Origin of the sequence: Bordetella genomosp. 10 (genome assembly GCF_002261225.1) — a bacterium.
Classification (GTDB): Bacteria; Pseudomonadota; Gammaproteobacteria; order Burkholderiales; family Burkholderiaceae_B; genus Bordetella_C.
The window spans coordinates 1368381-1424491 of record NZ_NEVM01000001.1; the positions used below are offsets into that span (position 1 = coordinate 1368381).

Consider the following 56111-nt stretch of genomic DNA (forward strand, 5'->3'; position numbering starts at 1 on the left):
CGTGCCGTCGGTGTTCTACGCGCCGCGTTGGGAGAACGGCCGCGTGGCGTACACACTGGAAATGCTGCCGGCGGCCACGCCCGGCGAGGACGTCGAGGCATACGCGCAGCGATGGCGGCAGGCCTACTTCGAACGGCTGAAGGAGCATCTGGCCGGCCCGCCGGAAAACCTGCGCCTGAGCGGCGGCATCTGGCGCCACGTGAAATCCGCGGACCGATCCGCACCGCAACACGGAAATAGGGAGTGAATATGATGCGCTGGCTACTGGTCTCGGCGGTCTTCTATGGCGGCATCGCCGCCGCGGCCGCGAACGAATCCTGCACGGTCCCCGACGAGCATTGTCCGATGGTCGCGTCGCTGCTACAGCAGCGCGAAGGCTATGGGGCGAAGGCCGCGGGCGGCCTGGGAGGCCGCTTCGTCGAGGTCACGTCCGACAAGGACGCGGGGCCGGGGACGTTGCGCGCCGCGCTGGAGCACGCCAAGAGTGGGCCGACCTGGATCCGTTTCGCGTCGGACATGACCATCGTGCTGGCGTCGCAGCTTCGCGTGCCCTCGAACGTCACGGTGGACGGGCGCGGCAAGCGCGTCACCTTGATCGACGACGGGCTGGGGGTGTACGGCAGCCACAACGTCATCCTCACGCACCTCACGATAGACGGCCGCCTGAACCGGCTGACGCAGGCGGTGAACGTGGCCAATGGCAGCCGAGACGTGTGGGTCGACCATCTCGATCTCGCGCGCTTCTCGGATCGGCTGCTCAACGTGAAGAACGGCTCGACCGACGTCACGGTCTCGTGGACCAAGTTTCACGACTCCGACAAGGTCATGCTGCTCAACAACATTACCTCGTCCAATCTCTTCCAGAACTATGACCGCGATTCGATCGCGCGGGTGACGTTGCACCACAACTATTTCTTCAACACGGTGCAGCGCAATCCGAGAGGGCAGTTCGGCACGTTCCACCTGTTCAACAACCTGCTGGAGAACTGGGATTTCTACGGGATGAGTTTCAGCCTGGATGCCCGTGCCTTCATCGAGGGGAACATATTCAGCAACGTCGCGCAGCGCGCCTGCGTGGAGCCGAAGTTCTTCCCGACGGTCGAGGGCATCAACGTGAACTATTGCAGTTATATCCCGGGCGCCCCGAAGCGGAGCGCGCTGGGCAACGGCGAATCCGACCGCCGCAATTACGAGAAGTCCAAGGCGCGTTATGGCTATACGCGCGATCACAAGGCTTCCTTGCGCCTGAAGGACAATCTGTACCTGGGCGACGCGAAGCCGGTGCTGGAGGACTATCGGGCCGACGCGGTGCCGCCGCCGCCGTACTGCTATGGCTATGAACAGCCGACGCCGGCGCTGGCGGACAAGATCCGCAAGCTGGCGGGCAATACGCCGGACGAGGCGCCGGAGGTGGCCCGGCATAGCGGATCGGGCTGCCGCTGACGCCGACTCTACTTGCGCCGGGGCGGGGCAGGCAATAGCCGTTATCACGATGCAATATCGGCGGCCCCGAAAAAGCCGGAAATCGCCGCGCGCGGGGCCTGTACGCGACACCGCGCCGGCATCGGGCTTTTCCGCTATTTACGCGCGGCGGCGCGAGCCTTCATAATCGGTCGCGGCAGCCGCGGCGCAAGCGACGGCTGCACGATGGGAATGCATCCCTCGTCTCCCTCTCAAGCCGGAAGACTCCCGCCATGCGCACCGTATACAAGAACGCCACCGTCATCGACAGCGTCAATCCCGAACCCTTGCCGCAAGGCGTCGTGGTGGTGGAGGACGGGAAGATCGCGCGCGTCTGCGGCGGCGATGCGTTCACGCCCGAGACGCAGGATGAGGTCGTCGATCTGAACGGCTCCTACCTCATGCCCGGCCTGTGGGACGTGCACGTCCATCCCGACTATCTGTCGCTGTCGACCAATCCCTTGCCGGAGCAGACGGCCTTGTTCGGGCACCGGCTGCGCGCCGCCCTGTTCGACTCCGGCATCATGGGGTTCCGCTGCGCGGGCTCGCACAACTACATGGACGTGGCCTGGCGCAATGCCTTCGACTCGGGCCAGTACGTCGGTCCCCACCTGTTCGCCAGCGGCCACTTCCTGACCACGACGGGCGGCCACTTCCTGACGTCCGGCCATGCGCTGGAATGCGACGGCCCCTATGGATTCGTCAAGGCCATCCGCGAGCAGATCAAGAACGGCGTCGACCACATCAAGCTGAACCTGTCCGGCGGCATCATCGGCCCGAAGTGGGACCTGCACACGCAGTCCTTCTACCTGGACGAGGAATTGCAGGCGGCCTTCGAGATATGCCGCGCGCGCGGCTTCAAGGTCATGGCGCACGCCACCCATCCCGGCGTCGTCAAGGCCGCGATACGGCTGGGCGCGCACAGCATCGAGCATGGCTACATCATGGACGACGAATGCATCGAGCTGCTGCTGGAGCATGACACCTGGCTCGTGCCCACGCTGGCCATCAGCCAGTTGACGCCCAAGCAGGCGACCAACGACTGGGAATCGTCCTTCGCCTTGGGCCGCGGCTGGTCTCATGCGCTGTGCTGCCGCGCGGAAGTGGCGGCGCCCTTGCATTCCGAATGGTTCGGGAAGGCGTTGAAGGCGGGCGTGAAGATGGCGCTGGGCTCGGACATCCGCCCGCTGAAGGACGCCGCCTTGCTGGAAATGGGCTTGTGGACGCGCAATGGCGCCTCGACCTGGCAGACCTTGCAGGCGGCCACCCGGCACGGCGCCGCCATCTGCGGCGTGGGCGACAAGCTGGGCACGATCGAGGTCGGCAAGATCGCCGACATGATCGTCGTGAAGGACAATCCGCTGAAGGATATCCACAACGTGCGCAAGCTGGAGCTGGTGATCAAGGACGGGAAGATCGTCAGCGACAAGCGGCCGGGCAAGCGCAAGGCCGAGGTCAGACCTTCCAGCCCTTGAAGCGCGCGATGGAGAAGGCGCGCAGCGCTTGCTGCCTGTCCACGTCCACCAGCCGGCCGTGGAGTTCGTCCGCTATCCACGTTCCCGTATTGACCGACTCCGTCAGGCCGAGATGGCCGTGGCCGAAGGCGCACCATAGCCCCGGCGCGCCGGGCACGGACCCGATGACGGGCATGGAGTCCGGCAGGCAGGGACGATGTCCCATCCACGTCCCGGCGTCATCGGTGTCGATGCCCTCCAGGCCCGCGCGCGCATGTTCCGCCAGCACCATTGCCCGGCGCATGTTGGGCGGCCGGTCCAGCGCATCGATTTCCACCGTGCCGGCGATGCGCAGCCCGCGATCCATGGGGTTCATGAAGACCTTGCGGTCGGCCAGCACCACGACCCGCGATATGGCTTGCTGCTGGCCCTTCAATTGCAGGTGATAGCCCCGCTGCGTTTGCAGGGGGACGCGCAGGCCCAGGCCGGCCAGCAGGCGCGCGGACCAGGCGCCCGCGCTGAGGACCAGGTCCGGGGCCTCCCATTGCGCATCGCCGCTGCTGGCGCGCCACCCGCCGGCCGTGCGTTGCAGCGTGGCGACGCGCGCCGGGACGAGCCGGGCGCCCGCGGCCAGGGCGGCTTGCGCAATGGCGCCGCAATAGTCTTGCGGGGCCGTGACGCTGCCTTCGTCGGGCAGGAACACGCCGGCGGCGTAGGCTGGCGAAATCGCGGCTTCCAGGCCTTGGATGTCGGCGCGGTCCACGCGTTCGACGCGCAGCCCGTGCGCTTCCTTCAGCGCCCAGCCGGCGGCGTCCTTGTCCCGGGCGTGGGCGTCCGGGTAGAGATGGAGCTGGCCGTTGCGGCGCACCAGTTCGGGGCGGCCGATGTCGCGCGCCAGGCCGGCGTGCGCGTCCACGGATCCGCGCAGCAGGGTGTGCAAGGCGTCGGCAATGCGCGCGACCGTGGCCCGCCGCGAGGACAACGCGAAGCGCGCGAGCCAGGGCGCGCCCCGGGTCCAGTAGTGGGCGGGAATATGCAGCGGCCCGACGGGATCGAACAGCATCGACACCGTGTCCTTGAGCACGCCCGGCATGGCCAGCGGCGCGCACGAGCCAGAGGACAAGGCGCCGGCGTTGCCCGACGAGCACTGCGAGCCGGGCGGGTTCGGGTCGATCAGGGTGACGGCCGCGCCGCCGCGCTGCAGGGCATGGGCGATGCACAGGCCGACGATGCCGGCCCCGACGACGAGAACCGGACGTTGATGCGGGGAAGACGTCATTTATTGGGGTTGCAGGCCTATCTTGTTCGCCACGCGCTGCCATTTGGCGGTTTCCGAGGCCAGGTACTTGGCGAAGTATTGGGGCGACTGCGCGTCCGTAACGATACCGCGGTTTTCCAGGTCTTTCTTGACGGCGGGGTCGTTCAAGGCCGCGGTGGTCGCGTTCGACAAGGCCTGCACCACGGCTTCCGGCGTTCCTTTCGGCGCCACGAGGCCGAACCACGTGCCGCCGGAAAACCCCGGCACGCCGCTTTCGGCGATCGTCGGCAGGTCCGGCAGCAGGGCGGAGCGCTGGGCGGTGGCCATCGCCAGCGCCTTGATCTTGCCCGACTGGATCAGCGGCAGGACCGTGGTGATGGTGTCGAAGGTGACCTGGATCTGGCCGCCCATCAGGTCGGTCAGCGACGGCGCGCTGCCGCGATACGGCACGTGGGTCATCTTGATGCCGGCATCCAGGTTCAGCAGCTCGCCCGTAAGGTGGTTGGACGTGCCGCTGCCGAAGGACGAGAAATTGACCGCGCCGGGATGCGCCTTGGCGTAGGCGATCAATTCCCGGACGTTATTGGGTGGGAAGTCCTTGTTGGCGACGAGGACGAAGGGCGCCTGCCCGACCAGGGCGATGGGCGCGAAGCTTTTCTCGGGATCGTAGGCCACGTCTTTCTTCGTCGACTTCGCGATCGACAGTTCGGGCGACGCGCCGAACAGCAGGGTGTAGCCGTCGGGCGTGGCGTTGGCCACCAGCGAGGCGCCGATGACGCCTCCGCCGCCGGCGCGGTTCTCCACCACGAAACTGCCGTGCATGTGCTCGCTCAGGGCTTTCGCCAGGACGCGGGCGGCGATGTCGGTCGTGCCGCCGGCGGGATAGGCCACCACCATGCGCACCGGGCGCGCGGGATAGGTCTCGGCGCCCAGCGCCGCGCCCGCGGCGACGGCCAGGCCGCCCATGAGCAGCAGTTTGGTCAGGACTTTGAACATGGTTATTCCCCTTGTGAATGCTTGATCGCGGCAGGGTTCTCTACGCTGGACCTTGCCTGCGTAGAGGCTATATCGATAGAATATTTGCCTGCAATAGCGGATATTGCATGCCGATATTTGCCGCGATCCGGGCGCGATCCCGCCGTGATTCCATCGTGATCTGTCCGTGACGGCCTTTCCCGCACCGGGGCCGGCGGCGCTTGGGAGAAGTCCATCGTGTCGTCCACCCCGTCTCCCAGCCTGTCTTTACACAGCGACGACGTCGCCGAGGCCCATGGCCTCGGAAGAAAAAGCGCGGGCCGGGACGCCGCGGCGGGCGCCGATCGCCTGTTCGTCAACTCCGTCGCCAAGTGCTTCCGCGCGCTCGAAACCTTCAACGCGGCGCAGCGCCCGCTCAGCCTGAAGGAACTCACCGAACTGTCCGGCCTGGAGAAGAGCGCCGCCCAGCGGCTCACGCATACGCTGTGCGTCCTCGGCTATTTGCGCCAGCATCCGCGCACGCGCGCCTACGTGCTGTCGTCGCGCCTGCTGGAGTTCAGCCACAGCATGCTGGTGACCGACCTCATCCGGGAGGCAGCCGAGCCGCACTTGCGCGCGTTGAACCAGGCCTGCCGCGAGACGGTCAACCTGATGGACCTGGAAGGCAGCGAGATCGTCTACGTGCTGCGCTATCCCAGCACCCATCCGGTCAGCGTCGACCTGCACGTCGGCTCGCGGCTGCCGGTCTTCTGCTCGGCGGCGGGACGCGCCATCCTGGCGTGGCTGCCCCAGGCCGAGGCGGAACGCCTGCTCGCCGGTCCGCGCAAGGCCATGACGCCGCATACGGTCACCGACCTGGCCGCCTTGCGGCAGATCCTGGCCCAGGTGAAGCGCGAAGGCTACGTCGTGAACAACCAGGAGGCCTTCATCGGCGACATCTCGCTGGCCGCGCCGGTGTTCGACCGTGACGGCGAGGTGAAGGCGGCGATCAACATCGCCGTGCCTTCGCCGCGCTGGAGCATCGCGCGCGCGAAGAAGGAGCTCGCGCCCATGTTGCTGCAATGCGCGCGCCGCATCAGCAACGACCTGGCCGGCAGGCGCTGAGGCGCAGCGTTGCCGCCCGGTCTTCTTGTTCCCGGCTTCTTGTCCCTATGCCGAGGATGCCCGGGACGGCACGGGATCGAAGCCGTACAGCGATTGAGGGTTGTCCACGAGCAGCCGCCGGCGCAGCGCCGCGTCGGACGTCCAGTCGGCCAGCAGTCCCAGCAATCGTCCGGCGTCGGGCATGGGCCGTTCGCCGGCCGAGGCGGCCGGGTGAGGCCAGTCCGTGCCCCAGACCAGGCGTTCGGGCGCCGCAGCGAGCAGGGCGCGCGCCACCGGCGCGCGATCCTCGTAGGCGGGTGGGCCGCTGCGGCTGTCCAGGTAGGCGCCCGACAGCTTGATCCAGGTATTCCCCTGGTCGAGCAGGCCGCGCACGGCAGCGAGGGCGGCATGGGCGGCGGAATCGACGCCGCCCGCGTGCGGCAGGCGCGCGAGATGATCCAGCACGACGGGGACGGGCAGGCGCCGCAACATCGGGGCCAGCGCCGCGATGGTGTCGGCCTGCGCGTGGAGCTGGACGTGCCAGCCCACGTCCGCGAGCCTGGGCGCCAGCGCTTCGATGGAGGCGCTCCCCAGCGCCGCGCCGCGGGCCAGGTTGAAGCGCACGCCGCGCGCGCCCTGGTCGTGCAGCTCGCGCAGCAGCGCCGGCGAGGCGTCGGGCGGCACCACCACGACGGCGCGGGCGCGAGCCGGTCCGAACCGGCGCACGGCGTCCAGGGTGCAGCGGTTATCGACGCCGTAGCTCGACGGCTGCACGACGACCACCCGTTCCAGGCCCAGCCTCGCCTGGATCCGCCGGTAGTCCTCCACGGTCGCCGGCGGCGGCTTCAGTTCGGCGTCCGGCAGGTAGGGAAAGCGCGGATCGTTGATGTGGATATGGCAGTCGCAGGCGCCGGCCGGCATGGCGAAGGGGGGCTGGTCGCTCGCCATCTCAATCCTGGGTCGAGATGTGGTTCGCCTTGGCCACGTCGCGCCAGCGCTGCACTTCTTCCGCGGCGTATTGCTGGAAGGCGGCCTGGTCCATGGTCACCACTTCGGCGCCGAGCTTCCGGAAGCGCTCCTGGAGAGCCGGGTCCTGCTTGGCATGCTGCAAGGCCGTCGCCAGCCGCGTTTCCACGGCCTTGGGCAAGCCGGCGGGCGCGAACAGCGCCGTATAGACTTCCGCCGTGACGCCCGGAACGCCTTGTTCGGCCAGGGTCGGCACGTCGGGCATCAGGGGAGAGCGGCGCTCGCTCAACTGGGCGATGGCGCGGATGCGGCCTTCCTGCGCGATGGGCATGGAAGAGCTGCTCTGGTCGAACATGCCGTCGATCTGGCCGCTGATGACGTCGCTCATCGCCTGGCCGGCGCCCTTGTAGGGGATATGGGTCGCGCGCAGCCGCGACTTCTGCTTGACCAGCTCCAGCGTCAGGTGGTTGAAGGAGCCGATGCCGGGCGAGCCGAAACTCAGGCCGTCCCGTTTGCTGAGCGAATATTTCACCAGTTCATCGAAGGTCTTGGCCGGGACCTTGGGATTGACGACCAGCAGCGACGGCGTGGTCGTCACGCCGCCGAGAATGGTGAAGTCCTTGATCGGATCGTAGGGCGTATGGCTGTTGGTCGCGGGCACCGTGGCGTTGGAGCCGCTGCTGCCCAGCATCAGGGTATAGCCGTCGGCCGGCGCGCGCGCCACCGAGCTGGCGCCGATCGCCCCGCCGCCGCCCGAGCGGTTCTCAATCACGATGGCGCGGCCCAGTTCCTTGGTGAGCAGCGGCGCCAGCACGCGGGCGGTGATGTCGACGTTGCCGCCGGGGGCGAAGGGCACGACCATCGTGATGGGATGGTTCGGGTAGTCGTCGGCCAGGGCGGGGGACGCGGCGGCCGCCGCCGCGAGGGCCATCAGGGTCGTGCCGGCGCGGCGCGCGAGGCGGGGAAGTCGAAAGGGCATGGCTTGTCTCCCTGTTGATTATTCGTATAGCGCGAGTATGGCCTTGGGCGCCGGCGGGATAGCACAACAAAAGGTATGCTAAGAATATTCTTTTGGTATCTTCCGGCGAAGGAAAGGGGACATCGTGGACACCGCATGGCTGCGCAGTTTCCTGCTGGTGGTGGAGGCCGGCTCCATGGCCGAAGCCGCCCGGCGCCTGGACATCACGCCGGCGGCGGTGGCCAAGCAGTTGCGCAACCTGGAAAGGGAAGTCGGCACGCCGTTGCTGGCGCGATCGGGACGCACGGTGCGGCCCACGGACGCCGGGCATCGGGTGACGGGCATCGCGCGCTCCCTGCAGGCCGACCTGGCCCAATTGAAGCGCTCCGCCTTCGACGGCGAGATGCAGGGCGAACTGCGGCTGGGGACGATCAGCACGGCCTTGCACAGCCTGGTGCCGGACATGCTGGCCCGCCTGGTCAAGCAGCATCCGCAATTGCGGGTGTTCATCCAGCCTGGCATGTCCATGGACCTGTACGACGCGGTGCAGTCGGAGGCGCTCGATGCCGCCGTCTGCCTGCACCCGCAGTTCGCGCTGCCCAAGGCTTTCTTCTGGCACACCTTGCGCGAGGAGCCGCTGGTGGCGCTGGTGCCGCAGCGGCTGGCCCGGCGCGATCCGCACGATCTGCTGCGCCGCGAGCCGTTGATCCGCTATGACCGGCGGCAATGGGGCGGACGCCAGGCCGAGGACTATCTGCGCAAGGCCGGCATCGTGCCGCACGAGCGGTTCGAACTCAGTTCGCTGGCCGCGATCGCCATGATGGTCGACCGCGGGCTGGGGGTGTCGCTGGCTCCCGATGCCGGATCGCCCTGGCCGGGCGGCCTGCGGCTGGCGAAGCTGGCCCTGCCCGTGCCGATGGAGCCCAGGCTCGTCGGCGTGCTGTGCCTGCGCTCGTCCTCGCGGCTCGCGCTGGTGCGGCGCATGGTCGAGCTGGCGGCGGCGAGCCGCTGAGCGCGCGTCAAGGGGCGTCGGCGCAGCGCAGCACGGGGTCGCCGATGACCAGGCCCTGGACGACGCAGGCGACGGCGATTTTCTGGCCTTTCCGGAGCTGGGCGATGCGCGGCGACGCGGTCCTGGGGAAATCCAGGTGCACGGACGGCAGCGGATTGTCGGCCGCCGTCAGTTCGATATAGGGATCGCCGTCGGCCGGCGTCCGGACGCCGGAGACCGTGCCGTTGACCTTGATGGTCTTGCCCTTGTATTTGCGGTCGGCCGCGGTCTCGTCTTGCTTGTAGTCGGCATAAAGCACCGTCGCGGCGACCTCGGGGGCGTTGGCCGCCGAGGGCGCTGCCGGGGCCGGCGGGGTGGGATGCGCGCGGGGCGCGGCTTGCGGATCGGGGGCAGCGTCGCGGCCGTTGGGCGTAGTGGGCGGCGCCGGCGCCGGTGCGGGCGCAGGGGCGGGCGAGGCATGCGCCGGCGCGGGCGGCGGAGGCGCTGGCCGCACAGGCGCGTCCAGCGCATAAAGGCGTTCCTGGTCGGCGTACCACTGGCGGACGCAGGCCGCGTCGGTGCAGGTCTTTTCGCGTCGCAGCCATTCCTGCCGGGCGCGGTCGCTGAAGGCCTTCTTATCCTTGGCGCGCGCGCGGGCGGCGTCGAAGGTCTGCTTCAGGTGGTCGTCGGCCTGCGAGAGATCGGGCGTGCTGCATATCAGCTTCTCGGGCGTCGAACGGGCCTTGGCGCAGTCGAAGGTGACGGCGCGGGCGCCCCAGGGGAGAACGGACAACGTCGCCGCCGCGATCCAGGCCAGGTTTTTCATCGAAATACGCTCGCAAGGGAATGGAGACCGGCATTCTAGGCCGGTTTTGCCGCTACTTCGAGACCGGCGCGCCGGCGCTGGACACCAGGTAGCCCGCGATCGCCAGCATGCACGCGCCCAGCACGCCGTCCTGCGCCTGCAGGAACCAGCGGTTGCGCGTCAGCCAGTTGCGGATGCGCGCCGCGCCGTAGGCGTAGGTGGCGCCGGAACACAGGCCGAAGAGCTTGGAAATCACCGCCAGGACCAGCATCTGCAGCCAGACCGGACCGGCGCCGGGATCGGTGAATTGCGGCAGGAAGGCGATCAGGAAGATGAAGACCTTGGGATTGAGCAGGTTGGTCATGAAGCCCTGGATGAACACCTGGCGGCCTTCGCCCTTGGCGGGGGCGGCCGCCAGGTCGCGCGGCCTGCGGCTGCGGCGCAGGGCCTGGATGCCCAGGTAGACCATGTACAGCGCGCCGGCCAGCTTCACGAACAGGAAAAGCGTGGGCGATTCCCGGAAGATCGCCGCCAGGCCGAGGACCACCAGGGGGATCTGCACGAAGCCGGCGCAAAAGGTGCCCAATACGCTCAGCCAGGCGATGCGGAAACCCTGCGTCATGCCGCGCGTGAGCGTCAACGCCATGTCCGGGCCGGGGGTGAGCTTCAAGGCCAGGTCGGCGGCCAGGAAAAGCAGGAGCATGTGCAGGGTGGGCATGGCGGGGACGTCGCGGAGGGGAGGGGAGGGGATACCGGCGGAATATTACCCTCCCGCGGCGCCGTCAGCGCGCCGAGACGCCGCCGATCTTCTTGATCAGGGCCGCCCACTTGGCCACGTCCTCGCGCAGATAGGCGTTGTAGTGGTCGGGATCGTCGGCCACGACCGTCCCGCCCTGTTGCAGGATTTTCTCCTGGAAGGCGGAGTCGGCGGCGGCCTGCCTGACGACGCCGTACAGCTTGTCCACGATGGGACGCGGCGTGCCGGCCGGCGCGAGCAGGCCGAACATGGTGCCGATTTCGATGTCCAGGCCCTGCTCGGCGAAAGTGGGCACCTTGGGCAGCACGGGCAGCCTGTCCTTGCTGGCCACGCCCAGCGCCTTCAACTGGCCCGAGGACAGCAGGCCCTGCGCCGAGATGTAGGTGGTGAAGGTCATCTGCACCTGGCCGGAGAGCACGTCCGTCAGCGCCGGCGCGGCGCCGGTGTAGGGCACGTGCGTGATGTCCAGCTTCGTCGCCTGCTTGAACATCTCGCCGGCCAGGTGCGGCGCGCCGCCCGCGCCGCTGCTGGAGAAATTCAGTTCGCCGGGATGCGCCTTGCCGTAGGCGATGAGCCCCTGCAGGCTGTCGCCGGCGAAGCCGGCCTTGGTCACCAGCATCATGGGCGCGAACGCCACCATGGTGACGCCGGTGAAGCTCTTGATCGGATCGTAGGGCGTCTGGGGAATGACCGCGGGATTGAGCGTCAGGTTGGTGCTGGTGAACAGCAGGGTATAGCCGTCGGGCGCGGCGCGCGCCACGATGTCGGCGCCGATATTGCCGCTGGCGCCGGGCCGGTTGTCGACGATCACCGGCTGCTTGAGGGCCTTGGTCAGGCGCTCGGCCGTGGTGCGGGCCAGGATGTCGGTGCTGCCGCCCGGCGCCCACGGCACCACCAGGCGGATGGGCCTGGACGGATAGTCCGCGGCGGCGTGGGCCGCCCGCGGCAAGGCCAGGCCGCCCAGGGGCAGGGCCAGGGTGAAGGTAGTCAGGGCGGCGAGGGATATCGCGCCGCGCAACCATGGTTTCATTTTCGTCTCCTCGTCGCCGTGGTGTTCTTGTGCTGTGATTCTGGCGCGCGCGCCTCGCGCGGAGATAGGCCGGGGCGTCGAATGCGCCATTCAAGAATTCCGAAACGGGCGCCGGCCCGGGCCTGCGCGCCCGCGAGCATTCAAGCCGCGAGCATTCAAGATTTGTGAATCGCCTCTTCGGCTTCTTCCGGTTCTCCGATCGGCGCGAGGCGGGCAAAATCCTTCGCAATACCGACAAGGCCGACCGCCGACCGCGAAGGCAAAGAACCGGAGACAACCGTGAAACACCTCAAGACCTTGCTGGCCGGCGGCGTGCTGGCCGCGCTGGGGCTGGCCGGCGCCGCCCACGCCGCCTATCCCGACAAGCCGATCCGGCTGATCGTGGGCTTTCCGGCGGGCGGCGCCTCGGACGTGGCCGCCCGCGCCATCGCCGCCAAGATGGGCGCCCTGCTGGGCCAGGCCATCATCATCGAGAACAAGGCCGGCGCCGCCAGCAACATCGGCTCGGACTACGTGGCCAAGGCGGCGCCCGACGGCTATACCGTGCTGTTCGGCACGATCTCGCTGGCGGTCAACCCCAGCCTCTATCCCAAGCTCAGCTACGACCCGCTGAAGGACCTGACCGCCGTCGCGCAGGTCGCTTCCACGCCCTTCCTGCTGGTGGTCAATCCCCGCACGCCGTACCACTCGGTGGCCGACCTCATCGCCGCCGCCCGGAAACCTTCGGACAAGCCCATCTATTTCGCCAGCGCGGGCAACGGCTCGGGGGCGCACCTGTTCGCCGAGCTGTTCAACAGCCAGGCCGGCATCAAGATGCAGCACGTTCCCTACCGGGGCGCGGCGCCCGCCATGTCCGACGTGCTGGGCGGGCAGGTGCCGCTGACCTTCGACAACATCGTCACCACCTTGCCGCTGGTCAAGAGCGGCAAGCTGCGCGCGCTGGCGGTCACGACCAAGACGCGTTCCAAGGCCGCGCCCGACATTCCCACGGTGGCGGAGGCGGGCGTGCCCGGCTACGACGCCACGGCCTGGTTCGGCCTGTTCGCGCCCGCCGGCACGCCGGCCGCGGTCGTCCGGAAGCTGAGCGAGACGGCCGCCCAGGCGACCCAGGCGCCCGAGGTGCGCGCCACGCTGGAGGCGGTCGGCTGCGATCCCATGGGGACCAGCCCCCAGGAATTCGAGGCGTTCTTCAAGTCGGAAGTGAGCAAGTGGGCCAAGGTCGTCGACGAGGCCCACGTCCACGTGGATTGATCACCAACCCTTCCCTACAGCGATGTGATATGAAAATCTGGCATCAAAGCTTTACCGTCCTCAGCGACCTCGGGCCCTACAGCGAGGCGCTGAAGCGGCACTTCGCCAAGGTGGCGCGGCCCGGCACGCGGATCGACATGCACGGCATGCAGGCCGGCACCTACCGCAGCAACTATCCCGGCACCGACATCCGCCACGTCGCCTTCCAGTACGTCCATGCCCTGCAATTCATGGCGTCCGCGGTGCAGGCGCAGGAGGAGGGCTACGACGTCTACGCGCTGAGCACGCTGCCCGAGCCCGCCTTGCGCGAAATCCGCAGCCTGGTGGACATTCCGGTGGTGGGCTACGGCGAGTCGGCGATGCTGACGGCCTGCATGCTGGGCCGCAAGTTCGGCGTGTTGCTCTTCATCGACGACATGAACGAGCTCATCGCCGAGAACGCCAGGAACCACGGCCTCGAATCGCGCTTCGCCGGCGCGGCGCCGGTGGGCTTCGCCTTCAACGACGTACTCAAGGGCTTCGACGATCCCGCCGAACTGATCGGGCGCTTCCAGGCCGCGGCGCGCAAGCTGATCGCGCAGGGGGCCGACGTCATCATCCCGGGCGAGGCGCCGTTGAACGTGCTGCTGGCGCAGAACGGCATCGCCGAGGTGGACGGCGTGCCCGTGCTGGATTCCCTGGCCGCCTGGATAAAGCAGGCCGAGGCCATGCACGACCTGCGCACCCTGTGCGGCATCAAGACCTGCCGCAAGGGCTATTTCCACAAGCCGCCCGAGGCCGGGCGCGTCAGTGAGGTCTTTTCTTTCTACGGTCTGGACCGACTGCAACCATCGTCGTGACGCTGGGGCGGCGCCGCGCGTCGAAGATTTCCAGCAGGAAGTCGATGAAGGCGCGCACCTTGGGCGCCGCGAAGCGCGACTTCACCGTCACCGCGTGGAAGGTGCGCTTGCTGGTCTGCCAGTCGGGAAAGAGCTCGACCATCTGGCCCCGCTTGACCAGGTCGCTGACGAAGACGTCCAGGACGTAGATCAGGCCGACGTTCTGCAAGGCGGCCTGGATCAGGGCCGCGGTGTTGTTGAAGCTGAGCGGCCCGCCGGGGTTCACCACCACCTCGTCCCCGTCCTTGGCGAAGCGCCAGGGATTGGGCGCATGGTTGCCTTCGGCGAACAGGCCCAGGCAGCGGACGGGATCCAGCTCGCGCGGCGAGGCGGCGCGCATGGCGCCGACAGTCTCCGGCGTGCCGCACACCACGTATTGCGCTTCGTAGATGGGCCGGCCCACCAGGTCGGCGTCTTCCACGCGATCCATGCGGATGGCCACGTCGGTGGCGCGTTCGATCAGGTTGTGCGGGTCGTTGGTCAACGAGACGGAAACGGACAGGCCCGGGTGGCGGCGCGTGAGCTCGACTAGGGCCGGGCACAGCAGGTTCTGGCCGATGGCGAAAGGCGCTTCCACGCGCAGCGGGCCGACCACGTCGCTGCCGTGGATTTTCACGTCAGATTCGGCGCGCGCCACGCTGCGCAGGATCTCCTGGCAGTGCGGCAGGAAGATCCGGCCTTCCTCGGTCAAGTGCAAGTGGCGGGAGTTGCGCTGGATCAGCGTCGTGCCCAGGTGCGCCTCCAGATTGCGCAGGCTGGTGGTGACCGTGGCGTTGGCGAGATCCAGCGATTCGGCCGCGCGCGAGAGGCTGCCGCACTCCATGACGCGCACGAACACTTCCATGGCCCATAGCTTGTCCATGTGTCTCCTTTCGATTTTTTTTAATCGCGCATTAGCCGCCGGGGGCTAACACGCGGGCAGGCAGCATCCTACTCTATCGAGTGTAGCGCCGACGGATACGGCGCAGATGCCTATTTCCCGAGGATGGAGAGCATGGAACGTACATTCGATGTCGTGGTGGCCGGCTGCGGCGTGGCCGGCCTGTCGGCGGCGGTGGCGGCCGCCGAGCGCGGCCTGGCGGTGGCGGTGCTGGAGCGCGCCGATCACGCCGACCGCGGCGGCCAGAGCCGCTATACCGAGGCCTACCTGCGCATGAAGGCCATCGACCAGGTGTCCGACGATTTCGAGACCCACCTGGCCGAGAACGCCGGCGTCTACATGGATCCCGATTTCGCGGCCGAAATGGTGCGGGACCGCGCCTCGTGGTCGCACGCCGCGCGCACGCTGGCGGTGCTGGATCCCGAACTGATCAGTTGCTTCGCCGACAACGTGCCGGACACCATCGCCTGGCTGCAAGGCATGGGCGTGAAGTTCGACTTCCTGCCCACCCAGTTCCTGACCAAGACGCAGCCGCGCCTGCTGCCCGTGGGCGGCGGCGCGGCGCTGGTCGAGGCCCTGGCCGCCCGGGCCGAGAGCCTGGGCGTGACCTTCCTCTATCGCACCACCGCGCGGCGCCTGCTCGTCGACGAGGACGGCGCGGTGCAGGGCCTGCTGGCCCATCATGCGGAGGAGGGCGGCGTGCGGCTGAAGGGCGCGGTGGTGCTGGCCTGCGGCGGCTTCGAGGGCAACCCGGCGCTCATGGCGAAGTACATCGGCCCGCGCTCGGTCTACCTGCGGCCGGTGTGCAAGGGCGGGTACTTCAATCGCGGCGAGGGCATCGAGATGGCGTTCGAGGCCGGCGCGGCGCCCAGCGGCGAATTCGGCAGCTACCACGCCGAGCCGGTCGATCCGCGGTCGGGCGCGTCCGAGCCGTCGGTCTTCATTTTTCCCTACGGCATCCTGGTCAACAAGGCGGGCCAACGCTTCACCGACGAGGCGCCGGGCACGGTCGACGCCTGGTACGAGCGCGTCACGCGCCGCATCTATGAACAGGAGCAGGGCATCGCGTACGTCGTCCTGGACCAGCGGGTGAAGGACGTGCCGAACTATCGTCTCGCCATCCGCACCGACCAGCCCGCCATCGAGGCCGGCACGCTGGCCGCGCTGGGCGCCGAGCTGGGCCTGCCCGCGGGCGCGCTGGAAGCGACCGTGGCGCGCTACAACGACGCCTGCCCGGATGAGGCCGGCTTCAAGCCGCTGGAGCCCGACGGCCTGGCCACGCGGGGGCTCGCGCCGGGTAAATCCCACTGGTCGCGCCGCATCGAGCAAGGTCCCTTCATCGCCTATCCCATCATTTCGTCGAACGTATTCACCTTCGGCGGCCTCAAGATCAATCCGTCCGGGCAGGTGCTCGACACCGACGGCAACCCCATCCGGAACCTGTACGCGGCCGGCGAGATCGTGGGCACCTACTACACCAACTACACCGGCGCCACGTCGGTGCTCAAGGGGCTGGTGTTCGGCCGCCGGTCGGCCAACCACATCGCGGACCTCCGCTAGGCGAGGCCGGACATGGCGGCGGACACCGTATCGCTAAGCGCCGAACTGGCGCGGGCCCTGCTCCAGGCGCGCCATGCCGGCGTGCCGGCGGACATGCGGGACAAGACGCGCCTGCATATCGCCGACTCGCTGGGCATCGCCCTGGCGGCGCGGGGCTCGGCGCTGGGCCGCCAGGTCATCGACGGCCTGCTGGCCGGCCATGGCGCGGGAACGAGCGGCCTGATCGGCGGCGGCCGCGCCGCGCCGCTGGCCGCCGCCTTCATCAATGCCTCGCTCATTCATATCCTCGACTACGACGACATCCACGACGTCGGCCGCCTGCACCCGAGCACCTGCGTGCTTCCCGCCGCCATGGCCGCCGCCGGACTGGCGGACGCCGGGGATGCCGCGGTGGTCGACGCGGTGGCGCTGGGCAGCGAGCTCATGTGCCGGCTGGGCGTGATCTGCGCGCCGCAGGGCGAGGGCCCGGGCTCGGAATGGTTTCTCACCCAGTTGTTCGGCTATCTGGGCGCCGCCGCGGCCGCCGGCCTGGTGCTGGGGCTGGACCAGCGCCAACTGGTCTCGGCCCTGGGGCTGGCCTATATGCAGTTGGCCGGCGGCAAGGAGGCGGGCTTCGGCACCGGCGCCACGGCGCGCGGCATCTATCCGGCGTTCGCGGCGCAGGGCGGGCTGCAGGCGGCCCTGCTGGCGCGCGCCGGCGTGACGGGGCCCGCGGGCGCCATGGACGGCGCCGCCGGCTTGTTCCGCCTTTACCTGGCGGGCGCCCTGTCCTCGCGGCAGCGCGCCATGCTGCTCGACTTTTCGGCCTGGCATGCGCGGGACGTGGATATCAAGCCCTGGCCCAGTTGCCGCCTGTCGCATCCCTATGTCGCCGTCGCCATGGCCGCCCGCGACGCCTGCCTGGCGCATCCCGAAGCGCGCGTGCGGGTGGCCGTCAATCCGTCCTCGGGGCGCCTGTGCCGGCCCCTGGCCCAGCGCCGCCGCCCGGCGACGCTGCAGGACGCCAAGTACAGCATTCCCTTCATGACCGCGTACACCCTGGTGCATGGCGCGCCCACGCTGCGGGGGTTCTCGGTAGAGGTGCTGGCGGACGAGGACGTGCTGCGCATGGCCGGGCGGATCGAACTGGAGGACGGGCTGCCCGACAACCCGGGGCATCCGAGGGCCGTGCTGACGCTGCTGGAGCAGGGGCGGGAGATCTCGCGCGCGCAATTCGTGGCGGCGGACCTGCGCGTCGACGCGGCGCGCGCCAGGCGCAAGTTCGAGGACTGCCTGCAATACGCGGGCAGGGCGGCCCAGGCCGGCGCGCTATGGGACGCGATAGTTGGCGTGCCCTCCTGTCGCTGCGCGACCCCCTCCCCAAGGGAGGATTCGCGCTTGGGACGGCCCGGCGCGGGTATTGGTGCGCCCTCCGGTCGCTGCGCGACTCCCTCCCCAGGGGAGGATTCGCGCTTGGGACGGCCCGGCGCGCTCATGCAAACCCGCCTCCAAGCGGCATTCGATATGGTCTTCAAGGAATCATGATGATGTACAGCGCTGATCTTTTCTCCGGCCAGGTCGCCCTGGTGACGGGGGGCGCGGGCGGCATCGGGCGGGCCGTCTGTGTCGCCCTGGCCGCCCATGGCGCGCGGGTCGTCGCCGCCGACCGCGCGGCTTTCGAGCCGCCCGTGGCCGGCGTGCAGGCCTGCTCCCTGGACGTCACGCGCCGCGACGACGTCGTGCGCTGCATGGACGAGGTCGTGGCCGGCCTGGGCCGCCTGGACATCCTGGTGAACGTGGCCGGCGTCGTTTCGCTGGGCAGCGCCGAGGACCTGGCCGAGGCCGAATGGGACCGTGTGATCGACATCAACCTCAAGGGCACGTTTCTCTGCTGCCAGGCCGCCATCGCGCATATGAAGCGCGGCGGCGGGGGCCGCATCGTCAACCTGGGATCGGTCATCGGCAAGAACGGCGGCAACCCGCGCCCCTGGCTGGATCCGCGCGAACAGGCGCGCGCCAGCAATGTCGCCTATGGCGCGTCCAAGGCCGGCGTGCATATCATGACGGCTTTCCTGGCCAAGGAGCTGGCCTCGTCCAACATCACGGTCAACGCCGTGGCGCCCGGGCCGGTGGCCTCGGCCATGACCACCCAATTTCCGCCGGTCCTGCGCGACCTGATTCCCATGGGCCGCATGGGCTCGGCCGACGAAGTCGCGGCGGCGGTGCTGTTCCTGGCCGCGCCGGGGTCCGGTTTCGTCACCGGCGAGATACTGGACGTCAACGGCGGCCTCTGGTGCGATTGAACCTTCGCGCGGGGTTTCGATCGATGTTCATGTCCCGCCACGGGGTGCGCTTCGATCGGTGCTTCGTTCGGCGCGCCTGCCGGTTCTACTATCGATGCTTCCGTCGATGCTTCGATTCCGCCGCCGATCGGCTCCCCGATCGGTCCTTCCCTTATCCGACAAACCTTCATTGAGGCAGATTCCATCATGCAACAACCTCTAGCCCTTTTCCTGGTCCTGGACATGCAGAACGACCTGGTGCATGCCGACGGCCCCAACGGCAAGAGTCCGCTGGGCGAGCAGGCGCGCGAGCGCCAGGTCGTCGCCAGGACGGCCAAGGCCATCGCCCGCGCGCGCGTCGCCGGCATCGCCGTGGGCTTCGTCCGCGTCGGCTTCTCGGAAGGCTATCCGGAATGCCCGCAAGGTTCGCAGGTGTTCTCGGCCGCGCCGCAGCACGGGCTGTTCAAGCTCGGCGCCTGGGGCACCGAGATCCATCCCGAGCTCGAACAGAAGGCGGGCGACATCCAGGTCGTCAAGCACCGCGTCAGCCCGTTCTACTCGACGACGCTGGAGGCCCAGTTGCGCGCCAAGAACATTCAGCGCATCTACTTCTCCGGCGTTTCCACCCAGGCGGTGGTGCAGGCCACGGCGCGCGACGGCCACGACCGCGACTACGAGATGATCCTGCTGGAAGACCTGTGCGCCGCGCACAGCGCCCAGGAGCACGCAAATTCGGTCGGCAGCATCGCCCGCTTCTGCAAGGCCGAGAACAGCGAAACCGTGATGTTCGCCAACCCCTGACCGGCCGCGGCTTGTTCCATGCGGGGACGCCTGCCGGGAGGGCGAATTTCCGGCAGGCGCCAGGATTCCGGTGGATGCTCGCGCGTCATGCGGGCGTGTCCCTTTCCTGACCCAGTTCAATTGCTCAGTTCGACGCCGGCGTCCTTGATGACCTTGCCCCAGCGCACATAGTCGTCGGCAAGCCGCTTCTGGAAGGCCTGCGGCGAGTCCAGCACCGCGGGCGCCATGGCGGCGTCGGCCAGCAAGGTCTTCACCTTGGATTCGGCTACGGCCTTGCGCAAGGCCGCGTCCAGCTTCGCGACGACGGCGTCGGGCGTGCCGGCGGGCGCGAAGATGCCCACCCAGTTCTCCACGTTGAAGCCTGGCAGGACTTCCTGCGCGGTGGGGACGTCGGACAGGAAGTCCACGCGCTTTTCGCTGGTGACCGCCAGCGGCGTCAGGCGTTTTTCCTTGATCAGGCTATAGAGGGGCGGCAGGTCCATGACTATGCCGTCGACGTGGGCGCCCAGCGTGTCGGTGACGGCCGGCCCGGCGCCCTTGTAGGGCACGTGGACGATGTTGGGCTGGACCTTCCGCAGCAGTTCGATGGTCAGGTGCGGCAGGCCGCCCGTGCCGGAAGAGGACAGGGTGATCTGCTGCGTCTTGGCCCTGTCGAGCAGGTCCTTCAGGCTCTTGACGCCGCTCAGCTTGGGGCCGACGGCGATGGCTTCCGGGGTAAGCGCCATCATGTTGACGGCCTTGAATGCCTTGGGCGCGTAGAAGGGCGGCGTTTTCATGGTCTGCGGCGCCAGCACGATGGGGCTGATGCTGGAAAGCAGCAGCGTATAGCCGTCCGCCTCGGACTTGGCGACGTGGTCCGCGCCGATGACGCCGTTCGCGCCCGCGCGGTTTTCCACCACGACGGAGGCGCCCAGGGCCTGTCCCAGTTCCGGCGCGATGATGCGCGCGGCGATGTCGTTGGAGCCGCCGGGGGGATAGCCCACGACCAGGCGGATGGGCTTGCTGGGATAGTTGTCCGCGGCCATGGCCGGGGCCGCGATCGCCAGCGGCAGCAGCAGGCCCAGGCCCGCCGCCAGCTTGCGCAGCGCGCCGCGCCGCGTGGATTGTCGAGTGCGCATGGTTGGTCTCCGTATCGTTATGAATGGTCTTCCCGTGGCGGCGCCTGGCGATGGCGAATTCAAGCGCCGCGGGTGTTGTCCAATGCGTCGAGCAGGGCCGGCAGCAGGGACTGCCATTCGGCCACGGCGCCGGCCTCGGCGACATTGAAGATGTTGGCGTCGGCGTCCTTGTTGATGGCGACGATGCGCGTGTGCGGATCTATGCCGGCCAGGTGCTGGGGCGTGCCGGAGATGCCGATGGCGAGATAGATGTCGGGGGCCACGTATTTTCCGGAAATACCCACCTGGCGCGTGACGGGCGCCCAGCCCGCGTCGACGGCGGGCAGGCTGGCGCCGACCGCGCCTCCCAGCCTATCCGCGATGCCGTACAGGAGCGGGAAGGCCGTGTCGCCGTCCAGGCCGCGGCCGCCGGCCACCACGACGCGGGCGCCGTCCAGGCCGGCGTGGGCTTCGTCGCGCGGCAGGCGCGTGAGCGGCTGCGCCGGCCGGGGCGCGGGCAGATTGTCGAGTATATGGGTGATCGTCTGCCGGGCGGACGTGGGCGCGGCGGCCTGGCCGGCCGGCGGACGAACCGGACGAACGGCGGCGATCGCGGCGCCCTCGCAGGCCAGGGTGACGCGCAGCCGGTTGCCGTAGGCGCCGCGCCGGGCATGTAGCGTGCCGTGCGCGTCGAATTCGAGGTCCGTGCAGCGGCCCAGCGGCGCGGCGTCCAGGCGCGCGGCCAGGGCGCCGGCGAAGGCTTCGTTCTCGGGATGGGCGGCCACCAGCATCAGGGCGCGGGGCGGCAGCGCCGCCGGCTCGCCGGGCCGCAGCGCCGCGGCGTACACGTCGGCGTATTGCTGCGTTTGCGAGACGTCCGGCGGCGTCGGGATGAACCACGCGTGGTCGACGCCGGCGGCCGCCGCGCTGGCCAGGGCGGCCTCGCGCGTGGCGGCCGGCCCGGCCAGCACGGCATGGGTCTCGCCGCCGTGGCGGCCGGCGAGCCGCCGGGCCAGGTCCATGAGGGCGCGGCCGGCCGCCGGATCTTCGCCGCAGCCGGGGATGAGCGCCAGGAACGTGGGGGTATCGGGCATGGATGGCCTCGCTCAGTGAGTGGCCGCGGCCGCGCGCAGGTAGTCCGCGAGCGCGGCTGCCTGCGATTCCACGGGCCCGGAGAACAGCCGGCAGGCCTGTGCGCCGCGCGCGGCGGTTTCGGCGGGGGCGGCCTGGGCCAGCGTCGCGCGCGCGGCGGCCGGGCCGTCGTCCGGCGCGGCCTGGTCGAACTTGAGCTGCTTGGCCAGCGCCACGTTCTTCATGAGCGGATGACGCAGTCGGTTGCGCTTGTCGTTGCTGATGCTGGCCATGGCGGGCGCGGGGAGGTCCAGCGCTTCGTCCTCCCGCGCGCCGCTGCGCAGCAGCGTCCAGCCGCCGCCGGCGCGCGCCTGTACCTGCAAGGCCAGGCCCACGTAGGGCAGGTCCCAGGACTCGGCCAGGTAGGCCGGGGCCATGCCGTCGTCCAGGTCGCCATGCTCGCGGCCGATGAGGACCAGGCCGGGCCAGGCATCGTCCTCGCGCAGCAGGGCGGGCGCGTGCCGCGCGAGCCAGGCCGGGTCGCCGCGTTGCGCGGCGGGCGGATTCAGGCCGCGCACCTGGTCGGGCTTGAGCGCCGCGACGGCCCGCATCAGCGCGATGTCCCGGGCGCCGTCGGTGACGATGGCCGTGACCCGCGTCGCCGCGCCCTGGTCGCGCAGCTTCAGCGCGATTTCCAGCGCGGCTTCGTCGAAGGGACTGAGCTTGTACGACACCGCGCCCGCGCCCGGCAGGTCGCGCCAGTCGCCCGATTCGGGCCGGGGCAGCGGCTTCCTGGGATCGGCCACGCCCGCGAGGAGCACCGCGATATGCATGACGGCCCTCCGTCTCAGCCCGCCAGCGCGGTGCGCGCGGCGATGCGGCCGAAGATGGCGGCCTTGCCCAGGGCGGAGCCGGTCATGTAGGCGGCGCCGTGCAGGCCTCCGACCACCTCGCCCGCCGCATACAGGCCCGGCAGCGTTTCGCCGTAGACGTCCCGCACCCGCATGGCGGCATCGACGCACAAGCCGCAGTAGGTGCCGTAGACGGCGGCGGTGGAGGGATAGGCGTAGAAGGGGGCGGTCTCGATCTTCACCAGCCTGCCGTGCTGGTGCACCAGGTGTTCGCGGCCGAAGTCGGGATCCCGGCCGGCCTCCACATAGCCGTTGTAGGCCTGGACGGTGTCGATCAGCGCACTGGCGGGCATTTCGATCTTCGTCGCGAGTTCTTCCAGGGTGTCGGCCTGGATGACCAGGCCTTCCTCGTGGCGCCGCTCGATGTCGAGGATGCGCGTCTGGTTGTCGCCGCTGTCGAAAATGGGCTGGTCGAAGATCTGGAAGGTGGCGCCATAGGGCTGCCGGATGCAGGCGTCGCCCAGCAGCTTGTACGAGATGGATTCGTCGACGTAGCGCTTGCCGTCCTGGTTGACGGCGATGGCGCCCTTGTACACCGCCAGCAGGCTGTGGTGGTTGGTCTCGTCGGTGGGGTGCTTGCCGTAGGTGCCCTTGATGTAGATCATGTCGCGGCAGTCGGCGCCCATCAACTGGGCCATCTTCAGCCCGTCTCCCGTGTTGCCCGCGCCGCCGATGAAGACCGCCGTTTCCTCGTTGTACTGGGGCGCGTAACGGTGGATCAGTCCGGCGTTCTGCACGAAGCCGCCGCTGGCCAGCACCACGCCGCGGCTGCCCAGCACCTTGAACGTCTCGCCCTCGCGCTGCGCGGTCACGCCCGCGATGCGGCCGTCTTGCGGATCGCGGACCAGGCGCAAGGCGCGGGTGTCCGTCAGCAGGCGGACGCGGCCGGTGCCCTTGGCGCTGGCCGCCAGCGCGCGCACGGCGTCGGCCGGGTCGACGTTCTGGACGCGCGGCACGGACTGGCCCGACGAGGTCTCGATATGCGGACCGAATCGAACCCCGGCCGCTTTCATCCATTCATAGGTGTCGAGCTGGTTGTCGACGTAGGCCCGCACCAGGCTTTCGTCGTTCTCGAATTGGCCGACCTCGCGCAGGTCCTTGAACAGCAGCGCGTCGGAGTCCTCCACACCGTTGGCGCGTTGCAGGTCGGTGCCGGCGAAGGCCAGGCAGCCGCCGGACATGGCCGAGGAACCGCCCGTCTCGGACAGTTTTTCCAGCAGGACGACGTCATGCCCGTCTTGCGCGGCCTGCAGCGCGGCCGCGAAGCCGGCCATGCCGGCGCCGACGACCACCAGGGTCGTGTTCAGATCGGAATTGCTCATGGCTTGTGGATAGGTTCGATGTGCGACGCGGCATGCGCGCCGGAAATGCGGCCCAGCACCGCGCCGGCGGTCAGGCCTATGCCGCCGGCGTACTTGACGTAGTAGAGACCGCCGACCATCTCGCCGGCCGCGTACAGGCCCGGCAGCGGCCGGTCGTCGCCGTCGAGCACCTGGCCGTTGGGGTTGACCTTGACGCCGGCATAGGTGCAGGTGATGCCGCAGGTGACCGCATAGGCGACGAAGGGGCCGGTGTCCAGCGGATGGGCCCAGTTCGACTTGGGCACGGCCAGGCCGCGCGTGCCGCGGCCATCCTTGACGGCGGGATTGAAGGGCACGTCCCGATCGATGGAGGCGTTGAATTCGCGCACGGTCTGCAGGAAGCCGCGCTGGTTGATGCCTTCCATTCGCGCGGCGAGTTCTTCCAGCGTGTCGGCCTGCAGGCGGGTGGCGTGCCGCACGCGGTATTCGTCGGGCAGCAGCCCCACCGTCTTGGCGTCGAAGACCTGCCAGGCCACGGCGCCGGGCTGGGCCAGCACGCGGGCGCCCATGCCCGAGTAGGTGTAGTTGCGGAAATCCAGCCCTTCGTCGACGAAGCGCCGGCCGTCGGCATTGACCACGATGCCCAGGTTGAAATAGTTCTTCTGCTGGTTGAGCAGGTCGATGTCGCCGAACGCCGGCGCGTTCAGGTCGTAGAACACGGCGTGGCAGCCGGTCCAGTTGCCGTGCGCGACGGCGCCGGCGCTGACCGCCATGTCGATGCCGTCGCCGGTGTTGTAGCGCGAGCCGCGCACCTTGGCGAGGTCCCAGTTCGGTCCCAGGTATTGGGCGCGCCAGCGCACGTTGGCATGGAAGCCGCCGGTGGCCAGCACCACGGCGCGTGCCCGCAGCGCGCGCGTCTCGCCGTCCTGTTCGATGGACAGGGTCCAGGCGTCGCCGGCGCGCTCCAGCCCGTGGGCGCGGGCGCCGTAGCGCAGGTCCAGGCCCAGCTTCTCGGCGCGCGCGTACAGCGACTGCATCAGCCCCAGGCCGCCGCCGGAGACTTCCACGGTCAGGCCGCCCCAGAACTTGTGCTTGCCGTCGACCTTGAAGGATTGGCGGCCGTAGATGGGCACGAAGCGCACGCCATGGCCGCGCATCCACATCATGGTGGGAAAGCTCCGGCTGACCACGGTGTCGAGCACGTCGGCGTCGGCGCGGTAGCCGCTCATGGCCACCGCCTCCTCGTAGAACTGGTCTTCCGTATAGCTGCCGAAATCGCTGTTGGCGAGCTCGTCCTCGCTCAGGTCGGGCATCAGCGTCTTCAGGTCGTCGCTGCCCTTGTAGGCGATGCGGAAGGCGCCGCCGGTGAAGGCGGAGCTGCCGCCGCGCTTGTCCTTGGGCGCGCGTTCGACGACGACGACCCGGGCGCCCGACTCATGCGCCGACAGGGCGGCGCACAGGGCCGCGTTGCCGCCCCCGATGACCGCGACATCGTAGGTTTCCATCGTTTGTCTCCATGTGTAGTCGTTGTGCGCCGAAGCTGTTCAAGGCGATTGTGCGTTGCGAGGGGGCGCGGGGGAATGCGCCCGGGGCGAAAGCGTTTTTCGATTTAATTGAACGTGCGGGAAATCCCCGGCCGGCGCGCGAACGCGCGGGTAATCCCGGGTGCCCGGGGGCGAGGGCAGGCGGGCGGGGCGTTGCTAGAATGACCTGCCGGGGCCTCGATGCCGCGGACGCGGCGGCCTCGGGATGCGTCTCCCGTCTTCCCGGCTTGCCCAATACAAGGGGTAATGACAATGACGGCAGGCACATCGAAGGCCGCCCGCGCGGCGCTTCTCGCGGTCTCGTTCGCATGGGCGGCGGGCGCCGCGCAGGCGCAAGACCGGATCTTGCGGATAGGGCTGGCGTCGGAGCCGACGTCCATGGACCCGCACTATCACCAGGCCACGCCCAACGATGCGCTGTCCGCGCATGTGTTCGAGACGCTGGTGGCCTCGGATGCGAAGATGAACCTGGCGCCGGGCCTGGCGACCGCATGGAAGCCCGTGGACGACACCACCTGGGAATTCACCTTGCGGCAAGGGGTCAGGTTCTCCAATGGCCAGCCATTCACGCCGGAGGACGTGATGTTCACGTTCTGCCGCGTCCTGAACAATCCGCAGGCCATCGCGAGCTCTTACGAGAATGTCGCGAAGAAGATAGAGGCCATGTCCGTGAAGGACGGTTCGACGCTGGTGGTGAAGACCAAGGCGCCGTACCCGTTGCTGGCGAACGAGCTGACGCGGATCTGGATCCTGTGGAGCGGCATCGTGCAGCACGATCGGATCCGTTTCGATCCCGCGCACAATTGCGGCGTGACGGGGCCGTGGCCGAAGATGGAGGACTTCAACTCGGGCAAGAACGCCATCGGCACGGGGCCGTACACCTTCAAGTCCTTCGTGCGGGGAACGGCGGTCACGCTGTCGCGCAACGAGGGCTACTGGGGAACGAAACCGGCCTGGACGGAAGTGAGGATGACGCCGGTGCCCGGCGCCGGCCCGCGGCTGACGGGCTTGCTGGCGGGGGACTTCGACCTGATCGAGAACCCGGCCGCGCGGGACCTGAAACGCCTGGACGGCGACGGCAAGCACAAGTACGTCGTCACGCCGTCGGCGCGCGTGCTGTTCCTGCAGATGGACGTGGCGCGGTCGCCCAGCCCGCAGGTGCATGCGCCCGACGGCAAGAACCCCTTGCAGGACGTGCGCGTGCGCAAGGCGATTTCGATGGCGATCGATCGCAAGACCATCGCGCAGCGGATCATGGACGGCGCGGCGACGCCGGCCAACCAGTTCCTGCCGGACGGGATGTTCGGGGCCTTGCCGCATGCGCCTGAACTCAAGTACGACCCCGCGGGCGCGAAGAAGCTCCTGGCCGAGGCGGGCTATCCGAACGGCTTCTCGATGACGCTTTCCGCGACGAACGATCGCTATATCAACGATGCCGCCGTGGCGCAGGCGGTGGCGCAGTACCTGACGCGGGTCGGCATCAAGACGGACGTGAACGCGATGACGCGGGCCTTGTTTTTCCCACAGCGCGCCAAGCGCGAATTCAGTTTCGCGATGGGCGGCTGGGGATCGGACACGGGCGAGGCCTCGTCGTTCCTGACGTATTGGGTGACGTCGCTGGACAAGCAGGCCGGCGCGGGAACCAGCAACTACGGCGGATTCTCGGATCCGGAATTCGACAAGGTGTTCCGCCAGGCGATCACGACGGTGGACCCGGGGCAGCGCGAGAAGCTTTTGCAGCAGGCGGTGCGGCGGGCGCTGGACCTGCTGCCCAGCATTCCCCTGCATTTCGAAAGCAGCGCCTGGGCTTTTCGTAGCGACATCGCGTACGAGGGGCGGGCCGACCAGTTGACCCTGGCGGCCTCGGCAAGACCGGTGCATTGAAGCGGGGCTTTCCATGCATGGGGCGGTGTTTCACTGCCGTGCGGCCGCGCCGCGCTCTGGCTCCGGGCCGAACAGCACTTGCTCTATGGCCACCGCGCGTTCGCGGCGGCGGCGCACGGCCTTGCCCGGGCGGCCGAACACGCGCTTGCGTTGCCTGACCTCGCGGCTGGCCTGCAGGTGCTCGATGTGGACGGCGTCGCAGGATTCGTTGTTGGTCTTGTCGAAGATCCAGCAGAAGGCGACCGGCAGGCGGCAAAGCCTGTAGCGCGGTTGGGCGCGCGCCGCGTCTTCCGCGATGAGGCGTTCCAGCACGACCTGGTCCCAGGCCTCCGGATCGGCCGCGCAGGCCCGCGCCCAGGCCTCCAGCAGCGCCGCGGCGGCGGCCGTGTCGTTGATCAACAGGGTGCCGCTGAGCAGATGGCCTTCCGGTTCGTAGTACGCGGCGATGTCGCAGTCCAGGGACAGCAATTCCGGCCAGGGGTTGCGATGAAAGACCGCGTCGACGTCGACGTAGAGCAGCGGGCCGCGATGCTTGCCGCGCAGGGCGGCCAGGACGCGGGGTTTCATGGCGGCGTTGCGCACCCATGAGCCGGTGGATTCGATGGGCACGACGTCGGCCGGCAGGCCAAGGAGCTCGGCGGAACGCAGGAAGCGGTTCTTTTCCGCTTCGTAGACGCTGTCCCGGGTGAAGAACGCGGCGATCATCCCCATGGGCACGGCCGCCGTCGCGGCGCGCCGCCGGAGTTCGGCCGGATCGGGGAAGTCGACGACGACGCGCTGGTGTTCCGGCGTCCATGCGGACCATTTACGCCGCAAGCGATGCAACATGGAAACCCTCTTCTCGCCCACGCGGGACGACATGCATAACGTGGGGGCGATTCTAGGTAGGGCAACGTCGAATTGGCATGAGAAAACGCCGGATTCACAGAGATTTGCGCGTTGCAAGCCTTGCTTTCACTCTTGCGGCAAGTGTGGAGGGAATGTGCATAAATCGGCCTGCGCTAAACTGTAACGGCGTGCCGCCGCCACGAGCGGCGGCATCCCGTCTCCCTCGCCTACCTCGTCGATGAACCTCCGGCCGCGTTTCCGCATTTCCCCCCATTCCTTCTATTTCATTCTTTTCTGCGGCGCGCTTGCCGCGCTTGCGTCCCTGTCGATAGACGTCGGCCTGCCCGCTTTCGGCGCGGTCGCGCGCGACATGAATACCGACGCGGCGCGGGTCGCCCTCAGCCTCAGCATCTTCTTCGTCGGTTTCGCGGCGGCGCCGCTGGTCTACGGGCCCTTATCGGACCGCCTGGGCCGCCGGCCGGTGCTGCTGACCGGCCTGGTCGTCTACACGCTGGGCGGCGCGGGCTGCACCTTCTCCAACACCATCGATACCTTCCTCGCCTGGCGCCTGTTGCAGGGCGCGGGCGCCGGGGCGGGCGCGGTGCTGTCCATGAGCCTGGTGCGCGACCATTTCGACGGCGTGAAGGTGCGCACGCTCCTGTCGAACATCGCCATCATCCGCGTCATCGCGCCCATGGTGGCGCCTTCGGTCGGCGCCTTCCTGCTGGAAGTGGCGCACTGGCGCGCCATCTACGCGATGATGATGATAGGCGGCGTGGTCGTGCTCGGCGTCGTGTGGCTGGGCCTGGAAGAGTCGGCGCCGCGCCTGCGCGCGGGCGCGGAACAGCGGCCGCCCTCGGTTTCCGTGATGGGCGCCTATATGGCCTTGCTGCGCAAGCCCGTGTGCGTCGCCTATATGCTGATCTGCGGCCTGGGTTTCGGCAGCCACTTCGCCTACGTCACCGGATCGTCGCTGGTGCTGATGGAGGCGCTGGGCGTGCCGCCGCAGTCCTTCGGCCTGCTGTTCGGCGCGGCGGCCGCCTGCATCATGCTGGCGTCCTACCTGAGCGGCCGCATGGCGGGCTATGTGCCCGGCGATCGTTTGATCAAGATCGGCCTGAGCGTCGCGCTGGTGTCGGCGATGGTCATGCTGGCGCTGACCCTGACGCATCTGGTGCGCGCCTGGAACCTGGCGCCGCTGTTCATGCTGAATGCCTTTTGCTACGGCCTGATCACGCCCAGCGTCCAGCAGGGCGCGCTGCAGCCGCTGGGCAATATCGCCGGCTCGGCCGCGGCCGTGATGAACGCGCTGATGATGGGGATCGGCGCTTTCTCCAGTTGGCTGGTCAGCGACCTCTTCGCGCGCGTCGGCGTGCTGGCGGTGACGGGCTGCATGGCGATCTTCTGCGCCCTGGCCCTGCTGGTGTTCGCGCTGATGACGAAGCTGCGCGGCGCGGGGCCGGCGGAGGCATGACGCAAGATCCAGGCTTGCGTCGATAGTCCATAACACCCACGGCATCGCAGCCGTCGGGCAGTGGCCGCCATCGTGATGACGGCCGCCACCATCTCCAGGCTTTGAATGCAGGAAACGAACCGCGGTCCGGTACCCAGGTACGGACCGCGGGGACCCGTCTGCGCGTTCCGCGCATGTGAGAGAGCCTTCCAGTGGCGGGGAAGGGGCGGTTTCCGGGGAAAGGATGCTTAATTATGAATCGCTGTTCTATGTTGTAGAACAGTTTCAAATTGACTCAAATTCGCCCGCCCTCATCTTTTTTCATATAGCCCTTTGATTCCATTCGCAGGAGATTTGCGCCGGGTAGGTGGAAACGCCGTTGACAAGTCGTTGTTGTCTTCTTAGCATGATCCAACAATATTTGTACATTGATCCCAATTTATGGGATTTATAACGGAGGAGACCATGAACGATAAGCATCCCAGCGGCAACCCGAAGGTCGAGGCGGCACTCGGTACCATGGCAATGACGGGCTGCTATGGCGAGGTGTCCCGCAAGGACGCCATCGAGACGGTGCATGCCTTCCTGGACGCCGGCTACCGTTGCATAGACACGGCCGACCTGTACGCGGATGGCGATAACGAGGAATTGATCGGCGAGGCCATCAAGGGCCGGCGAGATCAGGTAATGCTGGTGTCGAAGTTCGGCTTCCTCTTCGGCAAGACTTCCGATGCCAAGGGACTGGATGCGCGTCCCGAACGGGTCGAGAAGTGCTGCGACGCCAGCCTGAAGCGCTTGGGCGTCGACCACCTGGATCTGTTCTACCTGCACCGGGTCGATCCCAATGTGCCGGTCGCCGAGACGGTCGGCGCGATGGCGCGCCTGGTCGAGAAGGGCAAGGTCAAGGCGCTGGGTATTTGCGAACTGAGCGAAGCCACGCTGATGAAGGCGCTGGCCGTGCACCCCATCGAGGCCGTGCAGTGCGAGTACTCCCTGTGGAGCCGCGACCCCGAACGGAACATCCTGGGGGTGTGCGAGCGCCTGGGCATTTCCTTTTTCGGCTACGCGCCGCTCGGGCGCGGCTTTCTGACCGGCCAGATCAAATCGCCGGCCGACATTCCCGAGGGCGACCAGCGCCACGAATATCCGCGGTTCAAGGGCGAGAATTTCAAGAAGAACCTTGAACTGGTCGAGCGCGTGAAGGATTACGCGGCGTCCCTGAAGGTGACCCCGGCACAATTGGCGATTGCCTGGATCCGCCGTACCGGGCAGGTCATTCCCATCCTCGGCGCCACCACCGCCGCGCAGATCAGGGAGAACCTGGCCGCATTGAAGATACGCCTCACCGATGCGCAGTTGCAGGAACTCGAGTCCGTTCTCCCCGCCTCCGTATGGGCCGGGGATCGTTACCCGGCTTCAGCCATGAAGCGCCTGGATGCGGATGTGAGCTGAAAGGCTGCGAATTCGCCAGCGTGCACAATCAAAGGAGATGCATCATGCGTATCGCTACGCTTGCTTTACTTGCCGCAGCAGCCGTCGTCCCCGCCGCGCCATCCGTCGCGTCCCCATCCAGCTTTCCCGACAGGCCGGTCGTCCTGGTCGTGGGTTATGTGCCTGGCGGCCCGGCGGACACGCTGGCGCGCAAGGTCGCCAGCGAATTGGGCAAGATATGGCACCAGTCCGTCGTGGTCGAGAACCGTCCCGGCGCGACCGCGACGATCGCGAACGCCTATGTGGCCAAGGCTGCCCCCGATGGTTATACGCTGCTCGTCGCCGCGAATGACTATGTCACGAGCAAGTACGTCATCGACAACCTGCCTTACGAAATGGGCAAGTCCCACGTGGCGGTCGGCATGATCGCGACCGCGCCGAATATCGCGGTCGTGCCCTCCCAATCCGATATCAAGACGCCCAAGGCGTTCATGGCCTGGGTCAAGGAAGGGAAGGGGCTGACCTATGCGTCGACGGGCGTGGGCAGCACGTCGAATCTGGCGGGAGAGATGTTCAAGAAGCTCACGGGCGCCAATATCCTGCACATCCCGTACAAGGGCGTGGGGCAGTGGCTGCCCGACTTCATGTCAGGCCGGATCACGATGGCCTTTCCCTCCCTGCCGTCCGTGACCGCGCTGATAGACGCCAAGCAGATCAGGGTGATCGCGGTGGCCCAGAAGCAGCGTTCGACCTTGCTGCCCGACGTGCCGACGTTCGCCGAAGTGGGCTTGCAGGGTTTCGACATCAGCACCTGGTGGGGCCTGATGGCGCCGCGCGGCACGCCGCCGAAAATAGTGGAAAAGATCAACGCCGACCTGAACGCCGCGCTCAACAGCGACGATGTCAAGAAGGCGTGGAAGACCTTGGGGGTGGAGGTGACTCCGCAGTCTCCGGCCCAATTCGCCGAGGTGATCCACAAGGATGAAAAAACGCTTCAATCCATGGTGTCGGCGCTGAATCTGAAATCATCGCAGTAAGCGCCGGGATCAGTTCAGCGCGGTTTCGTCATGGCCCAGGTTCTTGGATATCTCGTGCGCGCATTTCTTGACGTCCAGGCTCCAGGCCTTCATCTTCGCGGGCGTCAGCCTGTCCAGCGGACCGGAGATGCCGACCGCCGCGACGACTTGGTCCAGGCAATTGAAGATGGTCACGGCGACCCCGCCGACGCCCTCGCGCCATTCGCCGCGGTTGATGGCATAGCCGTTGCGCACGACCTTGCGCAGTTCTTCCTTCAGGACGGGGACGGAGACCAGCGTGGCTGGCGTGTGCCGGATCATGTGACCGGTCAATCCATCCACATAGTCTTCGGGTTGGTGGGCAAGGAGGGCCTTGCCGGTGGCCACGGCATAGGCGGGCGCGCGCCCGCCTATCATCGAATACGCCCTGATCGGCATGGCGCTGTCTATCTTGTCGACGTAGACCACGTCAAAGCCGTCGAGAACGGAAAGATGAACCGTTTCGCCGGTCTTGTCCGCCAGCGCGCGCATGAAAGGCGTGGCGAGCCGCCGCACGTCCAGGTGGGCCAACTGCCGGGCGGCCAGTTCGAAAAGGCGGATGCCGCCGCGATAGCTGCCGCCTTCCCCATCCTTGGTGACAAACCCGGCGTGCATCAAGGTTTGCAGCGTGCGATGCGTGTTGCTGCGTGTCAGTCCTACCCGCGAGGCCAGCGACTCGATCGTCTGGACGCGGTCTTCCGTTTCCATCACGGCCTCCAGCACCGCCAGCCCTTTCAATAAAGTCTTGTCCATCGCCGCATCCTAAATATTGGGATCGATAAAATAGCATAGCTTACCGGTTGCCCGACGGCCCCAAAATTTATGGGAAGGAGTACGAAAGCCTGGCGATGTGTTTCCTGTCCCGGAAGGGGGGCAGGCCATGCGTGCCGCCGTGGGCTATCCGCATGGCACACGGCGTTTTGCGAAGTTCCGCGATCAGGAAGCGGGCGCGTCCGCCGATTCCTTCAGGTCCTTCAGGTCTTTCAGGTCCTTGAGGTCCTTCAGGTCCGAGGTATAGATATGGTCGCCGAAATAACCCAAGGCCCGGGAGATGGCATCGGCGGCGCCCGTGACCAGTTCGGCGAAAGCGCGCATGGTCTTCGGATTCAGGCGTTCCAGCGGGGCGGATACGCCGATGGCGCCGCGGATGGTATTGGCGGCGTCGAAAATCGGCGCGGCGATACCCCCGACCTCCGCATGCCATTCGCCGCGATTGATCGCGAAGCCGCGCCGTCGCGTCCTGGCCATTTCCGCTTTCAACTGCTCGATGCCGGCGATGGTCAGGGAAGTGAATCGGCGGAATTCGCCGCAGACTTGCGCGAGCTCATCGTCGGCCAATGCCGAGAGCAGGGCTTTCCCGGTTGCCACCGCGTAGGCGGGCGCGCGCCCGCCGACCTGAGCGAACGTTCCGACAGGATGCGCGCAGTTGATCTTGTCGATGTAGATGGCGTCGCCGCCATGCCGGATCGAGAGGTGGACGCTTTCCCTGGTGGCCTGCGACAGTTCCAGCAGATAGGGGCGGGCGACGTTGCGCAGATCGAGCCGATTGCCCAGTTGCGCGCCCAACTGCCAGAGTTTCAGCGTGCATTGGTAGCGATTGGTAATCGGGTCCTTGGTGGCATAGCCGCACAGGACCATGGTCTGCAGCAGGCGATGCACGTTGCTCTTGGTCAGGCCCAACTCGGCGGCGAGTTCGGTAATGCCATAAGGTTCCTCGCGCGCCACCATGGTTTCGATTAGCGCAAGGCCTTTATAGAAAACTTTCTCCATATGGTCCCTGTATCTGACGGGCCGGGCGGCATGGGGCGCCCAGCGCCTCCAAAACCCGCATGGCCCTGATTGTAGCGAGCAGGGGGGCCGGCATCCTGCGCTATGCCGGCATGGCACGCCTACGCGGCGCCCCAGATGTTGGGCACCATCGAATTGGCATAGCCGGAAACGAAGTCCTTGACGGCCGCGGTGGACGGGTCGAAGACATGGCGATGGATCTTGCCGATATTGCCGCTGTAGAAATGGATGCTTATCGACACTTTGTCGTCGTAGGCATTGCGGACCTGGTGGATGTCCTGGTCGCCGGTGGGCGTCACCTTGCCGATGTCGCCGGGTTTCAGCATTTCCAGTTCCCCGTCGGCGACCAGCTTGCCGCCGGCGAGGCGAAAGGGCTGGGAATGTTCCTCGCCGCGCAGCATGCCGATCAATCCCCAGACGGTGTGGTCGTGTACCGGGGTGCCCTGGCCCGGCCCCCATACGAAGCTGACCAGGCTGAAGCGCTCCAGCGGATCGCAATGCAGCAGATGTTGCTGGTAGTACGCAGGGTGCGGTTGCGCGCAAGCCTCCGGCAGCCAGTCGTCCTGCCGGATCAATTCCGCGAGCGCCGAGCGGACCTTGGGCATGAGCAGCGTTTCGCGCTTCGCTGCCTCCCAGTCCGCGGGACAGTCGTCATAGGCCTGAGTGACGGTGGTGACGAAATGATAGAGGCGTTGCAGTCCCATTAGGGTTCTCCACGAGATAGGAAAGGAAGGTCATGGGCCGTCACGCGCGGCGGCGCGCCGGCATAGCGTTCTATGTCGACCAGGCAGGTCTGGGCGCTGCAACCCTGGGAGAAGGATGAGGCCGGAACGTCCGCGGTCAGGACGTTGGGGTTGCCGTGCTTGTCCATGTTGTTGCCGGGCGCCCAGTTTTCCGGGTCGAACCAGGCGCCCGTGGACAGCTTGAGAACATTGCGCCGGACATCGGCGGTGAGCAGCGCGCCGGCGAGGCAACTGCCGCGGGCGTTGTACAGCCGGACGACATCGCCGTCGCGGATGCCCCGTTCCCTGGCGTCCTCCGGATGTATCCACACCGGCTCGCGGCCCTGTATCTTGGCCTCGATGCTGTGGGGACTGTGGTCCAGTTGGCTGTGCAAACGCCTTGCCGGCTGGTCGGTAATCAGGTGGAAGGGATGGATCCGCGCCTTGCCGGAACCCAGCCATTCGTGGGGTTCGATCCATACGGCATGGCCCGGGCAATCGTCATGGCCGTACCCGGCAATGCGCTCGCAGAAGATCTCGATTTTTCCCGAAGCCGTCTTCAAGGGATGGGCTTCGGGATTCTCGCGGAAATCGGAGAGCAGGACGACGGGCTCGTCGAGCTGTTCGATTTCCACGAGATCCCGGCTCCAGAACGCCTGGAATGAGGGAAGCCGGACTCCGGCGTCCCGCGCCTTGCCTATCCACTCGTCATACAGGTGCTCCAGCCATTGCATCTCGTCACGCCCTTCGGTGAAGGTTTCCCCGGCGCCCAGCCTTGCCGCCAGCTCGCTGAAGATGGCGTAGTCATCGCGGGATTCCCCTTCGGGCGCCATGGCGCGCTTCATGGGCGCGACGTAGGGCTCGCGCTGTGCGTAGAAGATGTCATTGCGCTCCAGGCTGGTCGTGGCGGGAAATACGATATCGGCGAGCTTGGCGGTAGGAGTCCAGTATTGTTCGTTGACGATAATGGTTTCCGGCTTGCGCCAGGCGCGCAGCAGGCGGTTCAGGTCCTGATGGTGATGGAAGGGATTTCCGCCTGCCCAGTAGACGAGGCGGATATCGGGATAGGACCGGGTCTGCCCGCAATAGGTGTAAGTATCGCCGGGATGCAGCAGCATGTCGGCGATACGGGCCACGGGAATGAAATCGTCGACGCTTCCGCGGCCCTGCGACAGGGTGGGGCCGCGGAACTTGCGGTAGCGGCTTCCCATGAGGTTCTCGGCGCCGTAGCAGACCCCGAAGCCGCCGCCGGGCGTGCCTATCTGCCCCAGCATGGCGGCCAGCGACAGCAAGGCCCAGTAGGGCTGTTCGCCATGGTGGGCGCGTTGCAGCGACCAGGCCATGTTGATCATGCAACGGGCGCCGGCCATGTCGCGCGCGAGCGCGATGATGTCCTTTTCGCCGATGCCGGTGATGCCGCTGGCCCATGCCGCGGTCTTCGCGACCCCGTCCTCGCGTCCCAGGACATACTGTTCGAACTTCTCGAAGCCCACGCAGTAGCGCTGGATGAAGCGCTTGTCATGCCGGTCTTCCGCCAGCAGCGTATGCGCGATGCCGAGGATCAGCGCGGTGTCCGTGTTGGGCCGGATGGGCATCCATTCGAAGTCCCGGCCGGTATCGATATCGCTGCGGACGGGGCTGATGTTGATGAAACGTACGCCATGTCCGGCCAATTCCCGCAAGCTGTCCTTGACGAGATGCCGCGCGGTGCCGCCGACGGCGATCTGCGCGTTCTTCCGCGGGACGCCGCCAAACGTGACGAATAACTGGCAGTGCTCGCGCAGGGTCTTCCAGTCCGTGTGGTCGGCCATGAGCTCGTCCATCGGCATGACCAGGTAAGGCATCAGCGTCCGCGCGGCGGCCAGGCTGTAGGAGTCCATGTGGCGCACATAGCCGCCGATCGCATTGAGGAAGCGGTGGACCTGGCTTTGCGCATGGTGAAAGCGGCCGGCGCTGGACCAGCCGTAGGAGCCGCCGAATATGGCGCCGTTTCCATGGGCGGAGCGCACGCGAGCCAACTCCCGCGAAGCCAGGCCCAGGGCCTCGTCCCATCCCACTTCCACGAACCGTTCGTCGCCGCGCGCCCGCGTGTCTTCACGGGTCAGGCCGCGCGCATGGCGCAGCCAACCTTCCCGTACCGCGGGACGCAGGACACGGTTGCGCGCGACCTCCCGGGAGCCCATGTGCAGGCCGATCTCCGAGGGGTCAGGGTCGTCATGGAAGGGACGCAGCGTCGGCCGGCCGCCGTTCCGGGCCGGCGTTACTTCGTAAAGCCCCCAATGCGCCGCGGTGTAGGTGCGTCCCGTCATGGTCTTCAGAGCGTCTGGTTCTCGTTCGGAAGTAGATTATCGTGTTCCAAATATTGATTCAATGGTTTTATATTATGGAAATATGCTTAGGTGATAACGCTAGTTGTGACCCGGACTGTTTTGTGCGCGAAGGGCCCCGTCCAGGCCTTTTCCCGAGAGAAAACCACAGAATAACAAGGGCGTAGAGAGATTGGGTTTCCCGGTCGCACGGAAAAGGCTTCCCCTGTCGAGGCGCCTTGACGATTTGGGACGCGCTTCCTATCATGCAATGGGTTTTCACAGCATAGAACATGGCATCAGGAATTTGGGATGGCGTGTTCGATCCCCTGGCCCGATGCCCATGGTGGACAGGGCCGCCATTTCCGATACGAGGTTCGTTTCATGGCCCAGGCGACACAGCTTCCCCTTCCCCGCGGTCCTCTCGCGACGCATGGCGATTTGCCGCACTACGGCGTTCATATCGACGGAGAACACCGCGCCCCCGTTTCCAAGAAGTACTTCGCGACCACCCAACCCTACGATGGCAAGACGTGGGCGATGATCGCCGACGCCGGCGCGGAGGACGTGAATAGCGCCGTGCAGTCCGCCTGGCGCGCCGGCAATGAGGGCCCCTGGGCAAGCATGAGCGCCAGCGAGCGTGGCCGTCTCATGCGCAAGCTTGCCGACCTGGTCGCGGCGAACGCCTCGTGGCTGGCGGATATCGAACGCCGGGACAATGGCAAGCTGGTTACCGAGGTATCGGGCCAGGTGAAGTACGTGGCCGACTACCTGCATTACTACGCGGGCCTGGCCGACAAGTTCGAAAGCTCGGTCATTCCCACCGACAAGAAGGGCGTGTTCGCCTACACCAAGCACGAACCCAAGGGCGTGGTGGCGATCATAACGCCATGGAATTCCCCCTTGTCCTTGACGGCATGGAAGCTCGGTCCCGCGCTGGCCGCCGGCTGCACCGCCGTGGTCAAGCCCTCGGAATTCACTTCCGCTTCCATGATCGAATTCGCCGCCTTGATCGAGGCGGCCGGCATCCCTCCCGGCGTGGTGAACGTGATGACCGGGGGCGCGAAGACCGGTGAAGCCCTGGTTACGCACGACAAGGTGGCGCATGTCGGGTTTACCGGCGGCGGCGAGGCGGGCCGGAAGATTTACGAGATGGCCGCGCGTGGCCTGAAAACCGTGACCCTGGAGTTGGGCGGCAAGTCGCCCAATATCGTCTTTGACGACGCGGACCAGGAACAGGCTGTCAAAGGCGTCGTGGCCGGCATCTTCGCGGCCTCGGGGCAAACCTGCATCGCCGGATCGCGCCTGCTGGTGCAGCGCAGCATCCATGACGCCTTCGTCAAGCGCCTGATCGACTTCGTATCGACCGCGAAACTGGGCGATCCGGGGCTGGAGGAAACCCAGATCGGACCCATCGCCACGCCGGCTCAGTTCGACAAGATCATGTCCTACATCGAGATCGCGAAGAAGGAGGGCGCCAAGTGCGTGCTGGGCGGAAAGGCCCGGCCCGACATCGGCGCCGGCAGGTTCGTCGAGCCGACCATCTTTACCGGCGTCGACAACGCCATGCGCATCGCGCAGGAAGAAGTCTTCGGTCCCGTGCTGAGCGTCATCCCCTTCGACACGGAGGAGGACGCCATCCGGATCGGCAACGATATCGCCTTCGGCCTGGCGGCCGGCGTCTGGACCACCAGCCTGAAGCGTTCGCTGATGATGGCGGATCGCCTGAAGGCGGGGACGATCTGGATCAACAACTATCGCTCCACCAGTTTCACGTCGCCGTTCGGCGGCTACAAGCAGTCCGGTGTGGGCCGGGAGTCGGGTATCGAGGCGATACGCGACTACGTCCAGACCAAGTGCGTATGGATATCCGCCGACCTCGAGGTCGCGAATCCATTTGGACGCCGTTGATCGAGCCGGGCGCCGCCCGCATCGATTTACGATTTTCAAGAATATGGAGACAAAACATGGCTGCTTATGTGATTGATAGTGTGTTGTTCCGCGACCAATTCGGGACGTCCGAAATGCGCGACATCTTTAGCGACGAAACCACCGTGCAACGCTGGCTGGACGTCGAATCGGCCCTGGCCAAGGTCCAGGAGGAGATGGGAATCATCCCGAAGGCGGCCGCGAGGGAGATCCAGGCCAAGGCCAAGGTCGAGAACATCGACCTGGTCGAGCTCAAGGCCGAGATGGATCGCACGTCGCACCCCATCGTTCCCTTGCTGCGGGCCATGAAGAAGGCGTGCGCGGGCGATGCCGGTGAATACGTCCATTGGGGGGCCACGACCCAGGACATCGTGGACACCGGTACGATCCTGCAGATCCGCGACGCGCTGGCGGTCGTGGAAAATCATATGCGCGCGGTCCACCAGAACGTCCGCGATCTGGCCAAAAAATACCGCGACGTGACGATGGTCGGCCGCAGCCATGGCCAACAGGCGCTGCCCATCACCTTTGGCTTCAAGGCGGCGGTGTGGGCCGAGGAGATGCGCCGCAATATCGAGCGGGTGCAGCAGATGCGGCCGCGCGTGCTCGTCGGCCAGTTTTCCGGCGCGGTGGGCACGCTTGCCGCGCTGGACGACAACGGCATCGAAGTCCAGGAGCGCCTGTTCAAGGAATTGGGCCTGGGCTGCCCCGCCATCACCTGGCACGTCTCGCGCGACGCGATTGCCGAATTGGCCTGCGTATTGTCGATCTGCGCCAATACCGCGGGCAAGATCGCACACGAAATCTACAGTCTGCAGAAGACGGAGACCGCCGAGCTGGAGGAACCGTTCGCCACGGGGAAGGTCGGCAGCAGCACCATGCCGCACAAGCGCAACCCGCCTGCCTGCGAGACGGTCATCGCGCTGGCCCGCCTGGTTCGCGGGCTGGTGCCCAGCGCCATCGAGAGCGTCATGGCCGAGCATGAGCGCGACAAGGTGGTCTTGCAGATGGAGCGGGAACTGATCCCCCGGCTGTTCTCGATGACCGACGCCGCGCTCAAGAAGATAGCCGCGGTGACGGCCGGCCTGAGCGTGCGCACGCAGAACATGGAGCGAAATCTCTATGTGCAGAATGGCTTGCTGTTGTCGGAGGCGGTCATGATGAAACTCGGAGAAACGCTGGGCCGGCAGGAAGCGCACGAGATCGTCTATCGGATCTGCATGGACGTCTTCGAAAAGGGAGGAAGCCTGAAGGATGCCTTGATGGCCGACCCCGAAGTGGCGTCGCGCCTGAACGAGGGGGATATCGACGCCATGCTCGATCCCCATGCCTACACGGGCAAGGCGGGGGTATTCGTCGACCGCGTGGTGCAGCAAAGCGCCGGCTGATTCCGGCCTGTCGGCCGTGCACATCCTTCCCATTGCGCGCTGTCCGCGCCTCGCGCCGTTCGCGAGGTCGCGGATGCCTCCCTGAACCAGGATAGACATGTCACTACCGGAAACCGAGCTGTCCTCGATACCCATGACCCGCCAACTGGCCGATCAGGCGCTCGGTTTCGGCACGCCGGACGTGCCCGACGACGTGCGCGAGATCGGCCGCCACTGTCTGCTGGACTGGTTCAGCGTAGGACTCGCGGCGTGGGACAGCCCGCCGATGCAGGCATTGCGGGCGTGGATCGCGCTGGAGCCTTCGCCGGGGCCGTGCAACCTGCTCGGTTCGCCGCAACGCGTTTCGGCCTCGCAGGCGGCCCTGGTCAACGGCACCGCGGGGCATATGCTGGATTTCGACGATGCGCACTTGCCTTCCCGCGTGCATCCCTCCGCGCCGCTGTGGCCCGCCATCCTGGCGCTGGCACAGGCGCGCCGGCTTTCCGGGGCGGAAGCGTTGGCGGCCTTCGCCGCCGGCGTGCAGGTGCAGAGCCGGCTGGGCGTCGTCATGGGAAACAGCCACTATCGCGAAGGCTGGCACAACACCGCTACCCTGGGTACGTTCGGCGCAACCGCCGCCGCGGCCCGGCTGCTCGGCATGAACGAGGAAGCGCTGTGCCGCGCGTTCGGTTTCGCCGCCACCTTGACCGGCGGGTTGCGCAGCGTCTTCGGCTCGCCCGCCAAGCCCCTGCATGCGGGCCGCGCCGCCGCCAATGGCCTGATGGCGGCCGGGCTGGTCGACCAGGGCATGCAGACCTTCGACGACCTCCTCGAACGGCCGCGCGGTTTCGTGCAGGTCTATGCGCGCGATTTCGATCCGTCGCGGATCCAGCCGGAGGCAGGTTCGTGGGAAGCGCGCCGCATCGTCTTCAAGTATCACGCGTCCTGCTACGGTACCCAGGCGCCCATCGAGGCCGCGCTGGCGCTGCGCGATCGCGTTGCCCGCGCCGGCTGCCGCCGGGTGGACGTTCACGTGGAACCGCAGTACATGAGTGTCTGCAATATTGCCCGGCCAACCAGCGTGTCGGAAGCCAAATTCAGTATTGCGCACATGGTGGCCCTGGCATTGGCGGGCCGCGACACCAGCAATGAAGAGAATCTTTCCGGAAGCGCGCTGGTCGATCCGGACGTCGTGGCGTGGCGCGACCGGGTCCACGTGCACGGCGATGCGGAGGTGCCGCGCGCGAACGCGCGCGTAACGCTAGACGATGGAAAAGACAGGGTGACGCATACCCATGACGCGAGCCAGCCGCAGGCCGACCTGAAGCAGCAGCGCCGTCGTCTGCTCGACAAATCGTCGGCGCTATTGCGTCCCCGCTACGGCGAACGGGCGGTCGCGCGGATGCAGGAGCGGTTGCTGGATATAGCGCAGCAGCCCTCGTTGACCGACTGGCTGCACGATACGGTGCTGGAGCTGGATAGGTAGCGCAGGATATAACCGTCCGTCACCGTGCCTTGCCGGGGAAAGGCACGGTGACGGGCGCCGTTTCTATTGAAGCTTGATTTTGGCGGCATGCACCACGCCGGCCCAGCGCTGGATATCCTGCGCCAGGAATTTCTGGAACATCTGCGGGGAGCCGCTGATGGGATCGGCGCCCATCGAAAGCAGCTTTTCCTGGAATGCCGGCTGCTTCACCGCTTGCACGATCACGGAATTCAACCGCTTCACCACGTCAGGTGGCATGTTCGCCGGCCCCAGGATGCCGTACCAGGCTTGTACGTCCATGTCGGGGACGCCCGCCTCGGCCATCGTGGGGACGTCCGGCAGCAGGGGCGACCGTTTGCCGCTGGTCACCGCCAATGCCTTCAACTGGTGCGAGGCGATCAAGCCCTTGGCGCTGGGAATGTTCATGAACGTGTAATCGACTTCGCCGCTCATCACCGCGCTGACGGACGGCGCGGTCCCCTTGTAGGGAATATGCATGACCTTCAGGCCGGTCCGCAGGTTGAACAGCTCGCCGCACAGATGCTGCGTGCTACCCGGGCCGGACGAGGAGAAATTGCCGGCGCTTTTCCGATGCTTCTCATAGGCGATGAGGTCGGCCACGGAATTGACGTCCAGGCCGCTACGCACGACCAGCACGTTCGGGCTCTGCGCGAACAAGGCGATGGGCGTGAAGTCCTTCACCGGATCGTAGTCCAGCTTGGGAAAGAGGCTGATATTCACGGCCAGCGCGGAGGAGCTCGTGAACAGCGTATAACCGTCCGCCGGCGAGTGCGCTACGTATTGGGCGCCGATGTTCTGGCTGGCGCCTGGCCGGTTCTCCACCACGACAGTCTGGCCCAGCGCCTCGGACATGGGCTGCTGTATCAGGCGCGCCATGATGTCCACCCCGCCGCCGGGCGTATAGCCGACGATCAGGCGCAGGGGGCGATCGGGAAAATGGCTCCCGGCGGCGGGCTGTTCCGCGTGTGCCGCCATCATGACCATCGCCGCCGCGGCTAGGAACCCGAATCGTAAAAGCATCGCATGTCTCCTGGTGGATTCTGTTTATGTTGTTTTGGACGTTCTCTTTTGGACGTTCTCGATAGGCCGTGCCGTTCGCTATCCCGCACGGGCCTCGCGTCGCCCCATGGGCGACGCCGGGCGCCCGTCTACTGCCTGGAGAATTGTTCGAAGGCTTCCATGGCCCTTGCCGAGTAGATATAGGCAGCGCCTGCGTTCAGTGCGATCGCGGTGCCCAGCGCCTCGCCCAATTCCTCTTGCGTGACCCCCGCCTTGCGGGCAGCTTCCACGTGCGAAGCGATGCAGCCATCGCAACGGGTCGTCACGGCGACCGCCAGGGAAATCAACTCCCGCGTCTTCGCGTCCAGGACCTTGCCGCCGGCCTGCGCTTCGTTCAGTCCCCGATAGGCGGCGACCACGGGGGGATTGGCGCCGGCCAATATGCGGCCGGCAGACCGGACCTTGGTGAGGAATTCGACCCAGTTGTTCAGCATTCTCAACGCTCCTTTGGTAATGGCGGACGACGAAGCCGTCGTCCCGTGAAATCGCGGTTCCGTTTGTTTTCCTAAATATTGGAACTTAATTCCTATATATGGAGATATCCTAACGCTTAACGTTGAGACCTGGCAAGGCTTCGAGCGGACCGGATTTCGTTGCGCATCGCGCCGTCGGCCTGACGGCATGCTCGATTTCATTCCCCGCGCTATTTGTTCATCGCCAAACTGTTCTTCGGCCGTGCCGCCGCCCTTGTTACCTTTTGCACGACGTTTCATGTTTGTGATCGTGGGCTGAGGGGCCCGCATGACGCGGGCCGAGGGAGAGTCATGGGTTCGAATGCAACGCTCGCCGACAAGCCGCAAGGCATAGGCGAAGACTGGCTGGCCGTATGGCTGGGATTGATCGTCGTGGCATTGGCCATCGCCAGTTGGGCCGGGCCCGACTTGCTGGGATGGGCGGTGACCACCCGCGTCTGGACCGACGCCGCGCAGGCGCTGGCGCCCGCCACGCCCGCCTATGCGTCGCTAGGGGGGGTGCTGTCCCTGGTGCTGACCTGGCTGGCGCTGCTGGCGGTGCTGGGCATCGGCGCGCGCTTCCTGCGCGCCGACGTCAAGCGCTTCGCGGTCGCGTTCACGGTGGTGTTCTGGCTGGCCTACCTTGGCTGGATCGTCGGCAGCGTGGCCTGGCTCGCCGTCAACACGCCGGCGGACGCGCAGAAGTTCGGCATCGGCTGGTCGCTGAAGCTGACCAACGAAGGGGGCTATATCGTGGCCCTGCTGGCGGGCCTGGTCATCAGCAACTTCTTTCCGCGGCTGGCGGATTGGCTGCGCGAGGCCATACGCCCCGAACTCTATATCAAGACGGCCATCGTCATCCTGGGCGCTTTCATCGCCGTGACGGCGGCCGAGCGCGGCAGCTTCGCGCTGTCGCTGGTGTTGCGCGGCCTGGCCGCCATCGTCGAGGCCTACCTGATCTATTGGGCGGTGGTGTATTTCGTCGCCCGGAAATGGTTCGGCTTCACCCGGGAATGGGCCGCGCCCCTGGCCTCCGGCATCTCGATCTGCGGCGTGGCGGCGGCGATTTCCACCGGCGGCGCGATACGCGCGCGGCCGCTGGTGCCCGTGGTGGTGTCCTCGCTGGTCGTGGTGTTCGCCGTGGTGGAGTTGCTGATCCTGCCTTTCCTGGCGCAGCACTTCCTGTGGCGGGAGCCCCTGGTCGCGGCGTCCTGGATAGGCCTGGCGATCAAGACCGACGGCGCCGCCGTGGCCGGCGGCGGCATCACGGAGTCCCTGATCCTGGCCAAGGCCGCCGCCGAGGGCATCCATTACCAGCCGGGCTGGATCCTCGGCACGACCGCGACGATCAAGGTCTTCATCGATCTCTTCATCGGCATCTGGGCCTTCCTGCTGGCGTGGATATGGACCCGGCACATCAATCCGCAGGAGCCGGACAAGGCGCGTTCGGGGGAGATCTGGCTGCGCTTTCCGAAGTTCATCCTCGGCTACGCGGCCAGCTTCGCGATCGTCCTGGCGCTGGCGCTCGCGGCCGGGCCGCAGTCCCTGGCCAAGCTCAAGGGCGCGATCAACGAGGCCAACAACTTCCGCGTGATCTTCTTCATCCTGACCTTCTTCGCGATCGGCGTGCTGGCGAATTTCCGCAAGCTGTGGCGCGAAGGCCTGGGCAAGCTCGCGGCGGTCTACGTGCTGACCCTGTTCGGTTTCGTGGTCTGGGTGGGATTGCTCATTTCCTGGATCTTCTTTTCCGGCGTCAAGCCGCCCCTGGCTTGACCGGGACGGGCGCGGCGCCGCGCGTGTCCGCGGGGCGTCCATGCCGGATCCCGGGCATTCCCGTCCCGGACATTCCTTATCCATAGCGACATAACGACATAGCGAGGCCAGCCATGAGCGATACCCCACATACGCCTACCGAGCAGGAAATCCGCGCCGAGATCCACAACCAGGCCCACGAGCCGCTATTGCCGGTCGAGAAGAAACTGATCGGCTGGAGCCTGGGAACGGGCATCGCGCTGCTCATCCTGCTGCTCGCGCTCGGGCGGCTGTTTCCCGTCAGCCTCTGAGCGGCATTTTCTTATCCCCCTTTGTTTATCCCGGCTTTGTATTTTGTCCGCGCCGCGGACGCCCCGATACTGCCGGAAAGCCGCATGGCGGCATACGAACAGGAAAGAGGACATCATGACGCATCGGTATGGATCCCCCGGCGGGCCGGCTGGCCTGTCCCGTTCCGGGTTGTCGCGGCGCGCGCTGTTGCGGGCGGCGGGCATGGCGGGCGCGGTCGCGCCCCTGGCCATGCTGGGGTCGCGCGTGCTGGCCGCCGACGCCGCGCCGCGCGCCCTGCGTATCGCATGGAGCCAGACGGCGGTGTGCCAGTCGCCCGTTTCGGTGGCGCTTGAGCGCGGCTTCTTCGAGCAGTACGGGCTGAAGATAGAACGCATCAATTTCAGCGGCAGCACCGACCAATTGCTGGAAGCCATCGCCACCGGCCACGCCGACGGCGGCATCGGCATGGCCCTGCGCTGGCTCAAGCCGCTGGAGCAGGGCTTCGACGTCAAGCTGGCCGTGGGCACGCACGGCGGCTGCATGCGGCTGCTGACGCCCGCCGATTCGCCCATCCAGGGTGTCCAGGACCTGAAGGGCAAGCGCGTCGCGGTGTCGGACCAGGCCAGTCCGGTCAAGAACTACTTCGCCATCCGCGCGGCCCAGTCGGGCGTCGACCCGGACAGCGTGGAATGGAAGCAATATCCGCAGGACCTGTTCGCCGAAGTGCTGCGCAAGGGCGAGGTCGACGCCATCGCCGGCGACGATCCGCAGTTGTTCGTGTACCGCGAGGACAACCACTTGCGGCAGGTAGCGACCAATCTGGACGGCGCCTATGCGGATCGCACCTGCTGCGTGCTGGGCCTGCGCGGCGACTTGGTGCGCAAGGACCCGGAAACGGCGTCGGCCGTGGCGCGCGCGATCATCGCGGCGCAGAAGTGGACGGCGGCCAATCCCGACGAGACGGCCCGCATCTTCGCGCCCTACATTCCGCAGAAGGTGCCGCCGGAGCGCGTGGCGGCGATCCTGCGCACGCATACGCACGGCCATGCGTCCACGGGCGCCGCGCTGCGCGCGGAGATCGCCGGCTATGCGGAGGACTTGAAGGGCATCAAGGTGCTCAGCCCCAACCTCGATGTGCAGAAATACGCCAAGGTGGTGGTGCCCGATGTCATCGGCTGACACCACCCTGGCCGACGCCGGCGCCGCCGCGCCGGCGGGACGGCCCGCGCGCCTGTGGACGACGGGGTTGGCCGCGGGCCTGCTGTGGAGCGCGGTGGGCGTGCTGACCTTGTCGTGGCCCAACCAGGAGGTCGGCTTCAAGTCGTGGGGCTATACGCGCGAGTTCGGCCTTGCCGCGCTGGCGGGCGGCGTGGCGCTGGCCCTGGCCGCCGTCAGCGGCGTGGCGTACCGGTCGTGGCCGGTCGCGCGCAAGCTGCATCGGGCCGGTCCCTGGCTGGTGCTGCTGGCGGTGCTGGTCGGCATATGGGAGGCGGTCACGGCCAAGCTGGCCTTGCTGCCCAGCCCCTTCTTCGCGCCGCCGCAGTCCTTGATCGAAATCTATGTCGGGGATTGGAAGCGCTTGCTGGACAGCCTGCTCAATTCCTTGTGGCTGCTGGCCAATGGCTATGTGCTGGGCGCCGTCAGCGGCTTCGTCACCGGCGTGGCGATAGGCTGGTCGCGCGGACTGGGCTACTGGGTCCATCCCGTGCTGCGCTTTCTCGGTCCGGTGCCGTCGACGGCCTTGCTGCCGATGGCGTTTTTCTTCTTTCCGTCGAGCTGGGCCGCGGCCGTGTTCCTGATCGCGTTGGCGACCTGGTTTCCCGTCACGGTATTGACGTGGTCGGGCGTGGCCAGCGTCAACCGCGCGTTCTACGACGTGGCGCGGACGCTGGGCGCCAACGCGCGCTTCCTGATCTTCCGAGTGGCCATCCCCGCCGCCTTGCCGCACGTGTTCGTGGGGCTGTTCATGGGCCTGGGCGCTTCGTTCTCGGTGCTGGTGGCGGCGGAGATGATGGGCGTGAAGTCCGGGCTGGGCTTCTATCTGTCCTGGGCCCAGGGCTGGGCGTCCTACGCCAATATGTACGGCGCGCTGATCGTGATGGCGCTGACGTTTTCGGGCTTGATCACGCTGCTGTTCGCGGTGCGCGACCGCCTGCTGGCGTGGCAGAAGGGAGTCGTGAAATGGTAGCGGAGACGGCGTCGCCGCGGGAACGGTCCGATCTGTCGAAGGTCGAGGCATTGTCCGCCAGGCGGGTGTTGACGGCGGTGCAGGGGCGTAGCGCATCCGCCGGCGAGGAAGATGGATTCGACGCCGCGCCGTCCGGCGGCGCGCGCCTGGCGGTGCGCGGCGTGAGCCACGCCTTCGATCTGGACGGGGCGGCGCTGCCGGTGCTGGACGATATCGACCTGGATATCCAGCCCGGCGAGTTCGTGGCGCTGCTGGGGCCCAGCGGCTGCGGCAAGAGCACCTTGCTGCGTTTGGTCGCCGGCCTGGAGACGCCCCGGCAGGGCGTCATCGAGGCCGACGGCGAGCGCGTCGCGCGGCCGGACCCAAGCCGCATCCTGGTGTTCCAGGATCCCACGCTCTATCCCTGGCGCACCGTGCGCGACAACGTGGCGCTGGGCCTGCAGGCACGCGGGCTGCTTGCGCGGCAGGGCGCGCGCATCGACGACGCCTTGCAGCGCGTGGGACTGGCGCGCTTCGGCTCGGCCTATCCGCACCAGTTGTCGGGCGGCATGGCGCAGCGGGCCGCGCTGGCGCGGGCGCTGGTGAACGATCCGCGCATCCTCATCCTCGACGAACCGCTGGGCAAGCTGGATTCGCTGACGCGGCTGGCGATGCAGTCCGAACTGGTGGACCTGTGGCAGCGTTCGGGGGTGACCGCGCTGCTGGTGACGCACGACGTCGAGGAGGCCTTGTTCCTGGCGACACGCATCGTCGTCCTGAGCGACCGGCCGGCGCGGATCAAGGACGAGTTGGTCAACGACCTGCCGTATCCGCGCCATCGCGGGGACCCGCGCATCGCCGACTTGCGCCGTCGCGCTTTATCTCTGCTGGGACTGGATGCGACATGGTAGGAGCAGGCCAGGCGCGCGTTCCACGCCTGACGGCATGGGACGTCGTCAGGCGAGGGTGGTTGCCGGCGGCGATACTGTTGCTCTTCCTCGTCGCGGCAAACTCGCTGGTCGCATGGCTGGACCTGCCGGCGCCGCGGCTGCCGGGCTTGCAATTGCCCTGGCCTTTCGCCTGGCGCTACGACGCCGACCTGCCCGTCAGCCCATACGTCTGGCGCAAGCTGGCATTGGCGGCGGCGATGGTCGCGGCGGCGGCGTTGCTGGCGGGATGGGGGCTGTGGCGCCGGCGCGGGCGTTGGGCCATGCTGGCCGCGGGGGCGCTGCTGCTGGTGAACGCGCCATGGCCGCGCCCCGCGCTTTACCTGGCGCCTGCGGTGCCCAGTTCCTTCGATCGGTCCGGTCTTCCCTATACCCCCGCCAGCCTGTTGCAGGGCAGGCTGGCGTATCAAGCGCAATGCGCGGCGTGCCATGGCGAGGCGGCCGACGGCCAGGGACCGCGCGCGGCATCGCTGCCCACATGGCCCAGCTCGCTGGGGCAGCCCCTGTTCCAGAACCGGCTGGAAGGGGAAATCTACTGGCGCATCCTTCATCATCCGGGCGTATCCATCAGCGGCGATGCCGCCGATGCATGGCGGATGGTCGACTACCTGCGCGCGCTTGCCTACGGCGCCAGCGGTGGCGCGGGCATGCCGGCGGTCCCCGCGCCCGACATCTCCCTGTCCTGCCGCGGACGCGGGCGCGTGCCGCTGTCGGCGCTGCGCGGCCTGCCCGTGCGCATCGTCGCGCATGGCCCGGCCACCGCGCAGGATGAACGCGACGATCCGCGCGTGGTCACGGTGGTCCTGACGCGAGGCGCCGCGCTCGACGCCGAATGCGCGAGCGCGGACGTCGAGGCTTGGGACGCCTACGCCTTCCTGGCCGGCGCCACTCCGGACACCCTGGCGGGCGCGCAATTCCTCGTCGACCGGCAAGGCTGGCTGCGGGCCCGCCATGCCGGCGGCGATGCGCCGGCATGGACCAGCGGCGACAATGTCTGCGGCCCCGGCGGCCGCCTGCACGTCGCCGTGGCCGTGCAAGGGCTGGACCAGATACTCAAGGCCATGGACGCGAGTCCGATTCCACCCGACCGCGACCGGCGCGGATAACCGGCCGTCCGGCAATCTCAGTGCGCCAACGCCTCGGCGCGCGATTCGGAAAGGCGTTGCGCGGGGGGCAGGCCCAGATGCTCGCGCAAGGTCTGGCCGGCATAGTCGTGGCGAAACACGCCTTTTTCCCGTAGCAAGGGGACCACGCGATCGACGAATTCCTCGATGCCGGACGGAATCAGGTGCGGGGCGATGATGAAGCCATCGGCGGCGTCGGCCTGCACGTAGCGATCGATTTCATCGGCCACCTGGGCCGGCGTGCCGACGAACTGCTGGCGCCCTGTCACGCGGATGATGAGATCCCGTATTCCCAGGCCCTCGCGCCGGGCGAGTTCGCGCCAGCGGCGCGCGGTGGCCAGGTTGTCGTCATGCTGGCGGGTCCTGCCCTTGGCAACGGTGCCGCCTTCCAGGTCGGGCTCGACGTCCGGCAGCGGACCTTCGGGATCGTAGGCGGAAAGGTCGCGATTCCAGACTTGCTCCAGGAGCACGATCGCCGTCTGGGGACTGACCTGCTGCCGACGGACTTCGGCGTAGCGCCACGTCGCTTCTTCCGCCGTGTCGCCCAGCACCACGCCCACGCCGGGCAGGATTTTCAGCGCGCCGGGCGCGCGGCCGTACCGCGCCAGCCGGCGCTTGACGTCGGCGTGGAAGGCCTGGCCCTCCGCCAGCGCGCCGTGGCGGGTGAAGATGGCGTCGGCGCTGCCGGCGGCGAATTCGCGGCCGGCGTCGGAGTCGCCGGCCTGGAAAATGACGGGATGTCCCTGCGGAGGCGACGGCACGTCGTAGCGGCCGCGGATGTCGAAGTGGACGCCTTGGTAATCGATGTCGTGGCGTCCGCCGTCCCACAGGCGGCGCGCGAGCGAGACGAATTCCCGCGCGCGTTCGTAGCGCTGGTCGAACGGCAGGTAGGCGCCGCGGCGGAAGTTCTCGCCGGTGAACGCGCCGGGCGAGGTGACGACGTTCCACGCCGCGCGGCCGGCCGAGAGATGGTCCAGGGTCGCGAGCTGGCGGGCCAGGTTGTAGGGCTCGTTGAAGGTGGCGTTGAGGGTGCCGGCCAGGCCGATGCGCGACGTTACCGCGGCCAGCGCGGCCAGCACCGCCAGCGTATTGGGCCGGCCGACCACATCCAGGTCGTGCAAGCGTCCCCGCTGCTCGCGCAAGCGCAGCCCCTCGGCCAGGAAAATGAAATCGAGCTTGCCGCGCTCGGCCGCCTGGGTGAAGCGCTTGAACGAGGCGAAGTCGATCTGGCTGCCGGCGCGCGGGTCGCTCCAGACGGTCATGTTGTTGACGCCGGGGAAGTGCGCGCCGAGGATGATCTGCTTGCGGGTCATGATTGCTGCGCTCCTGGCGCCGTGGCATCGAGATAGCGGTTGGGGGCGGGCGGCAGGCCCAGGCGACGCCGCAGGTCGGGACCGGGCCCATCGGTATTCGCCGGCAGCAGCCCGGCATCGCGCAAGCGCGGCAGGACCGCCTGGTCGATGGCGGGCAGGTCGCGCGCGAGGTTGCGGGGATGGATGCGCACGCCGTCGTAGCCGCGAGCCTGGAAGTCCACGATGCGCGCGGCCAGGGTGTCGGGCGTGCCGACGTAATGGTTGCCGCGCGCGTCGTCGCGCCAGCCGTCTTCCCGGGTCAGCGGGTCGAGGGAGAACGCGAGATCGGCATAGTGGCGCAGCGGTCCGGCGGGTCCATCCGCCCGCGCCTGGCGCAGCCGCGCGCGCAGCGCGGCCTCGGCCGCCGCGTCGCCCGCGACGGGGAGGAAGACGATGTCGGCGGCCTTGGCGGCCCAGGCGATGTCCTCGTCGTCGCGCACGCCGATGGCGACCGGCGGCTGGCCCTGCGGCGGCCGCGGCACGATGGAGGGGCCGCGGATGGACCAGCCGGCGCCCTGGAAGTCGACGTAGTGCAGCTTGTCCCGGTCGATGAACCGGCCGCTGCCGGCGTCGCGGATGATGGCGTCGTCTTCCCAACTGTCCCATAGCAGGCGGATGGCCCGCAAGGCCGCCGCCGCGTCCGCGTAGAGCGCGTCGCGCCGCGGCGCCGGGAAGCCTGGCAGGTCCGCGCCGGCCAGGCGGTGTACGGCGCCGGCGCGGTCGGCGTCGGGCACGGCGGGAAGCAGGCCGGCGCGGCCGCCCGTGACGTAGTCCAGCGTGGCGATGGCCGTGGAAACGTGAAAGGGTTCGTTCAGGGGGATGACGGCGCCCGGCAGGATGCCGATGCGGCGCGTCAACGGCCCCACCCGCGCGGCCAGGAGCAGGGCGTCCAATGGCGACTGGCCGGCGCCGCTGGCCAGTCCGGCCCGGTCATCCAGGGTGACGAAGTCCACGCCGGCGGCATCGGCGTCGACGATGGCCTGCTCCCAATGCGACCCGGCATGGCCGGCGTGGCCTTCGTGCGCGATCGCGTTCAGGCCCAGTCCGATATGAAAACGAGGGATGGATGTCATGGTCCGCAAGGTCCTTGGCGGCGTTTTGGAGGAAGAGACGGCGATCGCGAGGGCAGGGCGGGGCGGTTTGTCGCCTTGCATGGCGGGGTGGCGTTTGGCGGGGCGGGGAGGCCGTGGGCCGGCCGGGCTTCAGGAGGCTTCAGGCGGCCAGGTGCAGTCCGTCCCGCCGCGGCGCGCCCCGCTGTCCCGGGCTGTCCGCCAGCAACGCCTGCGTGTAGCGATGCCGGGGCTGCTCGAAGACGCGCCATGCCGGCCCCTGTTCGACCACCGCGCCGGCGCGCAGCACGACCAGTCGATGGGATATCTGCCGCACCACCGCGAGGTCGTGCGAAATGAACAGGTAGCTCACGCCCAGGTCGCGTTGCAGCCGCGCCAGCAGGTCCAGGATGCGCGCCTGTACGGAGACGTCCAGGGCCGAGACCGCCTCGTCCAGCACGACCAGTTCCGGGCCGATGGCCAGCGCGCGGGCGATGGCGACGCGCTGGCGCTGTCCGCCCGAGAGCTGGGCCGGCCTGCGGTCGAGCAGGGCGGGCGACAGTTCGACCTGTTCGAGCAAGGCCGCGGCGCGCGCGCGCCGGCTGGCCGCGTTGCCGACGCCATAGGCCTCCAGGGGCTCGGCGACGATGCGCGCCAGCGTGTAGCGAGGATCGAGCGAGGCGTAGGGATTCTGGTAGACCACCTGCACGCGGCGGCGGAAATCCCGCAGGGCGCCACGCGACAGATGGGTGACGTCCTGGCCGTCGAACAGCACCCTGCCGGCGCTCGGGCGTTCCAGGCAGAGCGCGATCCGCGCCGTCGTCGATTTGCCCGAGCCCGATTCGCCGACCACGCCGGTGGTGCCGTGGCGCGGCACCTCGAAGGACACGTCGTCGACCGCCTTCAGGCCGCCGGGGAATACCTTGGTCAAGCCTTCCAGGCGCAGCAGCGGGCTCGCCGGCGGGTCCGTGTCCCGCGCACGGGGCGGGCGTGGCGGCAGCGCGATCACATTGGCCGCGGGCACCGCCGGGACATGCGCGGACCGCGCCGGCATCCGGTGCGCGAGCATGGGCGCGGCCGCCAGCAGCGCGCGGGTATAGGGATGGCGCGGGTCTTCGAACAGCGCGGCCGTGCCGCCCGTTTCGACGACACATCCCTGCCGCATGACGACGATGCGATCGGCGCGGTCCAGCGCCACCCCCAGGTCGTGGGTAATGAGCAGGACGGCGATGCGCTTGCGCCGCGCCAGGCCTTCCAGGTGGTCCAGCACCTGGCGCTGCACGGTGACGTCCAGCGCGCTGGTCGGTTCGTCGGCGACGATCAGCGAGGGTTCGTTGGCGATGGCCATGGCGATCAGCGCCCGCTGCCGCATGCCGCCGGACAATTCGTGCGGGAAACCGGCCGCCACGCGGGCGCCGTCATCCAGTCCGACCTCCGCCAGCAGGCGCGCCACCTGTTGCGCCGCATGGCGCCGCGGCGCTCCATGCACGGTCAGCGCTTCGCGCAATTGCACGCCGATGCGCTGGATCGGATCCAGCGACAGTCCCGGGTCCTGGGGGACGAACCCGATGCGCCGGCCGCGCAGCGCCACCCAGGTTTTCTCGGTGGCGGCCGCCAGGTCGCGGTCCTCGAAGCGGATGCCGCCGTGGCGCCGCGCGTTGCCGGGCAGCAGGCCGGTCAACGCCGCGGCGAGCGTGGACTTGCCGGAGCCGGACTCGCCCACCACGGCGACGATTTCTCCCGGGCGGATGTGCAGGCTGACGCCGTCGAGCGCCGGCGGCGACGCGGCGTCGTAGGAGACGGTCAGTCCGCTGACCGTCAGCAGGCGAGGGTGTTCTTCCGTCATCGCGCGTCTCCCTGTTCTTGCACGGCGCGCGCCACCTGGTTGGCGGCCAGCACCACGGCCGCCACGACGGCGCCCGGCATGGTCGTGTACCACCAGGCCGCCGCCATGTAGTTGCGGCCTTCGGAAATGAGCAGCCCCCATTCGGGTTGCGGCGGCGGCGCGCCGAAGCCCAGGAAGCTCAAGGAGGACACGGCCAGCACCGCCGCGCCGAATTCCAGCGCGGCCAGCGCCAGCACGGGACCGGCCGCGTGCGGCAGCACGTGGCGCAGCAGGACGGCGCCGGTGCGTACGCCGCCGGCGATCGCGGCTTCGACGAAGGTCGCGCCGCGCCAGCGCATGACTTCTCCCCGCATCAGCCGCGCGAACGTGGCGATGTAGGACAGCCCGACCGCGATGGCGACGTTGACGGTGCCGAAGCCCAGCACCGTGACGATGGCCATCGACAGCAGCAGCGTCGGGATGGCCATCAGGACGTCGGTGGCGCGCATCAGCGCGGCGTCGGCGCGGCCGCCCAGGAAGCCGGCCGACAGGCCGATGGCGCCGCCGCTGCAGAGCGCGATCAATACCGCCAGGCTCGTCGCGCGCAGCGATGCGGCGGTGCCGTGCACGGTGCGCGCATAGATGTCGCGCCCCAGATGATCGGTGCCGAACCAGTGCGCCGTCGACGGCGCCTGCAGCGCGTCGCGCGGGACGCCGCGCAGCGGATCGGCGCTGGCGAAGAGGGCGGGCGCCACGGCCCAGCCGAGGATCAGCGCCAGGACCAGCATGCTGGCCAGCAGGGCGGGCCGGCGCAGGATGCCGCGCAGGGCCTGGGCCGCGCGCGATGGCGCGCCGGCGCTTGCCTCGGCGCGGCCGGCGGCCGGGGACAGGGTGCAGGCAGGATCCGTCATGCCAGCGCCCGTCCACGTTCGCGGGTGATGCGCGCATCCAGCAGCGGATAGGCCAGGTCGACCGCCAGGTTGATCGCCACGAACACCGCGGCGGCCAGCACGACCACGCCCTGCACCACGGGAATGTCCTTGACCGCCACCGCGCTCTGCGCGAGCCGGCCTATTCCTTCGCGCGAGAAGACGGTCTCGGTGACGACCGAGCCGGCCAGGAGATTGCCCATGATGACGCCGGCCATGGTCAGCAACGGGATGGCGGCATTGGGCAGCACGTGAACGAGCAGCAGGCGGACGCGCGTGAGGCCCTTGGCGCGCAGCGCGTGGACGAAGGGCTGGCGCCAGACGCCTTCCAGCGACCGCAGCAGCACTTGCGCCACGGTCGCCGCGGTGGGAACGGCGAGCGTCGCGGCCGGCAGCGCCAGCGAGCGCCATCCTTCGTTGCCCATGGCGGGGAACAGGGGCAGGCCGAAGGAAAACCATTGGAGCAGCAGCAGGCCGATCCAGAAGGTGGGCAGGCACACGCCCAGCGAGGGCAGCGAATGCAGCAATTGGCGCAGGCGCGGCGTGCCGCCGGCGCTGGCGGCGCTGGCGGCCAGCGCCAGCGCGACGCCGAGGACCAATGCCGCGCCCAGCGCGGATAACGCCAGCGCCGCGGTGGCCGGCGCGGCCTGCGCCAGCATCGCGGTCACGGGCTGGCCCGTCTGGATGGAATTGCCCAGGTCCAGCCGCAAGGCGTTGCCGAGGGCGATGCCGTATTGCGCCAGCAGCGGCTCGTCCAGGTGGTAGGCCGCGCGCAACGCCGCCACCTGGACGGGATCGGCCAGGCCGTCGCCCTGGTTCAGCATGATGCTGATGGGGTCGCTGGGAAGGATGTACAGGATGAGAAAAGACAGCGTGTAAGCCGCCCACAGGACGAAGACGGCCTGGGCCACGCGCGTCGCCAGATAGGCGCAGGCCGGCGCGCCCCGTTTCATCGGTCGACCCACGTATCGAAGAACTGCAGGCGCGAGGATGCCTCGTAGTGCAGGCCGTGCACGTTCCTGCCGGTCGCGCCGACGGTCGCCAGCTCCACGAGGGGAATCGCGTGGCCGTCGCGCAGCAGCAGCGTGACGGCCTGGTCGACCAGCTTGCGCCGCGCCTCGGTGTCCAGCGTGGCGGCCGAGCGGGCCAGCACGTCGTCGACCTCGGACGGCTGGCGGAAGTTGACGTTGCGTCCGCTGGCCAGGAAGACGGTGCGCAGGATGTCGGGATCGGCGCGCGTCAGGTTGTAGAACTGGATCGCCAGTTGGCCGCTGTCGCGCTTGGCGTTTACCTGCCCGATCACGCTTTTCTTCAATTGCAGGTCGATGCCGATCGCGCGCAGTTGTTGCTGCACCAGTTCCAGGTAGGTGACGGATTGCCAGTATTCCAGCGGGATGGCCAGGCGCTGGCCGTTCTTGACGCGGATGCCGTCCGGGCCCGGCTTCCAGCCGGCGTCGTCCAGCAGCTTGGCCGCGCCCTCGGGATCGTAGGCCAGGTCCGCGGCATGGTCGACGTAGAGCGGCGTGGTCCGCGCCAGCAGCGAGGTGGCGGCGCGCTGGTACTGCGACAGGATGGCTTGCAGTTCAGGACGGTTGATGCCC

The 56111-nt window shown here is 67.8% G+C and carries 50 protein-coding genes (2 of these 50 cut by a window edge); 24 read left to right on the forward strand and 26 right to left on the reverse strand.

The features are described from left to right. The 3 genes from CAL29_RS05915 to CAL29_RS05925 all read left to right on the forward strand — a co-directional run. Positions 1-247, forward strand: partial view of a tetratricopeptide repeat protein gene (locus tag CAL29_RS05915; protein ID WP_094852002.1) — the final stretch only. 1688 nt of this gene lie to the left of the window's left edge; the window shows 247 of its 1935 coding nt (coding positions 1689-1935); its start codon lies off the left edge, out of view; the stop codon is at positions 245-247. A 2-nt stretch (positions 248-249) separates the two neighbouring features. After that, a complete protein-coding gene (locus tag CAL29_RS05920; RefSeq protein ID WP_094852003.1) occupies positions 250-1443 on the forward strand; it encodes a pectate lyase family protein in 1194 nt (397 codons plus the stop codon). Between the two features lie 251 nt (positions 1444-1694). Then, entirely contained in the window at positions 1695-2936 is a 1242-nt protein-coding gene (locus tag CAL29_RS05925; RefSeq protein ID WP_094852004.1) for an amidohydrolase family protein, read from the forward strand. Here CAL29_RS05925 and CAL29_RS05930 read toward each other — a convergent pair. Both CAL29_RS05930 and CAL29_RS05935 read right to left on the reverse strand, forming a co-directional pair. Next, positions 2917-4194: an NAD(P)/FAD-dependent oxidoreductase gene (locus CAL29_RS05930; RefSeq protein ID WP_094852005.1), complete on the reverse strand. Its 1278-nt coding sequence runs from the start codon at positions 4192-4194 to the stop codon at positions 2917-2919. The genes CAL29_RS05925 and CAL29_RS05930 overlap by 20 nt on opposite strands. Then, complete coding sequence (locus tag CAL29_RS05935; protein WP_094852006.1) at positions 4195-5169, reverse strand: Bug family tripartite tricarboxylate transporter substrate binding protein; 975 nt, start codon at positions 5167-5169, stop codon at positions 4195-4197. Positions 5170-5385: 216 nt separating this feature from the next. On the opposite strand from CAL29_RS05935, the gene CAL29_RS05940 reads away from it, so the two are divergent. Beyond that, positions 5386-6252 carry an IclR family transcriptional regulator gene (locus tag CAL29_RS05940; RefSeq protein ID WP_094852007.1) on the forward strand — a complete coding sequence of 289 codons (867 nt, stop codon included), beginning with the start codon at positions 5386-5388 and terminating at the stop codon, positions 6250-6252. 45 nt (positions 6253-6297) lie between these two features. On the opposite strand, the gene CAL29_RS05945 is transcribed toward CAL29_RS05940, so the two are convergent. Together CAL29_RS05945 and CAL29_RS05950 are read right to left on the reverse strand one after the other, a co-directional pair. After that, complete coding sequence (locus CAL29_RS05945) at positions 6298-7179, reverse strand: amidohydrolase family protein (RefSeq protein ID WP_094852008.1); 882 nt, start codon at positions 7177-7179, stop codon at positions 6298-6300. A gap of 1 nt (position 7180) precedes the next feature. Further along, positions 7181-8176, reverse strand: coding sequence for a Bug family tripartite tricarboxylate transporter substrate binding protein (locus tag CAL29_RS05950; RefSeq protein ID WP_094852009.1), 996 nt, complete (start codon positions 8174-8176; stop codon positions 7181-7183). Positions 8177-8300: 124 nt separating this feature from the next. Between CAL29_RS05950 and CAL29_RS05955 the strand changes: the two genes are divergently transcribed. Further along, complete coding sequence (locus CAL29_RS05955) at positions 8301-9167, forward strand: LysR family transcriptional regulator (protein WP_094852010.1); 867 nt, start codon at positions 8301-8303, stop codon at positions 9165-9167. Between the two features lie 7 nt (positions 9168-9174). Here CAL29_RS05955 and CAL29_RS05960 read toward each other — a convergent pair whose 3' ends face one another. The 3 genes from CAL29_RS05960 to CAL29_RS05970 all read right to left on the reverse strand — a co-directional run bounded on the left by CAL29_RS05960 (position 9175) and on the right by CAL29_RS05970 (position 11738). Beyond that, positions 9175-9972: an OB-fold protein gene (locus tag CAL29_RS05960; protein ID WP_094852011.1), complete on the reverse strand. Its 798-nt coding sequence runs from the start codon at positions 9970-9972 to the stop codon at positions 9175-9177. A gap of 52 nt (positions 9973-10024) precedes the next feature. Beyond that, a complete protein-coding gene (locus CAL29_RS05965) occupies positions 10025-10669 on the reverse strand; it encodes a LysE family translocator (RefSeq protein WP_179283924.1) in 645 nt (214 codons plus the stop codon). A 64-nt stretch (positions 10670-10733) separates the two neighbouring features. Next, positions 10734-11738: a tripartite tricarboxylate transporter substrate binding protein gene (locus CAL29_RS05970; RefSeq protein ID WP_179283925.1), complete on the reverse strand. Its 1005-nt coding sequence runs from the start codon at positions 11736-11738 to the stop codon at positions 10734-10736. A 279-nt stretch (positions 11739-12017) separates the two neighbouring features. On the opposite strand from CAL29_RS05970, the gene CAL29_RS05975 reads away from it, so the two are divergent. Further along, positions 12018-12989, forward strand: coding sequence for a tripartite tricarboxylate transporter substrate binding protein (locus CAL29_RS05975; RefSeq protein WP_256977219.1), 972 nt, complete (start codon positions 12018-12020; stop codon positions 12987-12989). A gap of 29 nt (positions 12990-13018) precedes the next feature. Continuing rightward, positions 13019-13828 (forward strand): aspartate/glutamate racemase family protein, encoded by an 810-nt coding sequence (locus CAL29_RS05980; protein ID WP_094852014.1) that lies wholly within the window; start codon positions 13019-13021, stop codon positions 13826-13828. Here CAL29_RS05980 and CAL29_RS05985 read toward each other — a convergent pair. Further along, positions 13776-14729 (reverse strand): LysR family transcriptional regulator, encoded by a 954-nt coding sequence (locus CAL29_RS05985; RefSeq protein ID WP_094852015.1) that lies wholly within the window; start codon positions 14727-14729, stop codon positions 13776-13778. The two genes, CAL29_RS05980 and CAL29_RS05985, sit on opposite strands and share 53 nt — an antisense overlap. A gap of 132 nt (positions 14730-14861) precedes the next feature. On the opposite strand from CAL29_RS05985, the gene CAL29_RS05990 reads away from it, so the two are divergent. The 4 genes from CAL29_RS05990 to CAL29_RS06005 all read left to right on the forward strand — a co-directional run bounded on the left by CAL29_RS05990 (position 14862) and on the right by CAL29_RS06005 (position 19369). Continuing rightward, positions 14862-16307, forward strand: a complete 1446-nt coding sequence (locus CAL29_RS05990) for an FAD-dependent oxidoreductase (RefSeq protein ID WP_094852016.1) — start codon at positions 14862-14864, stop codon at positions 16305-16307. A 12-nt stretch (positions 16308-16319) separates the two neighbouring features. Further along, on the forward strand, positions 16320-17831 hold the full coding sequence (locus CAL29_RS05995; protein ID WP_094852017.1) for an MmgE/PrpD family protein: 1512 nt from the start codon (positions 16320-16322) through the stop codon (positions 17829-17831). After that, positions 17828-18589 (forward strand): SDR family NAD(P)-dependent oxidoreductase, encoded by a 762-nt coding sequence (locus tag CAL29_RS06000; RefSeq protein ID WP_218831814.1) that lies wholly within the window; start codon positions 17828-17830, stop codon positions 18587-18589. Before CAL29_RS05995 ends, CAL29_RS06000 begins: the two co-directional genes overlap by 4 nt. Before the next feature lie 186 nt (positions 18590-18775). After that, complete coding sequence (locus CAL29_RS06005; RefSeq protein ID WP_094852018.1) at positions 18776-19369, forward strand: cysteine hydrolase family protein; 594 nt, start codon at positions 18776-18778, stop codon at positions 19367-19369. A 116-nt stretch (positions 19370-19485) separates the two neighbouring features. On the opposite strand, the gene CAL29_RS06010 is transcribed toward CAL29_RS06005, so the two are convergent. From CAL29_RS06010 to tcuA, 5 genes are read right to left on the reverse strand one after another with little or no spacing between them, the layout of a single operon-like run. Beyond that, the gene (locus CAL29_RS06010) at positions 19486-20487 is read right to left on the reverse strand and encodes a Bug family tripartite tricarboxylate transporter substrate binding protein (RefSeq protein WP_179283926.1); all 1002 of its coding nucleotides are present in this window, start codon (positions 20485-20487) and stop codon (positions 19486-19488) included. Between the two features lie 59 nt (positions 20488-20546). Then, positions 20547-21560 (reverse strand): electron transfer flavoprotein subunit alpha/FixB family protein, encoded by a 1014-nt coding sequence (locus CAL29_RS06015; protein WP_094852020.1) that lies wholly within the window; start codon positions 21558-21560, stop codon positions 20547-20549. Between the two features lie 12 nt (positions 21561-21572). Further along, positions 21573-22370, reverse strand: a complete 798-nt coding sequence (locus CAL29_RS06020) for a hypothetical protein (protein ID WP_094852021.1) — start codon at positions 22368-22370, stop codon at positions 21573-21575. Positions 22371-22384: 14 nt separating this feature from the next. Next, positions 22385-23770 (reverse strand): FAD-dependent oxidoreductase, encoded by a 1386-nt coding sequence (locus CAL29_RS06025; RefSeq protein ID WP_094852022.1) that lies wholly within the window; start codon positions 23768-23770, stop codon positions 22385-22387. Next, entirely contained in the window at positions 23767-25254 is a 1488-nt protein-coding gene (gene tcuA, locus CAL29_RS06030; protein ID WP_094852023.1) for an FAD-dependent tricarballylate dehydrogenase TcuA, read from the reverse strand. Before tcuA ends, CAL29_RS06025 begins: the two co-directional genes overlap by 4 nt. Before the next feature lie 291 nt (positions 25255-25545). On the opposite strand from tcuA, the gene CAL29_RS06035 reads away from it, so the two are divergent. After that, positions 25546-27177: an ABC transporter substrate-binding protein gene (locus CAL29_RS06035; protein WP_094852024.1), complete on the forward strand. Its 1632-nt coding sequence runs from the start codon at positions 25546-25548 to the stop codon at positions 27175-27177. A 30-nt stretch (positions 27178-27207) separates the two neighbouring features. On the opposite strand, the gene CAL29_RS06040 is transcribed toward CAL29_RS06035, so the two are convergent. After that, on the reverse strand, positions 27208-28005 hold the full coding sequence (locus CAL29_RS06040; protein ID WP_256977220.1) for a putative nucleotide-diphospho-sugar transferase: 798 nt from the start codon (positions 28003-28005) through the stop codon (positions 27208-27210). A gap of 238 nt (positions 28006-28243) precedes the next feature. Here CAL29_RS06040 and CAL29_RS06045 point away from each other — a divergent pair, with 238 nt between their 5' ends. The 3 genes from CAL29_RS06045 (at position 28244) to CAL29_RS06055 (ending at position 31926) form a co-directional block, all read left to right on the forward strand. Continuing rightward, positions 28244-29479, forward strand: a complete 1236-nt coding sequence (locus CAL29_RS06045; protein WP_094852025.1) for a multidrug effflux MFS transporter — start codon at positions 28244-28246, stop codon at positions 29477-29479. Positions 29480-29923: 444 nt separating this feature from the next. Next, positions 29924-30910 carry an aldo/keto reductase gene (locus tag CAL29_RS06050; RefSeq protein WP_094852026.1) on the forward strand — a complete coding sequence of 329 codons (987 nt, stop codon included), beginning with the start codon at positions 29924-29926 and terminating at the stop codon, positions 30908-30910. A gap of 44 nt (positions 30911-30954) precedes the next feature. After that, the gene (locus CAL29_RS06055; RefSeq protein ID WP_179283927.1) at positions 30955-31926 is read left to right on the forward strand and encodes a tripartite tricarboxylate transporter substrate binding protein; all 972 of its coding nucleotides are present in this window, start codon (positions 30955-30957) and stop codon (positions 31924-31926) included. Positions 31927-31935: 9 nt separating this feature from the next. On the opposite strand, the gene CAL29_RS06060 is transcribed toward CAL29_RS06055, so the two are convergent. From CAL29_RS06060 to CAL29_RS06075, 4 genes are all read right to left on the reverse strand, one after another. Continuing rightward, positions 31936-32697 (reverse strand): IclR family transcriptional regulator, encoded by a 762-nt coding sequence (locus CAL29_RS06060; protein WP_094852028.1) that lies wholly within the window; start codon positions 32695-32697, stop codon positions 31936-31938. Positions 32698-32880: 183 nt separating this feature from the next. Beyond that, positions 32881-33714, reverse strand: coding sequence for an IclR family transcriptional regulator (locus CAL29_RS06065; RefSeq protein WP_094852029.1), 834 nt, complete (start codon positions 33712-33714; stop codon positions 32881-32883). A gap of 119 nt (positions 33715-33833) precedes the next feature. Next, positions 33834-34436, reverse strand: coding sequence for a cysteine dioxygenase family protein (locus CAL29_RS06070; protein WP_094852030.1), 603 nt, complete (start codon positions 34434-34436; stop codon positions 33834-33836). After that, entirely contained in the window at positions 34436-36763 is a 2328-nt protein-coding gene (locus CAL29_RS06075; protein WP_094852031.1) for a molybdopterin-dependent oxidoreductase, read from the reverse strand. Before CAL29_RS06075 ends, CAL29_RS06070 begins: the two co-directional genes overlap by 1 nt. 381 nt (positions 36764-37144) lie before the next feature. On the opposite strand from CAL29_RS06075, the gene CAL29_RS06080 reads away from it, so the two are divergent. The 3 genes from CAL29_RS06080 to CAL29_RS06090 all read left to right on the forward strand — a co-directional run bounded on the left by CAL29_RS06080 (position 37145) and on the right by CAL29_RS06090 (position 41542). Beyond that, a complete protein-coding gene (locus CAL29_RS06080) occupies positions 37145-38671 on the forward strand; it encodes an aldehyde dehydrogenase (RefSeq protein WP_094852744.1) in 1527 nt (508 codons plus the stop codon). 56 nt (positions 38672-38727) lie between these two features. Continuing rightward, entirely contained in the window at positions 38728-40077 is a 1350-nt protein-coding gene (purB, locus tag CAL29_RS06085; protein WP_094852032.1) for an adenylosuccinate lyase, read from the forward strand. 97 nt (positions 40078-40174) lie between these two features. Then, positions 40175-41542 carry an MmgE/PrpD family protein gene (locus tag CAL29_RS06090; RefSeq protein ID WP_094852033.1) on the forward strand — a complete coding sequence of 456 codons (1368 nt, stop codon included), beginning with the start codon at positions 40175-40177 and terminating at the stop codon, positions 41540-41542. A gap of 63 nt (positions 41543-41605) precedes the next feature. Here the strand turns inward: CAL29_RS06090 and CAL29_RS06095 are convergent, their stop codons facing one another. After that, on the reverse strand, positions 41606-42583 hold the full coding sequence (locus CAL29_RS06095) for a tripartite tricarboxylate transporter substrate binding protein (RefSeq protein WP_094852034.1): 978 nt from the start codon (positions 42581-42583) through the stop codon (positions 41606-41608). Between the two features lie 128 nt (positions 42584-42711). Further along, the gene (locus CAL29_RS06100) at positions 42712-43056 is read right to left on the reverse strand and encodes a carboxymuconolactone decarboxylase family protein (RefSeq protein ID WP_094852035.1); all 345 of its coding nucleotides are present in this window, start codon (positions 43054-43056) and stop codon (positions 42712-42714) included. Between the two features lie 330 nt (positions 43057-43386). Between CAL29_RS06100 and CAL29_RS06105 the strand changes: the two genes are divergently transcribed. The 6 genes from CAL29_RS06105 (at position 43387) to CAL29_RS06125 (ending at position 49337) form a co-directional block, all read left to right on the forward strand. Further along, positions 43387-44847 (forward strand): putative sulfate exporter family transporter, encoded by a 1461-nt coding sequence (locus tag CAL29_RS06105; RefSeq protein WP_179283928.1) that lies wholly within the window; start codon positions 43387-43389, stop codon positions 44845-44847. A gap of 113 nt (positions 44848-44960) precedes the next feature. Further along, entirely contained in the window at positions 44961-45137 is a 177-nt protein-coding gene (locus CAL29_RS31560; protein ID WP_179283847.1) for a hypothetical protein, read from the forward strand. Positions 45138-45252: 115 nt separating this feature from the next. Beyond that, positions 45253-46296 carry an ABC transporter substrate-binding protein gene (locus tag CAL29_RS06110; protein ID WP_094852036.1) on the forward strand — a complete coding sequence of 348 codons (1044 nt, stop codon included), beginning with the start codon at positions 45253-45255 and terminating at the stop codon, positions 46294-46296. Then, complete coding sequence (locus tag CAL29_RS06115; RefSeq protein WP_094852037.1) at positions 46283-47305, forward strand: ABC transporter permease; 1023 nt, start codon at positions 46283-46285, stop codon at positions 47303-47305. Before CAL29_RS06110 ends, CAL29_RS06115 begins: the two co-directional genes overlap by 14 nt. Continuing rightward, the gene (locus tag CAL29_RS06120; protein WP_094852038.1) at positions 47299-48195 is read left to right on the forward strand and encodes an ABC transporter ATP-binding protein; all 897 of its coding nucleotides are present in this window, start codon (positions 47299-47301) and stop codon (positions 48193-48195) included. Before CAL29_RS06115 ends, CAL29_RS06120 begins: the two co-directional genes overlap by 7 nt. Further along, positions 48189-49337: a c-type cytochrome gene (locus CAL29_RS06125; RefSeq protein ID WP_143277617.1), complete on the forward strand. Its 1149-nt coding sequence runs from the start codon at positions 48189-48191 to the stop codon at positions 49335-49337. The genes CAL29_RS06120 and CAL29_RS06125 overlap by 7 nt, the downstream gene beginning before the upstream one ends. Positions 49338-49354: 17 nt before the next feature. Here the strand turns inward: CAL29_RS06125 and CAL29_RS06130 are convergent, their stop codons facing one another. From CAL29_RS06130 to CAL29_RS06155, 6 genes are all read right to left on the reverse strand, one after another. Next, on the reverse strand, positions 49355-50668 hold the full coding sequence (locus tag CAL29_RS06130; protein ID WP_094852040.1) for an LLM class flavin-dependent oxidoreductase: 1314 nt from the start codon (positions 50666-50668) through the stop codon (positions 49355-49357). Beyond that, complete coding sequence (locus CAL29_RS06135) at positions 50665-51780, reverse strand: LLM class flavin-dependent oxidoreductase (RefSeq protein WP_179283929.1); 1116 nt, start codon at positions 51778-51780, stop codon at positions 50665-50667. Before CAL29_RS06135 ends, CAL29_RS06130 begins: the two co-directional genes overlap by 4 nt. Positions 51781-51919: 139 nt before the next feature. Next, entirely contained in the window at positions 51920-53602 is a 1683-nt protein-coding gene (locus CAL29_RS06140) for a dipeptide ABC transporter ATP-binding protein (protein WP_094852042.1), read from the reverse strand. Beyond that, positions 53599-54492 carry an ABC transporter permease gene (locus CAL29_RS06145; protein ID WP_094852043.1) on the reverse strand — a complete coding sequence of 298 codons (894 nt, stop codon included), beginning with the start codon at positions 54490-54492 and terminating at the stop codon, positions 53599-53601. The genes CAL29_RS06140 and CAL29_RS06145 overlap by 4 nt, the downstream gene beginning before the upstream one ends. Further along, entirely contained in the window at positions 54489-55463 is a 975-nt protein-coding gene (locus tag CAL29_RS06150) for an ABC transporter permease (RefSeq protein WP_094852044.1), read from the reverse strand. Before CAL29_RS06150 ends, CAL29_RS06145 begins: the two co-directional genes overlap by 4 nt. Next, on the reverse strand, positions 55460-56111 hold the 3' portion of the coding sequence (locus tag CAL29_RS06155; protein WP_094852045.1) for an ABC transporter substrate-binding protein. 1010 nt of this gene lie beyond the right edge of the window; only the last 652 of its 1662 coding nucleotides appear in the window; the start codon falls outside the window, past its right edge — the gene reads right to left on this strand; it ends in the stop codon at positions 55460-55462. The genes CAL29_RS06150 and CAL29_RS06155 overlap by 4 nt, the downstream gene beginning before the upstream one ends.

Bases quoted from the DNA above. Each gene is read 5' to 3' on its own strand.
- CAL29_RS05920 (WP_094852003.1), top strand. From the start codon at position 250: ATGATGCGCTGGCTACTGGTCTCGGCGGTCTTCTATGGCGGCATCGCC.
- CAL29_RS05925 (WP_094852004.1), top strand. From the start codon at position 1,695: ATGCGCACCGTATACAAGAACGCCACCGTCATCGACAGCGTCAATCCC.
- CAL29_RS05930 (WP_094852005.1), bottom strand. From the start codon at position 4,194: ATGACGTCTTCCCCGCATCAACGTCCGGTTCTCGTCGTCGGGGCCGGC.
- CAL29_RS05935 (WP_094852006.1), bottom strand. From the start codon at position 5,169: ATGTTCAAAGTCCTGACCAAACTGCTGCTCATGGGCGGCCTGGCCGTC.
- CAL29_RS05945 (WP_094852008.1), bottom strand. From the start codon at position 7,179: ATGGCGAGCGACCAGCCCCCCTTCGCCATGCCGGCCGGCGCCTGCGAC.
- CAL29_RS05950 (WP_094852009.1), bottom strand. From the start codon at position 8,176: ATGCCCTTTCGACTTCCCCGCCTCGCGCGCCGCGCCGGCACGACCCTG.
- CAL29_RS05960 (WP_094852011.1), bottom strand. From the start codon at position 9,972: ATGAAAAACCTGGCCTGGATCGCGGCGGCGACGTTGTCCGTTCTCCCC.
- CAL29_RS05965 (WP_179283924.1), bottom strand. From the start codon at position 10,669: ATGCCCACCCTGCACATGCTCCTGCTTTTCCTGGCCGCCGACCTGGCC.
- CAL29_RS05970 (WP_179283925.1), bottom strand. From the start codon at position 11,738: ATGAAACCATGGTTGCGCGGCGCGATATCCCTCGCCGCCCTGACTACC.
- CAL29_RS05980 (WP_094852014.1), top strand. From the start codon at position 13,019: ATGAAAATCTGGCATCAAAGCTTTACCGTCCTCAGCGACCTCGGGCCC.
- CAL29_RS05985 (WP_094852015.1), bottom strand. From the start codon at position 14,729: ATGGACAAGCTATGGGCCATGGAAGTGTTCGTGCGCGTCATGGAGTGC.
- CAL29_RS05990 (WP_094852016.1), top strand. From the start codon at position 14,862: ATGGAACGTACATTCGATGTCGTGGTGGCCGGCTGCGGCGTGGCCGGC.
- CAL29_RS05995 (WP_094852017.1), top strand. From the start codon at position 16,320: ATGGCGGCGGACACCGTATCGCTAAGCGCCGAACTGGCGCGGGCCCTG.
- CAL29_RS06000 (WP_218831814.1), top strand. From the start codon at position 17,828: ATGATGATGTACAGCGCTGATCTTTTCTCCGGCCAGGTCGCCCTGGTG.
- CAL29_RS06005 (WP_094852018.1), top strand. From the start codon at position 18,776: ATGCAACAACCTCTAGCCCTTTTCCTGGTCCTGGACATGCAGAACGAC.
- CAL29_RS06010 (WP_179283926.1), bottom strand. From the start codon at position 20,487: ATGCGCACTCGACAATCCACGCGGCGCGGCGCGCTGCGCAAGCTGGCG.
- CAL29_RS06015 (WP_094852020.1), bottom strand. From the start codon at position 21,560: ATGCCCGATACCCCCACGTTCCTGGCGCTCATCCCCGGCTGCGGCGAA.
- CAL29_RS06020 (WP_094852021.1), bottom strand. From the start codon at position 22,370: ATGCATATCGCGGTGCTCCTCGCGGGCGTGGCCGATCCCAGGAAGCCG.
- CAL29_RS06025 (WP_094852022.1), bottom strand. From the start codon at position 23,770: ATGAGCAATTCCGATCTGAACACGACCCTGGTGGTCGTCGGCGCCGGC.
- tcuA (WP_094852023.1), bottom strand. From the start codon at position 25,254: ATGGAAACCTACGATGTCGCGGTCATCGGGGGCGGCAACGCGGCCCTG.
- CAL29_RS06035 (WP_094852024.1), top strand. From the start codon at position 25,546: ATGACGGCAGGCACATCGAAGGCCGCCCGCGCGGCGCTTCTCGCGGTC.
- CAL29_RS06040 (WP_256977220.1), bottom strand. From the start codon at position 28,005: ATGTTGCATCGCTTGCGGCGTAAATGGTCCGCATGGACGCCGGAACAC.
- CAL29_RS06045 (WP_094852025.1), top strand. From the start codon at position 28,244: ATGAACCTCCGGCCGCGTTTCCGCATTTCCCCCCATTCCTTCTATTTC.
- CAL29_RS06050 (WP_094852026.1), top strand. From the start codon at position 29,924: ATGAACGATAAGCATCCCAGCGGCAACCCGAAGGTCGAGGCGGCACTC.
- CAL29_RS06055 (WP_179283927.1), top strand. From the start codon at position 30,955: ATGCGTATCGCTACGCTTGCTTTACTTGCCGCAGCAGCCGTCGTCCCC.
- CAL29_RS06060 (WP_094852028.1), bottom strand. From the start codon at position 32,697: ATGGACAAGACTTTATTGAAAGGGCTGGCGGTGCTGGAGGCCGTGATG.
- CAL29_RS06065 (WP_094852029.1), bottom strand. From the start codon at position 33,714: ATGGAGAAAGTTTTCTATAAAGGCCTTGCGCTAATCGAAACCATGGTG.
- CAL29_RS06070 (WP_094852030.1), bottom strand. From the start codon at position 34,436: ATGGGACTGCAACGCCTCTATCATTTCGTCACCACCGTCACTCAGGCC.
- CAL29_RS06075 (WP_094852031.1), bottom strand. From the start codon at position 36,763: ATGACGGGACGCACCTACACCGCGGCGCATTGGGGGCTTTACGAAGTA.
- CAL29_RS06080 (WP_094852744.1), top strand. From the start codon at position 37,145: ATGGCCCAGGCGACACAGCTTCCCCTTCCCCGCGGTCCTCTCGCGACG.
- purB (WP_094852032.1), top strand. From the start codon at position 38,728: ATGGCTGCTTATGTGATTGATAGTGTGTTGTTCCGCGACCAATTCGGG.
- CAL29_RS06090 (WP_094852033.1), top strand. From the start codon at position 40,175: ATGTCACTACCGGAAACCGAGCTGTCCTCGATACCCATGACCCGCCAA.
- CAL29_RS06095 (WP_094852034.1), bottom strand. From the start codon at position 42,583: ATGCTTTTACGATTCGGGTTCCTAGCCGCGGCGGCGATGGTCATGATG.
- CAL29_RS06100 (WP_094852035.1), bottom strand. From the start codon at position 43,056: ATGCTGAACAACTGGGTCGAATTCCTCACCAAGGTCCGGTCTGCCGGC.
- CAL29_RS06105 (WP_179283928.1), top strand. From the start codon at position 43,387: ATGGGTTCGAATGCAACGCTCGCCGACAAGCCGCAAGGCATAGGCGAA.
- CAL29_RS31560 (WP_179283847.1), top strand. From the start codon at position 44,961: ATGAGCGATACCCCACATACGCCTACCGAGCAGGAAATCCGCGCCGAG.
- CAL29_RS06110 (WP_094852036.1), top strand. From the start codon at position 45,253: ATGACGCATCGGTATGGATCCCCCGGCGGGCCGGCTGGCCTGTCCCGT.
- CAL29_RS06115 (WP_094852037.1), top strand. From the start codon at position 46,283: ATGTCATCGGCTGACACCACCCTGGCCGACGCCGGCGCCGCCGCGCCG.
- CAL29_RS06120 (WP_094852038.1), top strand. From the start codon at position 47,299: ATGGTAGCGGAGACGGCGTCGCCGCGGGAACGGTCCGATCTGTCGAAG.
- CAL29_RS06125 (WP_143277617.1), top strand. From the start codon at position 48,189: ATGGTAGGAGCAGGCCAGGCGCGCGTTCCACGCCTGACGGCATGGGAC.
- CAL29_RS06130 (WP_094852040.1), bottom strand. From the start codon at position 50,668: ATGACCCGCAAGCAGATCATCCTCGGCGCGCACTTCCCCGGCGTCAAC.
- CAL29_RS06135 (WP_179283929.1), bottom strand. From the start codon at position 51,780: ATGACATCCATCCCTCGTTTTCATATCGGACTGGGCCTGAACGCGATC.
- CAL29_RS06140 (WP_094852042.1), bottom strand. From the start codon at position 53,602: ATGACGGAAGAACACCCTCGCCTGCTGACGGTCAGCGGACTGACCGTC.
- CAL29_RS06145 (WP_094852043.1), bottom strand. From the start codon at position 54,492: ATGACGGATCCTGCCTGCACCCTGTCCCCGGCCGCCGGCCGCGCCGAG.
- CAL29_RS06150 (WP_094852044.1), bottom strand. From the start codon at position 55,463: ATGAAACGGGGCGCGCCGGCCTGCGCCTATCTGGCGACGCGCGTGGCC.